The organism is Enterococcus sp. AZ163 (assembly GCF_050498925.1).
Classification (GTDB): domain Bacteria; phylum Bacillota; class Bacilli; order Lactobacillales; family Enterococcaceae; genus Enterococcus_A; species Enterococcus_A ferrettii.
Genome location: NZ_JBIPAO010000005.1, coordinates 1 through 47,999 on the forward strand (window position 1 = coordinate 1; position 47,999 = coordinate 47,999).

General features: G+C 38.0%; 48 protein-coding genes. 9 read left to right on the top strand and 39 right to left on the bottom strand.

Annotation, left to right across the window (positions count from 1 at the left end; genetic code table 11):
- Positions 1 to 39 precede the first annotated feature (39 nt).
- The 3 genes from IGI46_RS24980 (at position 40) to IGI46_RS24990 (ending at position 1,014) form a co-directional block, all read left to right on the top strand.
- A complete protein-coding gene (locus IGI46_RS24980) occupies positions 40 to 399 on the top strand; it encodes a type II toxin-antitoxin system RelE/ParE family toxin (protein WP_010760209.1) in 360 nt (119 codons plus the stop codon).
- Entirely contained in the window at positions 396 to 674 is a 279-nt protein-coding gene (locus IGI46_RS24985; RefSeq protein WP_010760210.1) for a helix-turn-helix domain-containing protein, read from the top strand. Before IGI46_RS24980 ends, IGI46_RS24985 begins: the two co-directional genes overlap by 4 nt.
- Positions 675 to 762: 88 nt before the next feature.
- Positions 763 to 1,014, top strand: a complete 252-nt coding sequence (locus tag IGI46_RS24990; protein WP_429974530.1) for a hypothetical protein — start codon at positions 763 to 765, stop codon at positions 1,012 to 1,014.
- Positions 1,015 to 1,053: 39 nt separating this feature from the next.
- On the opposite strand, the gene IGI46_RS24995 is transcribed toward IGI46_RS24990, so the two are convergent.
- Together IGI46_RS24995 and IGI46_RS25000 are read right to left on the bottom strand one after the other, a co-directional pair.
- Positions 1,054 to 4,173, bottom strand: coding sequence for a Cna B-type domain-containing protein (locus tag IGI46_RS24995; RefSeq protein ID WP_429974531.1), 3,120 nt, complete (start codon positions 4,171 to 4,173; stop codon positions 1,054 to 1,056).
- A gap of 127 nt (positions 4,174 to 4,300) precedes the next feature.
- Entirely contained in the window at positions 4,301 to 4,882 is a 582-nt protein-coding gene (locus IGI46_RS25000; protein ID WP_429966099.1) for a recombinase family protein, read from the bottom strand.
- A 183-nt stretch (positions 4,883 to 5,065) separates the two neighbouring features.
- Here IGI46_RS25000 and IGI46_RS25005 point away from each other — a divergent pair, with 183 nt between their 5' ends.
- Entirely contained in the window at positions 5,066 to 8,071 is a 3,006-nt protein-coding gene (locus tag IGI46_RS25005; RefSeq protein ID WP_429966098.1) for a Tn3 family transposase, read from the top strand.
- Between the two features lie 358 nt (positions 8,072 to 8,429).
- Here the strand turns inward: IGI46_RS25005 and IGI46_RS25010 are convergent, their stop codons facing one another.
- The 32 genes from IGI46_RS25010 to IGI46_RS25165 form a co-directional block, all read right to left on the bottom strand.
- On the bottom strand, positions 8,430 to 10,727 hold the full coding sequence (locus IGI46_RS25010) for a relaxase/mobilization nuclease domain-containing protein (RefSeq protein ID WP_429974532.1): 2,298 nt from the start codon (positions 10,725 to 10,727) through the stop codon (positions 8,430 to 8,432).
- Positions 10,727 to 11,173, bottom strand: coding sequence for a plasmid mobilization protein (locus IGI46_RS25015; protein WP_429974533.1), 447 nt, complete (start codon positions 11,171 to 11,173; stop codon positions 10,727 to 10,729). Before IGI46_RS25015 ends, IGI46_RS25010 begins: the two co-directional genes overlap by 1 nt.
- A gap of 418 nt (positions 11,174 to 11,591) precedes the next feature.
- Positions 11,592 to 11,858, bottom strand: a complete 267-nt coding sequence (locus IGI46_RS25020; RefSeq protein ID WP_010760214.1) for a hypothetical protein — start codon at positions 11,856 to 11,858, stop codon at positions 11,592 to 11,594.
- Positions 11,855 to 11,983, bottom strand: coding sequence for a hypothetical protein (locus IGI46_RS25025; protein ID WP_278253100.1), 129 nt, complete (start codon positions 11,981 to 11,983; stop codon positions 11,855 to 11,857). Before IGI46_RS25025 ends, IGI46_RS25020 begins: the two co-directional genes overlap by 4 nt.
- 86 nt (positions 11,984 to 12,069) lie before the next feature.
- Positions 12,070 to 13,131, bottom strand: a complete 1,062-nt coding sequence (locus tag IGI46_RS25030) for a DUF6782 family putative metallopeptidase (RefSeq protein WP_010760215.1) — start codon at positions 13,129 to 13,131, stop codon at positions 12,070 to 12,072.
- A gap of 33 nt (positions 13,132 to 13,164) precedes the next feature.
- The gene (locus IGI46_RS25035; RefSeq protein ID WP_429974534.1) at positions 13,165 to 13,953 is read right to left on the bottom strand and encodes an LPXTG cell wall anchor domain-containing protein; all 789 of its coding nucleotides are present in this window, start codon (positions 13,951 to 13,953) and stop codon (positions 13,165 to 13,167) included.
- Positions 13,954 to 13,981: 28 nt separating this feature from the next.
- The gene (locus IGI46_RS25040; protein WP_429974535.1) at positions 13,982 to 14,752 is read right to left on the bottom strand and encodes a hypothetical protein; all 771 of its coding nucleotides are present in this window, start codon (positions 14,750 to 14,752) and stop codon (positions 13,982 to 13,984) included.
- Positions 14,753 to 15,172: 420 nt separating this feature from the next.
- Positions 15,173 to 15,427, bottom strand: a complete 255-nt coding sequence (locus IGI46_RS25045; RefSeq protein ID WP_429974536.1) for a hypothetical protein — start codon at positions 15,425 to 15,427, stop codon at positions 15,173 to 15,175.
- 8 nt (positions 15,428 to 15,435) lie between these two features.
- Positions 15,436 to 15,798, bottom strand: a complete 363-nt coding sequence (locus IGI46_RS25050; protein WP_010760220.1) for a thioredoxin domain-containing protein — start codon at positions 15,796 to 15,798, stop codon at positions 15,436 to 15,438.
- A gap of 11 nt (positions 15,799 to 15,809) precedes the next feature.
- Positions 15,810 to 16,466, bottom strand: coding sequence for a hypothetical protein (locus tag IGI46_RS25055; protein WP_207702646.1), 657 nt, complete (start codon positions 16,464 to 16,466; stop codon positions 15,810 to 15,812).
- A 15-nt stretch (positions 16,467 to 16,481) separates the two neighbouring features.
- Positions 16,482 to 18,392 carry a phage tail tip lysozyme gene (locus IGI46_RS25060; RefSeq protein WP_429974537.1) on the bottom strand — a complete coding sequence of 637 codons (1,911 nt, stop codon included), beginning with the start codon at positions 18,390 to 18,392 and terminating at the stop codon, positions 16,482 to 16,484.
- Positions 18,393 to 18,416: 24 nt separating this feature from the next.
- Positions 18,417 to 20,855, bottom strand: a complete 2,439-nt coding sequence (locus tag IGI46_RS25065) for a VirB4-like conjugal transfer ATPase, CD1110 family (RefSeq protein ID WP_429974538.1) — start codon at positions 20,853 to 20,855, stop codon at positions 18,417 to 18,419.
- Complete coding sequence (locus tag IGI46_RS25070) at positions 20,803 to 21,174, bottom strand: PrgI family protein (RefSeq protein WP_010760224.1); 372 nt, start codon at positions 21,172 to 21,174, stop codon at positions 20,803 to 20,805. Before IGI46_RS25070 ends, IGI46_RS25065 begins: the two co-directional genes overlap by 53 nt.
- Before the next feature lie 14 nt (positions 21,175 to 21,188).
- Complete coding sequence (locus tag IGI46_RS25075; RefSeq protein WP_429974539.1) at positions 21,189 to 22,043, bottom strand: hypothetical protein; 855 nt, start codon at positions 22,041 to 22,043, stop codon at positions 21,189 to 21,191.
- Between the two features lie 28 nt (positions 22,044 to 22,071).
- A complete protein-coding gene (locus IGI46_RS25080) occupies positions 22,072 to 22,278 on the bottom strand; it encodes a hypothetical protein (protein WP_429974540.1) in 207 nt (68 codons plus the stop codon).
- A gap of 4 nt (positions 22,279 to 22,282) precedes the next feature.
- A complete protein-coding gene (locus IGI46_RS25085; RefSeq protein WP_429974541.1) occupies positions 22,283 to 24,196 on the bottom strand; it encodes a VirD4-like conjugal transfer protein, CD1115 family in 1,914 nt (637 codons plus the stop codon).
- Positions 24,193 to 24,846 carry a DUF3801 domain-containing protein gene (locus tag IGI46_RS25090; RefSeq protein ID WP_429974542.1) on the bottom strand — a complete coding sequence of 218 codons (654 nt, stop codon included), beginning with the start codon at positions 24,844 to 24,846 and terminating at the stop codon, positions 24,193 to 24,195. Before IGI46_RS25090 ends, IGI46_RS25085 begins: the two co-directional genes overlap by 4 nt.
- A gap of 35 nt (positions 24,847 to 24,881) precedes the next feature.
- On the bottom strand, positions 24,882 to 25,226 hold the full coding sequence (locus tag IGI46_RS25095) for a hypothetical protein (RefSeq protein ID WP_429974543.1): 345 nt from the start codon (positions 25,224 to 25,226) through the stop codon (positions 24,882 to 24,884).
- Positions 25,227 to 25,328: 102 nt separating this feature from the next.
- Positions 25,329 to 26,699, bottom strand: coding sequence for a peptidoglycan DD-metalloendopeptidase family protein (locus IGI46_RS25100; RefSeq protein WP_429974544.1), 1,371 nt, complete (start codon positions 26,697 to 26,699; stop codon positions 25,329 to 25,331).
- A gap of 40 nt (positions 26,700 to 26,739) precedes the next feature.
- Positions 26,740 to 27,048 (bottom strand): hypothetical protein, encoded by a 309-nt coding sequence (locus IGI46_RS25105; protein ID WP_429974545.1) that lies wholly within the window; start codon positions 27,046 to 27,048, stop codon positions 26,740 to 26,742.
- A 245-nt stretch (positions 27,049 to 27,293) separates the two neighbouring features.
- A complete protein-coding gene (locus IGI46_RS25110) occupies positions 27,294 to 27,446 on the bottom strand; it encodes a hypothetical protein (protein WP_169833657.1) in 153 nt (50 codons plus the stop codon).
- Between the two features lie 2 nt (positions 27,447 to 27,448).
- Positions 27,449 to 28,432 carry a class A sortase gene (locus IGI46_RS25115; RefSeq protein ID WP_429974546.1) on the bottom strand — a complete coding sequence of 328 codons (984 nt, stop codon included), beginning with the start codon at positions 28,430 to 28,432 and terminating at the stop codon, positions 27,449 to 27,451.
- 73 nt (positions 28,433 to 28,505) lie between these two features.
- Positions 28,506 to 32,072, bottom strand: a complete 3,567-nt coding sequence (locus IGI46_RS25120; protein WP_429974547.1) for a VaFE repeat-containing surface-anchored protein — start codon at positions 32,070 to 32,072, stop codon at positions 28,506 to 28,508.
- A 185-nt stretch (positions 32,073 to 32,257) separates the two neighbouring features.
- Positions 32,258 to 32,983 (bottom strand): hypothetical protein, encoded by a 726-nt coding sequence (locus IGI46_RS25125; protein WP_429974548.1) that lies wholly within the window; start codon positions 32,981 to 32,983, stop codon positions 32,258 to 32,260.
- A gap of 16 nt (positions 32,984 to 32,999) precedes the next feature.
- Positions 33,000 to 34,586 (bottom strand): C39 family peptidase, encoded by a 1,587-nt coding sequence (locus IGI46_RS25130; RefSeq protein ID WP_429974549.1) that lies wholly within the window; start codon positions 34,584 to 34,586, stop codon positions 33,000 to 33,002.
- A 105-nt stretch (positions 34,587 to 34,691) separates the two neighbouring features.
- Complete coding sequence (locus IGI46_RS25135) at positions 34,692 to 34,862, bottom strand: hypothetical protein (protein WP_010760200.1); 171 nt, start codon at positions 34,860 to 34,862, stop codon at positions 34,692 to 34,694.
- A 49-nt stretch (positions 34,863 to 34,911) separates the two neighbouring features.
- Positions 34,912 to 35,505 carry a helix-turn-helix domain-containing protein gene (locus IGI46_RS25140; protein ID WP_010760201.1) on the bottom strand — a complete coding sequence of 198 codons (594 nt, stop codon included), beginning with the start codon at positions 35,503 to 35,505 and terminating at the stop codon, positions 34,912 to 34,914.
- 587 nt (positions 35,506 to 36,092) lie between these two features.
- Positions 36,093 to 36,440 carry a type IV conjugative transfer system protein TraE gene (gene traE / locus IGI46_RS25145; RefSeq protein WP_010760202.1) on the bottom strand — a complete coding sequence of 116 codons (348 nt, stop codon included), beginning with the start codon at positions 36,438 to 36,440 and terminating at the stop codon, positions 36,093 to 36,095.
- Between the two features lie 1,006 nt (positions 36,441 to 37,446).
- Positions 37,447 to 37,644, bottom strand: a complete 198-nt coding sequence (locus IGI46_RS25150; RefSeq protein ID WP_429974550.1) for a hypothetical protein — start codon at positions 37,642 to 37,644, stop codon at positions 37,447 to 37,449.
- Between the two features lie 19 nt (positions 37,645 to 37,663).
- Complete coding sequence (locus IGI46_RS25155) at positions 37,664 to 38,722, bottom strand: replication initiator protein A (RefSeq protein ID WP_429974551.1); 1,059 nt, start codon at positions 38,720 to 38,722, stop codon at positions 37,664 to 37,666.
- A 308-nt stretch (positions 38,723 to 39,030) separates the two neighbouring features.
- Positions 39,031 to 39,372, bottom strand: coding sequence for a hypothetical protein (locus IGI46_RS25160; protein ID WP_010760205.1), 342 nt, complete (start codon positions 39,370 to 39,372; stop codon positions 39,031 to 39,033).
- Positions 39,365 to 40,147: a ParA family protein gene (locus IGI46_RS25165; RefSeq protein WP_429974552.1), complete on the bottom strand. Its 783-nt coding sequence runs from the start codon at positions 40,145 to 40,147 to the stop codon at positions 39,365 to 39,367. Before IGI46_RS25165 ends, IGI46_RS25160 begins: the two co-directional genes overlap by 8 nt.
- 1,098 nt (positions 40,148 to 41,245) lie before the next feature.
- Between IGI46_RS25165 and IGI46_RS25170 the strand changes: the two genes are divergently transcribed.
- Positions 41,246 to 41,389 (top strand): hypothetical protein, encoded by a 144-nt coding sequence (locus IGI46_RS25170; protein WP_429974562.1) that lies wholly within the window; start codon positions 41,246 to 41,248, stop codon positions 41,387 to 41,389.
- On the opposite strand, the gene pepG1 is transcribed toward IGI46_RS25170, so the two are convergent.
- The 3 genes from pepG1 to IGI46_RS25185 all read right to left on the bottom strand — a co-directional run bounded on the left by pepG1 (position 41,361) and on the right by IGI46_RS25185 (position 42,815).
- Positions 41,361 to 41,501: a type I toxin-antitoxin system toxin PepG1 gene (gene pepG1, locus IGI46_RS25175; protein WP_429974553.1), complete on the bottom strand. Its 141-nt coding sequence runs from the start codon at positions 41,499 to 41,501 to the stop codon at positions 41,361 to 41,363. The genes IGI46_RS25170 and pepG1 overlap by 29 nt on opposite strands.
- 84 nt (positions 41,502 to 41,585) lie before the next feature.
- Positions 41,586 to 42,206, bottom strand: coding sequence for a recombinase family protein (locus IGI46_RS25180; RefSeq protein WP_429974554.1), 621 nt, complete (start codon positions 42,204 to 42,206; stop codon positions 41,586 to 41,588).
- A gap of 105 nt (positions 42,207 to 42,311) precedes the next feature.
- Complete coding sequence (locus tag IGI46_RS25185) at positions 42,312 to 42,815, bottom strand: hypothetical protein (RefSeq protein ID WP_429974555.1); 504 nt, start codon at positions 42,813 to 42,815, stop codon at positions 42,312 to 42,314.
- A gap of 836 nt (positions 42,816 to 43,651) precedes the next feature.
- Between IGI46_RS25185 and IGI46_RS25190 the strand changes: the two genes are divergently transcribed.
- From IGI46_RS25190 to IGI46_RS25205, 4 genes are all read left to right on the top strand, one after another.
- Entirely contained in the window at positions 43,652 to 45,013 is a 1,362-nt protein-coding gene (locus tag IGI46_RS25190) for a Y-family DNA polymerase (protein WP_429974556.1), read from the top strand.
- Positions 45,006 to 45,524 (top strand): hypothetical protein, encoded by a 519-nt coding sequence (locus IGI46_RS25195; protein WP_429974557.1) that lies wholly within the window; start codon positions 45,006 to 45,008, stop codon positions 45,522 to 45,524. Before IGI46_RS25190 ends, IGI46_RS25195 begins: the two co-directional genes overlap by 8 nt.
- Positions 45,502 to 45,675, top strand: a complete 174-nt coding sequence (locus IGI46_RS25200; protein ID WP_429974558.1) for a hypothetical protein — start codon at positions 45,502 to 45,504, stop codon at positions 45,673 to 45,675. The genes IGI46_RS25195 and IGI46_RS25200 overlap by 23 nt, the downstream gene beginning before the upstream one ends.
- 405 nt (positions 45,676 to 46,080) lie before the next feature.
- Positions 46,081 to 46,548 (top strand): hypothetical protein, encoded by a 468-nt coding sequence (locus tag IGI46_RS25205; RefSeq protein ID WP_429974559.1) that lies wholly within the window; start codon positions 46,081 to 46,083, stop codon positions 46,546 to 46,548.
- A gap of 316 nt (positions 46,549 to 46,864) precedes the next feature.
- Here IGI46_RS25205 and IGI46_RS25210 read toward each other — a convergent pair whose 3' ends face one another.
- The gene (locus tag IGI46_RS25210) at positions 46,865 to 47,179 is read right to left on the bottom strand and encodes a hypothetical protein (RefSeq protein ID WP_429974560.1); all 315 of its coding nucleotides are present in this window, start codon (positions 47,177 to 47,179) and stop codon (positions 46,865 to 46,867) included.
- Positions 47,180 to 47,206: 27 nt separating this feature from the next.
- A complete protein-coding gene (locus IGI46_RS25215) occupies positions 47,207 to 47,770 on the bottom strand; it encodes a helix-turn-helix domain-containing protein (protein WP_429974561.1) in 564 nt (187 codons plus the stop codon).
- Positions 47,771 to 47,999 lie beyond the last annotated feature (229 nt).

Here is a 47,999-nt window from a genome sequence, read left to right on the forward strand (position 1 = left end):
TAGTTTGATTTTTGATAGCGCGTATGCTATCATAAGTATATGGAAAAACCAGAGTTTCGTTTTATAGAAAGACCGGACGGTACTAGTGAATTCGTTGAATTTCTTGAATCGCTACCAAGCAAAGATTCTAGTAAGCTGCTGGCGACAATTGAATCAACACAAGAGCTTGGATTGCTTGTTGCACAACGAATGGAGTGGGTTAAAAAATTAGATACCAACCTTTACGAGTTGCGTTCTAAGGTTGGAAATAACATTCAACGAGCTATTTATTTCCAAAAAGTAGGAAATAAGTACCTGATCACTCACGGATTTACTAAGAAGACGCAGAAGACACCTAGAAAAGAGATTGAACACGCTAAACGGATCAGAGAGCAATATGCGAAAGGGGAATTAAAATGACAAGCAGCATCAATGATTTAATTGCACGGAAAAAGGCAAGCAGCCCTCAGTTTGCGGCAGAGTTTGAAAAAGAAAAACAAAGACTTAATGTCGCTGTTGCTGTCGCTCAATTAAGAGACGAATTAGGCATGACACAACGTGAACTAGCTGAAAAGGTAGGAAAGCCGCAAAGTACGATAGCACGAATCGAGAATGGATCAATGAACGTCAGCTTTAACGTACTCTACGAGATTGCAACAAGTGTCGGCAAGGAAGTAACAATCGGATTTAAATAAGCAGCAGCTCCCCAGCATCCGATACCGCTGGGGAGCATTTTTGTTTATTGGGTCTAGTTTTTAGCTGCTGGTTTTCCACTTATTTCATTTGCGATTTTTATATCCAATAAGTGTCTTTAAGCCCCGTTCGGTTTTTACTGCAAGATCCGATCATCCTGGTCAGACGTTTGTTCGTGATTTACTGCCTAACGGCTTGTGCCAGGTCGCTATTTCGTTCGTGTTTATTGCTAAAGAAGCTGAAACCCATCAGCAACAACCTCGGTTACATAGACTCTTTGGGGTTCATCATGCAACCGTACAAAAAAGGACCATAGAAAAACGAACGAACAACATGATTTAAATGTTAATCATTCGTTTTTGATTTAACGTTTAGCTTCTTCTAACGTTCTACTTTTTTTCTAAAATAAAGATACCCACCGATACTACTAATCAACAGTGCACCTACTACAGTCCACCAAATGGCGTTTATTTCTCCTGTTTTCGGTAAATGTTTCCCAGGTGTGCTTGGTGTCTCAGATTTTGTCGGTGTTTTTGGTTTGTTAGGAGTTGTTGGCGTATGCGTATTGGTAATTAACAGATTTCCTGTGTTTTCACCTGTGATTGTTGCAGCATAGCCATTAACGACATCAACTTCTTTGATTGAATAGTGAATTCCTTTTCCATCTTTATCTGTTGCGTCTAATTCTTTCCAAGAATAGGTCCAATGTCCTTTTTCAGTTAATTCAACAGGCTGACCTTGTTTTTTTCCATTAGCATATAATTGAATCTTGATACTGTCTGGACGAAGTCCATCTTGATTATTAGCATCTTCCCAACGCTTGGTTACAGTCCCACTAATTTTTCCTGGATTATACGTATTGGTAATATTGTAGCCCTTAATCTTAGTTGTATAATCTTTTACAGTATTTTCAGTCACCGTATAAACGATCTCTTGTCCGTCTTTGAATTTTGGTAGATCCTTAAATTCATAGTTCCAGCCGTCGGCTTCTGTGACTTCTTTTGTCGCCACTTGTTCACCATCTGCAAGGAGGTTCACGGTAATTTTGTCCGGTCGTTTGCCATCTTGATTATTGGCATCGTTCCAAGTTTTTGTCCCTTTGACTTCTGTTGTTTCTGGTGTGTAAGTGTTGGTTAAGAGAATATTTCCTTTATCCGTATCGTTCACAGTCGTGGTATAACCAGGGACTTTTACTTCTTCAATGGTGTAGGCAATGTCTTTCCCATTGGCTTTTTGCGTCAAGTCATTCCACGTTGTAGTCCAGTTGTTGGCTGCGTTTAGTTCCACTACGTCGCCTTGTTTTTTGCCATCCGCTAACAATTGTACTTGGATACTGTTTGGCCGTTTGCCATCTTGGTTATTGGCATCTTCCCATTTCTTCGTCACAGAGACGCTTGTTTTACCGGGTGTATAGCGGTTGGTAAGATTAAATCCTTTAACTTCAGTATTGTAATCCGCCACTTGATTTTCAGTCACCGTATAGACAATTTCGTTGCCGTCTTTGAATTTTGGTAGATCCTTAAATTTATAGTTCCAGCCGTCGGCTTCTGTGACTTCTTTTGTCGCCACTTGTTCACCATCTGCAAGGAGGTTCACGGTAATTTTGTCCGGTCGTTTGCCATCTTGATTGTTGGCATCGTTCCAAGTTTTTGTCCCTTTGACTTCTGTTGTTTCTGGTGTGTAAGTGTTGGTTAAGAGAATATTTCCTTTATCCGTATCGTTCACAGTCGTGGTATAACCAGGGACTTTTACTTCTTCAATGGTGTAGGCAATGTCTTTCCCATTGGCTTTTTGCGGCAAGTCATTCCACGTTGTAGTCCAGTTGTTGGCTGCGTTTAGTTCCACTACGTCGCCTTGTTTTTTGCCATCCGCTAACAATTGTACTTGGATACTGTTTGGCCGTTTGCCATCTTGGTTATTGGCATCTTCCCATTTCTTCGTCACAGAGACGCTTGTTTTACCGGGTGTATAGCGGTTGGTAAGATTAAATCCTTTAACTTCAGTATTGTAATCCGCCACTTGATTTTCAGTCACCGTATAGACAATTTCGTTGCCGTCTTTGAATTTTGGTAGATCCTTAAATTCATAGTTCCAGCCGTCGGCTTCTGTGACTTCTTTTGTCGCCACTTGTTCACCATCTGCAAGGAGGTTCACGGTAATTTTGTCCGGTCGTTTGCCATCTTGATTGTTGGCATCGTTCCAGGTTTTTGTCCCCGATATCTTAATAAATTGATCTCCGTTATTATTAGGGGGGACAGTGACCGAAGCTTCACTATCATCTTTTTGTGTCTCTCCGTTTTCTCCTACTATTTGAATATCAACCTTATTCGAAAGGATTTCTCCAGATTCGATTTGTTTATCTGGCTTTGTTGCAAAAAAGATATAAAAGGATTTTGTTATATCATCAAGTCCAATGGGATTAGAGGAAGTTGACATAATGTCAATAATTCCATTTTCTGTGTTATCCATTAAATATTTTGACAAATTGTAATTGTAATCATCATGTAATGTATTTCTTTCTAATGCTCCGTCAATTTCAACTTTAGGATTCGATACATTATATGCCAGAATTGATTCTGGGATTATTTTTTGTCCCTTATTTGAAATATCTTTAAATATAAAAGGGGCAGTATCTGTTCCTCTTAAATTAAAATTATTGTAATTAAGAAATAATCCCCATAAAGCATTTCCGTTTTTATCTATTCCGTAGGCTACTTTCTTGATAATTTCGTTTTTTGGTACAGTATCTGCAAATCTATGAACTTCGACGCTCTTACTATCATTACTAACTTGATTTTGATATTGAATAGATATTGGTATTTCCTTTATTTCTTTAGAGGATGAAATATTTTCCTTGTATCTAATGTTAATGTTTACCACTATAGATTCTGTTCCAGTATCTGTATTTGCTTTTATGCTAAAAGTTCCATCTTTTTTGCTATCAGGTGTTATTGTATAATCCCCAACAATAAAAGGTTCTGTAGAATAATCCCATTCTGAATTAGCTACGGTTAATTGTATTGTCTCTCCTGTTTTCATAGGTGGTAATGTTAAATTCATAGTTACTTTCAACCAATCTGAAGTGGCTGTCATGTAATTTTGTCCGGGGGGATAACTGATAGATGATGTTACACTTAAGCTATTTTCAAGTATCTTTAACGTAGACTTTTTTATACTTCCAGTTTGATTTGGCGCACGGGTTTGTTGATCCGTTGATTGAGTAGTTTCTGATGCTTGTTTTCGATCTGTTTGCGTGCTCTCTAAAGTAGAGGAATCATTTGTCGTGGTCTCTGTGGTTTCTTTAACCGGACTTTCTACTTGCGAAGCATTACTTACCTCCGTTTCTTTTGTGATCGATTCTTCAAGTTTTGTACTGTCAGCTTGTGTTTGCTGCGTACTATTAGTAGTGCTTGTTGTTTCCGCTAAAACGGTTAGCGGTGTCGTAATGAATGAACTTATCATTACCAACAAACTCAAATATGTGGATAGTTTCTTTTTCATATGATTCCTCCTCGTTCTTTCTAATTTTAGTCACTCAACCAATCTAAATATATCAAGAATAAGTTATTTAAACTATCGAAATCCGACTTTAATTGCACAAAATATTTATAAAAGCAAGCAAATACCATCACTTGCTTGCTTTGTTCTTTATCTTAGAAAGTTTTCTTCGGTTAAGTTCTTTATACAAAGTCCCTAAAGAAAGTTGGTTGGTTTCTGCAATTTCTTTTACTGAATACTCACCACTTTGATACATGCGGATAGCGACATCTAGTTTTTCTTGTGTGACTTTTGGTCGGCCCATTTTAACACCCCGTTTTTTGCTAGCCGCAATACCTTCACGTACACGATCTGCTAATAAATTTCGCTCTAATTCTGAAATCACACTCATCATTTGAAGCATAGCCTTTCCTGTAGGCGTAGCGGTATTCATGTTTTCTTTTAATGAAATAAATTGCACTTCTTTCATTGTTAATTCCTGAACTAACAGTAATATGTCCAATGTATTCCGCCCCAATCTAGAAATACTTTCAACCACTAAAGAATCTCCTGGTCGTAAAATATTGAAAAGTGTATCAATCCCTGGCCTATCTCTTCGGGTTCCTGTATATTTTTCTTGAATTATTTTTTCAGCGCCATAGGCGGTTAATTGATCGATTTGCCGATTTAAATTTTGTTCTTCTTTTGATACGCGTGCGTAGCCAATCATCATCGGTAGTCGTCCTCCTTTATTTTTTTATTATCTAAAAAATGACTTCTTTTTGCAAGGGTATAGTATAATCTTTTTTTTAACGAGTTTTTAGAACTTAGAAACCTTGCTGTTATACGGAAGCCCAAAAATAAATTACTATTCTAAAAATCTCTAGTTTTTTAGAATAATTAAGGAAGTGAACGATTGCCTAGAGCAGTTTTAAAAGAAGAACAAAGAAATTTTTATCGACAATATGCAGGAGAGCTATCCATAGTGCAATTAGATCAATACTTTTATTTTTCAGAAATCGATCTGGAACAAATCAATGAAGCTAGGACGGATAGCAATAAACTGGGTTTTGCTTTACAGTTAGGAACTGTCCGCTTTTTAGGAGGATTTTTTGATTCAATAGAAGATATTCCGATTACGGTTGTTCACTATGTTGCCAGCCAACTAAAACTTAACCCCAATATCGTTAATGACTATACAAGTGCTACAACGATAAAAAATCATAAGCAAAAAATTCAGAACACGTTTAACTACCGTAAACTTACTGGTGAAACACGGAAAAAAATGCTAGCTTGGCTTTTTGAACGTGCAGTGGTCACTAGTGAGCGAGAGAGTGTTTTAATTGACCAATTTCTTCATTTGTTACTCACAGAACATATCTTGCTACCAAAAATTACGTCTTTTGAACGATTAGTAGCGTCAACACTTGATCAAGCAAAAGAAGAGATTTATATGCGGTTGGTAGCCGCTGTTCCGAAGGAAAAAATCAAGCAACTAGAAGATTTATTAGTCCTTGTTACTGCAAATAAATTTGGTTCTTCCATTACCAAGATGGATCACCTCAAGCAATCTCTTACAGAAGGTAAAAGAGAGCTTGAACGAGGTTTTCAACGTTTAAAACAACTAAATGCATTTCAAACAGAAACTTGGGATCTATCAGGCATTCCACACACTAGGTTAAAGAAAATGGCAGAATACACAGCAGTTTCAACTTCTCAATCCGTTCAGCGCTTTACAGGAAATCAAAAGATTGCCCATTTAGTAGCTTTTGTTGCTATCTATAGAGTAAAAGCATTGGATGAATTGCTTCAAGCATTGATTGTTTACTATTCTGAAAAGTTTACACACGCGAAGAACAAAGAGCTTTCTGAAAGGAAACAATCCTTGAAAAAATACGATTCTGCTACCTTATCTTTAACTGAAGCTTTTTCAGAAATGAAAGAAATTGTGAAAAATGAAGCATTAACGGATCAGCAAGCGAGAGACCGCTTAAAAGAGCTATTAACTGAAGAAAGTTTAGAAGATCAATTAGATTTTATAGAACAAACTGCTAAAAGTACTTATGAACCCGTGGCTGTAAAGGAATTGATTGATAAATATCCTATATTTACCTGCTTTTTAACAGACATGATTGAACTTTTACCCTTACAATTTGCTGAAACGAAGCAAGGTAATCAACTAAAATCACTATGGAATTTACTTTGTAACCGTCATCCAAAGAAGTTTACTTTCGAAGATTATTCAGCGGTTAAGCAATTTGTTCCAAAGAAGTGGCAACATTTTATTGAAAATAATCCTGACGAGTGCAATCGAGCGCTATGCATTGTTATTATTGACTTACTAGTTCCTTCTTTGAAAAACCATAATGCCTATATCTCTTATAGTAGAGCGTTTAAAGATCCTATGGCAGAACTTATCTCAGATGACACATGGAAATCCAGAAGAGATCCTCTACTAAAGCAGTTAAATTTATCTGAAAATCCCAAAAAAGCCATTCAGAAACTTTCGAGCGAACTTCATTTATCTTACGATCACACGCTTCAAGAGTGGTCTAAAAATACGATGGCTAGAATTGAGAAAGATCACTTGGTTGTTTCTACTATTCGAAAGAAGAGAGAAACAAAAGAATTTAAACGATTCTTAAAACGAGTAAAAGAGTTGATGCCTGCGATTGATTTGGCGGATTTATTAATGGAAATTAATCAGAGACTAGATCTTACCCAATATTTTTATCATATTAGTCAAAACGAAACCCGAATGACTGACTTAGATATTAGTATGATGGCTGTGTTGCTTGCAGAAGCAACGAATATTGGCATTGGTTCAGTTTCTAAAAAGAATGTAGCAAGCTTAAAACAAGGGCGACTTTCTTATGTCCGCCTAAACTATGAACGATTAGAAACGTTAATTGCTGCCAATAATTGTATTACCACTTCGTATAATCAATTAGATATGGCTGCCTATTGGGGTGATGGAACAGTAGCTTCAGCAGACGGTATCCGCTACGTTACGCCTAGAAAATCAATCTATAGTAAAGCAAATAATAAGTATTACGGTAAAGGACATAAGGGCATTACTTATTATAATTTTGTTTCTGATCACTACATTGGCTTTCAGGGAATGGCTATTCCAGGGACGGAAAGAGATTCTTTATACATTTTAGAAGGATTGCTGGAGCAATCAAGCGAACTGTCCATACAACAAATCTCTACAGATACAGCTGGGTACAGCGATCTCGTATTTGGTCTTTTTGGATTATTAGGGTATCAATTTAGTCCTCGAATCGCAGATTCAGGAAATTCAAAGATCTGGCGGACAAATAAACAAGCTGATTATAAAGAATTAAATCCATTTTCTAAAAATACAATTCGAGTAGATCTAATCGAAAAACATTGGGCAGACATTTTAAAAGTGATTGGTTCATTAAAAGAAGGCCTTGTTTCTGCAACAGAGCTTATTCGGGCGCTACGTAGAGAAAATCATTCAACAAGTTTAGGGCAAGCACTTGAAGAGGTTGGGAAGATTTACAAGACAAAACACCTTCTTCGCTACTATTGTGATGAAAACTATGCTAGAGCGATTCTTAATCAATTAAATAAAGGGGAATCTCGACATAATCTATGTAGAAAAATATATTTTGGGAAGAATGGGAAACTGTATCAAGCGTATTACGAAGGCATGGAAGAACAACTTTCTGCTTTAGGATTAGTTACCAACGCCGTTATTTACTGGAATGCATTATATCTAGAAAAAGTTTTGACACAAATAACTGCAGAAGGGATACCTTATACAAATCAGGATATTGAATCTTTATCTCCATTATTATTTGAACATATTAACTTTGTAGGCCAGTACAGTTTTCAATATGATAAGGATCTTGAGAATGGGAAGCTACGTGCATTAAATCGTACGGAGAGTTGAGAATGTTCGTCTTTAGAAATTCTATGGTCTTTTTTTGTACAGTTGATAATAGGAATTATTCCTATTTTTTTAGAAGAAAAACACAAGAATGTTGGTATAATAGCATTCTTGTGTTTTATTTGAATCATCCTATGGTCCTTTTTTGTACGATTGCATGATGAACCCCGTTAGGTAAATATTTCATATCCGGCTCTTTGGTTAGCCTACCGACAAGAACTACATTATTAATCATGATTTCCTCCTAACTATATAAAACTATTTCAATTTAAATGGTCGTGATAACAGGATCACAGCCGCTGGTTAAGACCAGCTCTCGTCTGCTGCCAACGCAGCATACTCACACGCTAAGGCGTATCTATTATCTCTCTCGATCATTCCTTTTTTCTTGTACTTCTCTTTCGTCATTTTCCTGTTTTGCTTCGTTTTCTAACTCGTCTAAGCGGTCACCTAACGATTCAATTTCTGAATATTCGTAAGCTGCTGCTTCTAGCTGATCTCCGGTTACTTCTTCAAGAACGAGTCTCGCATCTTCTAACTTTTCAAGCTGCTGCTCATAGTATTTAAAGCTGTCGATCAAACGCTTCTTTTGCTGCTCTTGATTTTTAGCAAGCGCAATAATTTTCTCTTTCGGCATATCAGTTCTCAAATTGTTCGTAGCAGTCAATTTCTTTTCTGCTAAATTAAATTGCCGTAGCTCTGACTCATACTGTTTTTCTAACTTTGTCTTTTGCAAAAATCCGGCACCGTCAATCTCTTTAACGATTGGTAGGTACTTCTCGTAAGTTACCAGCAGTTTGGCGACATTATTGTAATTGGTGATCTTCTTTTCTATCTCGTCGATCTTCGTTTGAGCAGCTGACTTTTCTCTATGAACTGCTGCAAGCTTTTGAGCTAAATCAGACGGCTTCTCGATCTTTTCTTCTCTGAAAGTATTTAGTGTTTCTACTAACGCCGACGTGTGCATTTTTTGCATTCTATGTCGCAGCATATTCATTTTTGGTTGAATAAGAACATCCAAATATTTACTTTCTTTTTGAAGCTCGCTGATCACGTCTTGTCCTTTAAAACGTACCGCTGCATTATTCCTTATTTGCTCTTGTGTCGCATTTTCCGGCAAAGTCGGCTTGCCATAATAATTCCAATTTTCGCCAATCCGTACCGTGCAATTTTTGCTTATCTGATCATATTCCACATACTCTTTAGGAATGAAAAGACGTTCGATCCCTTTGTCCGGCATGGATAGCGAAAGCCCACGTTCACTAATGCTTTTTATATACTTGCTATGCACATAAATAGGCATCGGTTCGATCCCTTTAGCAAGCTCAAGACCTCGAATAACACCCTCACCTTTAAGTGTGTAGTTTTCCGCAACCTCACCGCTTTGATCCCTGACCGTATAATCGAATTTATCACCAATCCAAATTGTATAGTCACCAGTGACTTTATCCACATCGACAAAATTACTATTAATAAAAATGTAGCCATCGGCATCCGCCGATTTCAAATTAATCAATAGCCCCTCTTTTGTGACTTTCTCAATTTGTTCATCAAGCAGCACGATAGGCGTTTCCTGATTTTCGATCTTACTTTTTTCTTGCTGCCGGTAACGTTCGCTAATCGGCTCTAGGCTGTTCTCTTGTGAAAAATCGTAATCCGTTCTAAAGTTGCCGTTCAGATTTTCGATGTGATAACTATCGGGTAGTATGCGCTCTTTCAAACTCGAACGTTCAACATCATCAAATTGAAAGACAATACCAAATCTTTTATGCTCTTTAAACGTTATCCCGTGATCTTGCCGCAAGTTAAACTGAAAATCTTCTAAATTATCGCTAGTGGAAAAAGATTCCTCGATTGCTTTTTCTAATTGCGTGACAAGGATTTTATTTGTCTCAACTCGTTCCTGAATTCCTCCAAGAGTGTACGTTTCTAAATCATCTAGTTTATTTCCTCGTGTCTTACGCTGCTGACCTTCTCCGGCTAAAAAATAGGTAATGTGTTTGCCGGAATCGTCCACGTCGATTTTTAACTCAGCAGCTTTAGTTTTAAACTCCTCAATAGAGACCGATTCATCAAGAATCATATTCAACCGTTTTCGGATTTCTGCTCTAAACGTCGAATTCTTTTTATATTTTGAGTAGTTTTTATACGAGTTACGCAGCTGCTGCTTGCGTGGAGCAATAGACAAATCATTTTCAGCACAAAGCCGATTGCTGATCTCTAAAATTTGATTAGCTGTCCGGTAAGGCTGACTTCTAAATTTTTTCAAGTCGTAAAAGGATACGCTGTTAAAAATAATGTGATTGTGAATGTGATCCTTGTCTACATGAGTTGAAATCACGTATTCGAATTTTCCGCCCAGCAGCTCATCGACGAGCTGCTTGCCGATCTCATGAGCCAGCTCCGGCGAAACATCGTCCTCTGGTGAAAAGCTTTGAATAAGGTGGTGAGCTAATACTTCGCTGCCGCCGGTCTTTCGATAATCGCCTTTGACTTCTCTTGCATACTGCCGAGTGATCTCCATTTCTACCTCAGCGAGTTGTGCTTCACAATTGTAACTACTGACTAGTAATCCCTCGTCAGTTTTTTCAGGATTTTGAATATAGTCTATAGCCTTTTTCAACGTACTTTTTATTTGATGAATCGTTGTGACTGCCATCAGACGTACCTCTGAAAATCTCTTGCACGTTTCAATTTATACAGTAGTGCTTCACTGACTAATTTTACGAGTTGATCATAGTCATTTTTTAAATTATCGAAATCGTCCTTTTCAATACTATTTGTCATGTTTGCTTTATGTGCCAGCTGGTTTATATTGTTCCCTATTCGACCTAATTCACTCGTCAACGCTCGTAAATCGGAAAAATCAGTTGTAACCGTCATACCAGTAAGACACATTCTACAAGCGTAATGTGTAAAATTCCTCGTGTTGGATAGGTTCATTTTGTATTGAATCAGGAAGTTTTCTCGTTCTGTAACTCTGAATTTTTTTTGGATATTCCGAACTGAATCATCATACGTATTCGCAATTTCTAGAATTTCATCGGGGGTTTTTTGCATGATTAGCTGGTTGAATTCCGGAATATTATTCGCTTGATTGTCCAATGTATCACCTTCTCACGGATTAAACTTTTTCAAAAAAGAAGCCTTTATAATGTGCTGTCAATGATAAATGTCTGACTGAACGCAGTGAAGGAATTTAAGGAATTGACGGCTAAAAACAAGCCCCCACGCTCACAGCTTGCTGAACGAATCCCAATTCGTTTGGCACGCCCACACACGGCGAGTGTGAAAGTTCTTTTTTGTTACTTTTTTCTACGAAAGAAAAAAGTAAGGTGTTTGCTCTTTCCTATTTTCAATAGTGAGCAAATTTGTATTGGACTTCCTGCCGTTTTTTGGCAGGAAGTCTTATAGCAAGATTTGCAAGATGGTACCATCTTACATAAAAAAAAAGAAGAGAGCGGTTTGGCGTCTCTTCTTTTTTATACTTGGGGCTTCGCCCCAAACCCCGTGATTTTTCTTTTTACCTCAGCATATCTGCTGACGAAAGATCAATCTTTTGGAATTCGTCTTCTGTTACTTCTGCTAATTTTTCAGCTGTCGATTTGTACTGATCAAGCGTATAGGCTCGCTGTTCATCATCTTCAATATACTGTTTGCCTTGTTCGCTTTGCAGCAGCGAAACCATGTTTTCGACTTCTTGCGCCACGCTTGCTTTTGTTTTTTCCTTTGCTAGTGATAGGTGGCTGCTAATAATTTCAACCTCGTGCTGTGTAAAACTCACTTTCATAATTGCCTTTCCTCCCTGTAATATTCTAGCAGCTTCTTTTCTTCGTAAGCAGCTGCTTCCTGAACGAATAGTTTTTTTCTATACTCATTTTCTTGCTGCTGTTGAATGACCATTATCTGGCACATAAATCCACCTAATAGTAGTGCCGGATTTAAAAATATTATTTTGGGTTTCTCGGAAATAGCAGCTAATTGTTCTTCTTCAAAATCGCCTATTTTGCTGCTTCTTTGTTCTTTTCTTTTTTCTCTGAATGGGAAATATGATTCTGAAGAACTTGGTCTTTTTTTCTTACTTGGTTTATCGAATCGGCTTTCTCTTGAAAGTAATTTAGCCGTTCACTTAAAGGCATTTTGCTAATATCCGGTACTTTAACATCTTTCAAATCCTGCTCTTTTTCCTGCGTCACTTCTAATTCTTTTTCTTTGAGGATTGATTCCAAATTGGTGTCAATTCTTTGAATTAGACTATCGGCTTGTTTTTGAATTTTTTCAAAACTAGCCTTCAATTCTTCAAGCTCTTTTGAGCTTGACCAAGCTGCTAGATAAGGGAAACTATAATCTTTCGTGTCGATTCCATAATGTTCGCAAACGACAAAAGCTGTACTCTCTGCTTCTACTTCTTTGGACTCTTTAGTCGTCCTTTCTACATCATTATTTTTGAATTCGTCAGCATGTAAATCAGCATGAGTGATCTCATGTATCAATGTCTTGATTGTCTGTGATTGACTCATACCTTTGTTGATTACAATTTGATTATCTAATGGACGACAGTAGCCTTTAGCGCCAGACTTTATATCATCAAAGGATACGTCAAAGTCGGTACTTTCCTTAATCGCATGATACAAATTCTTGTAGTCAGACACATCTTGCTGCAACTCATTGACCAACTTGGGTAGTGGATCACCGGTTGTTTGACTTACGTCAAATACTGAAACGGGAAAGAAGCTAATACCTTTAACTTCTTTTTCTACTTTCACACCATTTTCGATTTCTTCGACTTTTCGTTTATACTCTCTGCCGCCTATGATCTTGATAGATTTTTCGCCTTTATTAACTTGACGATTAAACTTTTTCTTCCAGGATTGATAGCCTGCAACATGACTAGCATCAGGCTTTTGCATAAAGATTAGTATCGTATTATTTACACTATACCGGTGAAATTGAGACATCGTTTTTAGAAAATCTTTGTACTTATCTGACTCTAAAAACTGTTTAATTCCCTCTTCTGCTTGCTGCAATAACTCTTTACTTTTATTCGATTTTTCAGCGTTCATGAACTTCTCCTTTCTGGATAATTCCTAAGTCACTCATAACTCAGAAACTTCCTTTCTCTGTTTCAAAATGAACGCAAATAAACTGACAATCATCATTCCCAACGTTGTTAATGCACCGCTAGTTTTCTCACCAGTTTTAGGTAAAACTTTCTCATTTCCTTCTTTGTCTTTGATCACGAGTGATCCATCTTTTTGAACCCTAGCTCCGATTGTCTCAGGCGTTACTGTTTTAGTTGATCCGTCGGCTTGCAGCACAATAGGATTCCCGTCTACGGTTGCAATTACTGTTTGATTTCCGCTTGTTAATACAGGTGCTTGGGGTGTCGGATTGGTATTTACAGGCGACGGTGTTGGATTGTTAGCTGTTTGATTTCCCTTGCCTCCATTTTGATCACCTGGTGTCGGTTTTGGATCAGGGTTTGGTGTTGGTGTCGGATCAGGTTTAGGCATCGGATCAGGATCGGGCGTTGGACTCGGATCAGGATCGGGATCAGGGTTTGGCGTTGGACCTGGATCAGGATCGGGATCAGGGTCTGGTGTTGGACCTGGATCAGGATCGGGATCAGGGTCCGGTGTTGGATTTGGATCAGGATCGGGATCAGGGTCCGGCGTAGGATTCGGATCAGGATTTGGATCAGGGTCTGGTGTTGGGTTTGGATCAGGATCGGGCGTTGGTGGAACAGAAGGATCAGTCGGATCAGTAATTTCAAATGGCACTATAGCTATCGGTTGATCCTGTTGTACTTCTGCTGCAAAACTTGTTACTCCCGACGTTCCTAGTATTAAAGTGCTAAACAAGGTTACGACTAAGATTTTTTTCATTGTATTCATCTTCCTTTTCTGAATAGATTTATGGATATTCGCTTTCTTTTGGTTCCGTAATAATCAAATATTTATACTTTGCGTCTTTGTCCTTTTTTACCGTATACGTGATCCGGACGTTTCTTTTTTGCTGATCATCTTGAACAAGCAGCACATAAGAAACCTGGTATTTGTCTCCCTTCTTTACTAACTTTTCTGCAAGAACTGATTGCACTTGCCCGTTTGTCACCTCAGACTTTTTGAACGTTTGGTTGTCTAAAAAGTTTCGGATATTTTCTTTGTTTCCCGAATAGTAGTTAGGTAAAAAAAAGCGGCTTAGTAAATCAATACCTTGCCGATCATTCTGATAATTCTCAACTTCTTCAATAGTCAATTCACTTTTACTGCTAGTAGTTTGAATGTTTGGTTTACTTGTGTCGTTAAACAAGAAAAGCAAAATCATTGCAGCAGCTGCAAACGTGTTTATCACGGTTAGCACGTTAAATAATTTCCCACGATTGGACAAAAAAGAAGCAGCGGAATTTTTTTTAAAATTCGTCTGCTTCTTCTGTGGTTGATTGGTTGTTTCTGCTGCATCAATTAAACGAGCAATTTCTTCCTCAATTTTATTGTTGATTGGCAAAGATAAAACTTGCCGCAATTGGATCTGTCTCTTTTTGTTATAGAGGGTGATCTGTACCGTACCTTGATTTCCGGAATCGAGTAATTTCTTGTTTTCCTGCTCAATTAAAGCAAGGGCTTCGTATAATTCTATTGCTTCTTGGGGAAAGGAAATCCCTTCTTGCATCGTGAATGTCATGTACGACTTTTTTCTGTTGAACAATAGATTTTCACCTCCCTTATTAGTACCAGAATTTTTTGGGTAATCTGATTATCTCACCACTCAATTTGACTAAGACTATGCTTACACTGCCAGCTAAGATAACTGTAAAAATAACTGCCAGCATTATTACTAAAGAAATACCTATAGTTGAAAATATCGCATGCATATCATCAGTTGTATGAGGTGATAATAATTCATGAATTGAAAAACCAATCACACATATGACGCCGAGCGAGAACACTCCTAAAAAGCATGATCCTATTTTTTTGATAATTACTCCTGCAAGTGTAAAAATTAAGCCAACTAGCCAACACACAATCCCTATTAGTAAACAAGGGATTGCAATTAATACGGATATAGTACGTCTCAGACAGATCAATGAGCCAACTCCTCACTTTATTGTTGACTTGATTGTACCTGAGTATTAGCGTTTTTCAAGGCTGAATATGATTGTGTCCTTAAAAGATTTCTTAGTTCATCGGGAGACATTTTGAAGTCTTCAAGTATTGTCATCACTTGACTTGTCTCAAGAACTTCTAACTCTCCCTTTAGTTTTTTCAATTTTTGGTTATCAGCATCAATACGCTTTTGCAGCTGTTCAATTTCTGTTTTCTTTTTACTAATTCGTTCTTCAACTGTTTTTTTTGCCATACTTTCACCTACTCACTACTTAAAATTTTTTTCACTTGTTCCTGGTCGATTCCAACATACTGATTGTCACCTTTGGCAAACGTAGGGACAGACTTTAATTCGAATTTGCTAATATACTTTCGATTTGTAGGATTATTCATATTCACAAGAATAACGTTCTTGTTACTTATCCGATTAAAATAGACAATAGGAAAAACCTTCTTACAATCTGAACAATCATCACGGTAAAAGAAAATTGTCTTGTTGCTGTCAGCTGTAAGCTCAATAGAAATCGAACGATGGAACGTATAGCTCATATGAACAACTAAGCTGCTTGCTGCCGTTATAAGACTGCATACGACAATCAGGATATATTTACTTGATTTCTTCATCAAACACGCTCCTAGTTCAGCATATCGCCTGTGAAACCACTACCTAAACTTTGAATGTGGGTCAATTTCTTTTCTGCTGAATCATAAGTAATCTCGTAAAGCTCCATTCCTTTGAAAAACTCACCACTTGCGTATTCACTGACATATCTACTTTCATAACGTGCAACAACGATCCCTTGGATCTGATTGTCTTTCATTTCATCATGGTAAACACTTGCTTTAGTCAATTTCGATTCATTATTCGCAGCGTCTCCGAACGTGCCCTTGTTACCAAAATAAGTCTTCATTAGATCATCAGACAAATAGTTTTTTACCTTGTCCTTGCGCTGCTCATATGTTTCAGGAGTATAGTTGTAAAGCTCTTGATACGTAGTGTTCACAATCTTCTCGAACTCTTCGTAGCCTGGTTCTTCCGACTCAATAGGATCAGCAGGCTGCAACGTTTCGTTTTCTTCCCCCTTTCTTTCCGCATTCTGTGTTACAAGCTTCGTGTATTTCCCTCGAACCTCTTTGTTTACTTGGTTTAACTCTTGATTAGATTCTGACAACTTACTGATCAGTTGCTTTTGTGAGTCAATTGTTTTTTGGAATTTGAATAATCCAAAAGCCATAGTTGCAGCAAATAGAACTGCACCAAAAATAGTAATGATTTTTCGCTTGTCTAACATTTTACTACCACCTTTTTAATCTACTGGTGCCCCCTTTTTGATTGGACGTGCCAGCGTTACATCTCCACCATTCAATAGATAGCCAAATGACGTATTCACTTGTCCGTAGCTTACGCTGTCCTTGCCGCCACCTTCTTCAATAATCTTTGTTTCCAAGCCATGCCATTTTTCTACCAGAATAGCCGTATGACCATCGTCTGATAAGCCAGCCCCCAGGTTCACGATCACTATATCCCCTGCTTCTGCTTCACTCTCGCTAATTTGTTTCAAGTATTGCTTGCTGCCTTTCGCATCACTTGCCATCGATCCCGTGTACCACTGCATACCTGGCGGAACATTGTAACCAGCCTTATTTAGCACGAGCCATACAAAGCCAGAGCAATCCGTGCCACCGCTTTTATTAGGATTGTTTAAATCGCCTAAATCTGGCGAAGGGTGAGCTTGTACATAGTAGAACCAACCTAGCCAACCTTTCGCTACATCTAAAATTTCGCCGCCGTCGCCACCTTCACCGCAGAGAAGCGATCCTAGCTCGCCATCAGCTGCCGTTGACATAGCAGAGGACGACATAGGATCAGTATCTTTTAGTTTTGCATACCATTCGTTCGCAAATGCTAAGCGGTTCCCCATTGCCGGGACACCGGCTCTCTCGAAAAGAGTTTGCCAGGCTGCTGTCGCTTCTTCTACGTTCGTCATTTTTAAAGCTGCTACTGACGCTTTTTCAGATCCATTTAGTTCATACAGTAAGAAGTCTAACTGTAGACCTAAATCTGACCACTCTTTCCCTTTTTCCTTCGCAAAATTCTTTAGATTCGTTGTACGATCCCTCGTCCATTGAGCAATTCCGTGTCCGGATAAGGGTTTGCTACGATCTTCAATTGCTGCTGGGTCCATCTGTGATTCCTGATGAAAGTTTCCGATCATTCCGACAACACCTTGCGGTGTAGCACCAGGAACATTAGTCATTACAAAGTCGTAAATAGCTTTTGCGTTTTCTTCCTGACTTTTTGAGGTGATATTAGTACTAGTGGCTTGCGTCTCACAATCACCTGTACCGAAACTTAAAAATGATGCTCCGGCAACAACAGTAGCAGCTAAGGCTAAGATCATCATAATTGCCGCAGCTGGTGCAGCTGCTTTAGCAACGATTAGCTTCACAGTTTGCTTAGAAGCGAGCGCCCTTGCATACGCTACTGTTCTTGTAGCTGACTGTTTGACAGTCCGTGACGTCTTCTTTAAACGAGTGATTCCCCACCTTGTTTTACGATACGCAGCAGCGCCTTTTTTAGCCCCTCGTCGTAGCTGCTTCGCTTCTCTAACACCGTTGCTATCTGACACACCCGCAGCGTCCATCATTTCATCTGTGAGAACGTCAAACGCAACGGTTGCTGTTCGATCAAGTATGCTTCTTCTACCGCTTAAACTGCTCTTTTTCCCTGCTGACCTGCTGTCGTGATCCGTTGTTTCCTTGTCTAAGTTACTTGAAGAATCATTGTCGCTTTCGGTACGCTCTCCTACGCTCTCCCTTGTTTTGTCTTTCCCTTCCTTATCTTTTTTATCCCTCTGCTGCTTCAAGCGCTCGTTTCTTTTTAACGCATCAATAGAGTTATATGTTTTCTCTCCTTTTGCCGAATCCTGATCTTGTTTCGTTCCAAGCCTTTTATCTTTTGCCCTTTTTTCGTCTTGTAACCTTCTTTGCTTACTTTTTAACGTTGTTCGGTCTTTTTCCTCACCTGTGATCAGATTGCGATTCTTGCCTTTTTTAATCCGTTTATCAGTTGAACCTTTGATCTGTTTGTTTGAATGATCTTTACTGACAATTCTTCCTTTATGTCGATCCGTTGCCTGGCTTAACAAGTAGGAGCTTTTACTCTTTTTATCCGGCGCACGTATAATTTTATCGGCATGATTTTTCACCATCTTCATCACCCCAAAATAAAAAGGAGGGAGCTAACCAGCTTCTTCCTCTTTTTGATATTTGTAGACATCATCAATTTTTGTGGACATCATTTTGTACAGCTTTGTATCTCTAGGAAAATCATCGTAGAAAGGAATTATCGCATTACCAGCGCAAAGTAAGCCTTCGCCTTCAGCTGCATTTGTAAGATATCTCTCTTGTCGAGCGGACAAATGTAACAAATCTGCTAGCCTTCTACGATCTGTTTTTGATTGATTCAACATCATGATAAAGTCACTGTTAGAAAGCATACGTTCCACATTGGCAGATAGAAGCATGGTAGCGACATTTTGTGTAATTCCCGTTGGAACAATTCCCCATTTACGGGCACGACTCCATAGTTCGAAGAAGTAGGCTTCTGCATATTCATTCGTTACGAGCAGTTGAATCTCATCAATGTATAGATAGGTTCTTTTTCCTAAACTTCTATTTCTCGTCGCCCTATTCCAAACCTGGTCTAGCACAGTCAACATACCCATCGTTTTAAGCTGCTTGCCTAAGTCCTTGATATCGAATACAACAAAACGATTATTGATGTCCACGTTTGTCTCATGAGAAAATACCGAAAGCGATCCGTCCGTGTATAATTCCAGTTGCAAAGCAAGCTGCTTCGCTTCTGGTTCCGGCTGCTCTTTTAACAAACCACTGAATACTTTAAAAGTAGGCATCTCCCCTCCTCGCTCAAAGTATTCTTGATACATCAAGGAACAAACCCGATCAATTAACGATTTTTGTGTACCATTCAAGCCAAGTTTTCCACCAACTAGTAGATCACACAAGGTCAGAGCAAAATCGGTTTTCAACGACACCGGATCATCATCATCGGCATAGTTTTGATTAATATCAAACAAATTGATGTGATTTGGTGATCCTGCTGCAATACGGATAATTTCACCATTGAGTTCGTTTGCCAATATTGAGTATTCTCGCTCAGGATCAATAACAATAACTTCTGCATCCGGTTCGTTCAGCAAAATATTGACTATTTCTTTTTTTGACGCAAAGGATTTGCCACTTCCGGATTTTCCAAATATGAATCCGTTCGGGGCAGACAACATTCTACGATCCAGACTTATGATATTTTTAGTTACAGCATTGAGTCCGTAGTACTTTCCATGTTCTTGTGTCAATTCTTGAGCAGTGAAAGGAATAAAAACCGCTGTACTCGCTGTAGTTAGTGTTCGCTGAATTGGTACGAAATTTTCTCCCCAAGGCAAAATAGAATTTAAACCTTCTTCTTGCATGTAGTCCAGTTTGCCAAATTCACAGTTGTTTTTTCGTCCCGTTTGCATCACTTGCTCAATAAGATCATCAAGTACTTGCTCGTTTTCGTTAGCCAACATAACCAAGAACGTGAAATTGAACAATTTTTCGTTATCTTCCTGCATCTGATCCAACAAATCCTCCGCTTCGTGTAAGCTGCGTTTAAGCTCCGGTGGAATCATTTCAGGATCATAACCCGATTTTAGTGCCTTCTTTTGTTCATCTACTTTTTGCGATTCCATATAGGTTAATTTTCTCTTGACTAATTCAAGAGCATCTAAATGATTGATTGGCTCAATGTGTACCGCAATTTCAAGACTAGAAGGGATATCAGTAATATCCGCTATCAGCTTATCAGACAATTCTGGTGGATAATTTCGCAAATAAAGAACTTGCGCATATTGATCCCCCATCATAAACCTATGCTTTTTATATTTCATATTAAAGCTGTTTGGGGCAATCGCTGAATGGGTTGTCAATTTGCTAAATAATAAATCTTCATAATCAAAATGTAATTTGGTATCTGGTCTCAGAATTTGGTTGGCTAATTCAAGACGATCAAGTCCAGTTAATTCTTTTGTTTCGCATCCCATACCTTCAAATTGACTGATCAATTCATCCTGCAACCGATTCAATGAAGCTTTAACTTGATCAAATTGATTTCCTGATTGAGTAACTGTAAAATATTTTTTCTTCTCTAAGCTGCTATTTCCAGCTGCAAGTTTATTTAGAAGAATCGTATTCATTTCTTCTCTATATTCATCATTTCCATCATTTTGAAGTTCGTACTTCATTTCTTGCTCAAATTCTTTGCGGTCTTTATTCTTATTGATGATATTAAGCTGTAGCTTAGTCTCACCATCGCAACTATTTAATAATTCACAATAAGAACTAAAGGTATTTTCCTGTTCTTCTTGTCCAGCTGTTGCATAATTTATATCTGTGAAATTAAACGTCTTGGAGTACACGCCTTCTCTAATTTCGCATAGTCCGTCTTCTAACATACGTCGATAGGCAAGTGTATGTTGACTCGTTTTGGGTGGGGCATTTCTTCGCTGCCGTATCCCTCGTTTTTTCTTTTGCTTACTAAGAACCTTTAGAACCTTCTTAGTATTTTTATCTTTTTTCAGTTTCTTTGATCCGTTCGAATCGTTTTTTGGTGTGAACATTCATACTTACCCTCTCATTCGTTTGAAAGCGTCGAATCGCTTCTTTTTTGTAATAGCGCAAAACGATTTTTGCATACTGTTCCAAATACATTCCTTTTACTTTTATGAAACCAAAAGCCATCGGCGGCATAGCAGTCAGAATAACCACATTACCTAGCGTATTAACTTCAATGCCTTTTTTGAAGTGACCAAAATATACCAAAACACCAGTTACGGAAAGAGAAACGGCGGTAGCTGCTAGTTGCCGCCACCCCATACCAGCGATAATACGCTCACGGTATTCTTTGATTTCTTTTGGTACTTTCACTTTTATTGCCATCTACTCTCCACCTCCTACATCGCATTGGTAATTGACTTCGCCCAGCGTCCGGTTGCCATTACTGCAAACACTAAAATGACACTATTTGCCAGTATGCCAATCAATGAGTTTAAAAATACCTCAGTGCCTGAACCGCCATTTGCAATATCTTTAAACACCGTAGCCAACAGGAACGGATACATTTGCATCGTTATGAATATGAGGGTTCCCTGCAAAGCACTCGCAGAAAACAGCTTTAAAAAGTTTTTCCCAATGTTCGAGAATTCATCACTCGGAAATGTTGCTATCGGAATAGGCGATACAGATAGATACGCATACATTTCAACAAACCTCATGCTGACAATTGCCTGCACAATGATGACCGATCCAATCGTGACTAGTAGCGCCATCACAAGCAAGATAAAAATTCCCATTTTTGTGGTTGTTCCTTCCTTTGCTAACGGCTTTAAAATTTCCTTCACATCAAGCGCCTTTTCAACCTGTGAACTGTCGAAATTAAGTGCTTCAATTTCTTTCGTCATATAGGTTGTGACTCCAACAATAGCCCCCATAATTACATTAATTTTGTCCATTGCAATCTTACAAAAAGCTACTTTTATCATAGATTTCATCACCATTTCAAAACCTAAATGCGGCGATCCACCAGAAGAACTCTCAACTTTCAATGCTATCCGTTGCAGTTCATACACGATAAAAAGCGCTAAAATATTGTAACCGATTGGCTTCATGACACTATCCAGGATTAAGTTTGCGTACTTATATAGAGCTGGACTAAAACCGCTTAAAGAAGCTGTTAAATGGCTATTATTGGTGCTGAAACTAATCACTTTTATAATCCAAGTGAGTAAAAATTCTAGTGCTGCATCCATTTATTTCCCTCCTGATTGGTTTTTGTATCTACAAACCAGAGATTGAAGAAAACAGTGCTGCTGCTCCCAAAATTAAGCCCCCGCCTGCAATCTGCCAAATACCTGACTGCATCTGAGGTCCGTTATGATCTTTCATACCTCCGCCAGCTACAACCGCTCCCCACAAAAGCCACAAACCGCCCCCAATCTTCGCAAACTGTGTAATTAATGCTAAAATCTGATTAAATAAACTCATTCTTCTATTCCTCGCTTTCGATTTCTGTAATCTCAATTGTTTCAAGTTCTTCATCAAGCAGCTGGTCGAATTCTTCGTGTATTTCGAATGTTTCAACCGCTGTATTCGCTAAAAATTCATCTAGTTCTTTTTCCTGTTCGTCTGGTGAATGTAGTTGATCCTGTTCGGGGGATAAATGAGACGGATCTTCTTCCTTCGAAATTGCCTGTAAGGACTTGAAAACAAATGTCCCTTTCGTTCTTTCAAATTCCTTGTACCGTTTGTGCTTCGTCAAATCTATCTTGTCTGAGAAAAACGGGTTGGCTCCTCGCAACATAAAAATGCACTTTGTATTATCAATTCGTCCAACTTCATCGGGAGCAAGTAAATCTCTTGCTGCCTTTGAATGTTGCTTTGTCCAGGAACCGGAACTCCCTCGTGTTTCGTTTGTATTGAGTAAATCAATCGTTTCTTTCCCTAAGCGTTTAGAAATATACTTGTTGGTTTCTTCCTCGTTTCCTCCTAAAAATAAAAAAGAATCACAGTTTCCTACGATTGCTTCCCAAGTATCTTTGTATAGTTTTTTACTGATTTGAGTTAATCCCTGTAAAATCACATCGATTGAAATCCCACGACTTCGAATAACAGCTATTTCCGTGTGAACGTCTGGTATTTGACCAATGTTTGCAAACTCGTCCATAATTGCTCGAACGTCAACAGGCAACCGCCCACCATAGACATTATCGGCTTTGTCTTTTAATGTTTTAAAAAGTTGCTGGTAAATCATACTGACTATAAAGTTAAACGGTGAATTTGAATCGGGTAACACTAAATAAAGAATCGTTTTTCTGTCACCGATTTTATCAAGTTCCAAGGTATCAAACTGTGTCATCTTCTCAATACTTGGTACATCAAATGGCATTAAACGAACACCTAGGCTAATAAGAATACTTTTAGCTGTTTTACCTGCTGCTTGCTTAAAGTTAGCGTATTGACGAACTGCAAAACAATCACCATGCCGCTTTTCTAAATCTTTAAAAAGTAAATCCAAGCCTGAAACAGATTCTTCATCATCTTCTGATACCCTATTCCTCCGTCTTAAGATATTAACAGTGGTCAAATTTTGCTCTTCTGGACTTCCTTCGAGCAGCAGCAAATGGAAAATCGCACACAGAAAAGACTTTTGAGCATCGTCCCAAAACTTATCCCCTCCACGTTGGTTGGGATCGGAAGTATTGGTCATTAAATTGGCGACTGTTTCTATAATGCCATCTTCATCTTTTATATAGTGGAAACAATTATAGCCATCTGTGTTCATCCGGTTCACTAAGTCATAAATTTTAATTTGATAACCAGCTTCTCTAAACAACTCTCCTGTATCTTTTAAAATAGCCCCTTTTGAATCCGTCACTACGTAGCTGCTGTGCATCTGTAACAGATTAGGAATGACATAATACCTTGTTTTCCCTGATCCTGGACCTCCTACTACTGTCACATTGTTATTCCGTTCAAATTGTCGCTTTTTTCCGTTTAATTGTGTCTTTAGCGTCTTGCGTTCAGTAGCACTAAAAAGTAAATTTTCATCATATTCTTTGTCTACATAAGGCTTTATTTCAGACTTTTCCGCCCACTTAGCACTACCATATTCTTCCCCATGCCGGTAGTTTTTGTAATTCGTCAGCTGGTACATAAAGATCATGAATACCAGCAGCGCACAGGCACCGCCGAAGTATAGTGATTGCTGCGTAAATTCGAAGTAAAGCGGCGTCGCTTTTAGACTTGGAAGCAGCTGGTTCATAGTTTCAGAAATAACAGCAACAAAAGTATCACCATTTGTCGCTTTCAGCACTCCATAGATCAGCGCTGAACGTGCAGCAATATAGAATGTTACTAATGTGACCAAGAGCGCTACAGCAAACGAAGAGGGCTTTATTCTCATCGTTCTTTGCCTTTCGTTTTCGTTTTGTTTTTTGATAATTCTTTTTTGCGGTCCTTATTGATTTTGTCCGCTTCTTCCTGAAACTTATCCAGCTTCTTTGTAAGTGACTCTTTTTTCTTTTCTACCTGTTGATCTTTCGGCTGCTGCGTCTCTCGTGTCCGATCAGCATCTGTTTTTTCCTTGGTAGGTGGCGTTTTTTCCTTTTCTTGATCCTGATTCTTTTCTTGGTTCTGTTCCTGTGCAGCGTCTTTCGTTGGCTGCTCCTGCTCGATGGTTTTATCAGCGTTGAACTTGATCAAGACGTTTTCTAACGCAAGATTGATGATATCTCTATCCTGTGCTTTAAAGAAAACATGAGTTTTATCGGTTTCCTGATTGTGTTCGATAGCAAAATCTACCTTATACCGCTTCAATTCTGCTTTGATTGCCGCTAAATCCTCCTGATTGACATCGACGTGCTCCAGGGTTGCGTTTTGTTTCCTTAGATTTGTGAATCGTTGTTGTCCGGTGTTTTGTATTACTTTAATTCCTTTTAAGGTTGTGTGAGTCGATTGTTTCGTTACAGCCATCATTGCTTTAGTGAGTAAGCGAAACATATCTTTTTCTGACCGCATGATCACTTCTACAACCTTTTCATCATTTACTGCCATATTGATCCTCCTATTATTTTTTGTTTAGACGAAGATTAGCGGTAACGTAAAGCGGACGTATGAATTTTCACCCCCTTTTCTACTTCAAAGAAAAAGCCATTTTTTTGAAATACTTTATCTTTATGCCAGGTACCTCGGTTCCCATGGGCTTTAACCGGAATGCGTGTTTTATGATTGTTCATTGTTAATAAAACAATGTCTTTTACATGAAAAATTGAATCTTCTGTCACTGATTTATTTTCGGTTAGTTCAACAAATTTGTTTACGTTGATACCAATTTTTAACAGGTAGCCCTTTTGATCAAACAGCAAATTTACTGACTTCTTTTCTAATACCAAAAACAGCGTTGTAGCAGGCTCTACCTCCATTTTTTGAATCATCTTTTCACCTCCTAACAAAAAAAAACACCCCATCAGCGCTTTACTGATCGAGTGTCTTTCACATACGTATAATGATCCTTTTTATCGTTGTTTGTTTCAATGTTAGTTACCGAATAGAACCTTGTGTGGGTCCAACAATTTACTTTGTGACAAACTAGTATCCTGGCACATTTCAAGGTGTAGGTGGCTGCCGGTACTATTACCGGTACTTCCGACATAACCAATTAATTGTCCTTGTTCTACTTGATCACCTGGTTTGACCAGGTATTCCGATTGGTGTGCATATAAGGTCGTCATACCGCCGTTGTGTTCAATCACAACATAATTTCCCCAGCTGTAATGATACTCTGCTTTTAAAACCTTACCGGACTTACTCGCATAAATAGGTTCGCCCTGGGCTGCTGCCATGTCTAAGCCCCTGTGGAATTCCCCACCTCTCAAACCAAAAGGACTACTAATAGCATAATTTTTTACGGGCACCGCAAAACCTGTAGCGCTGATCTCAACGCCTTCTACTGCCTTGTCGTACTCGGTTAGCTCATACGTTTCTATCAGCCCGTTCAGCTTTTGATTATATTGCGTATCTGTCGCATACCGCCCTGTTAAATAGTCGGTTGCTTCCTGATAAGTTTTTGCATTTTCCTTCCAAACACCCTGGTAAAAATGACTGTTTCCTGTCAATCCTTCTTTTAGCAAAGTAGCATAGTCATTAAAGCAATCCTCGTAGTTCTCATATACTCGGAATCCTGCTTGGGTAGCATATAGATTCCCGTTGCCTAAATCCTCCTGTGTCGCAAATGAGACGCTTTTTCCGTTGTGTGTGCCTTTAATTCCAAACAGGTTATAGTTTGGTGCCTGGGCTAATTCACTTGATCCCGAAGCAGACTCTAAAATCGCTTGTGCGATCATGACTGACGCATACAAATCTTTTTCCTGTCCTATTTTTCGTGCAGGTTCGCCAATTTTGCGAATAAAACTTTCCACCGATTCGTTTTTTTCAAAGTGAATCGAACCGTCTGCAATCACATGACTATCTGGTACCAAGCGTTCGATTGGAGCGGCGGCTGCTACCTCTGTTTTTGGCGCTGGTGTTTCTACCTGTGGTTCATTCGTTGGTTCTGTTGTCTGAGGGGCTGGATCATCTGCTTTAGGCTCTTCTGAACTAGCGATTGTTTGGCTGTTGCTGGTCGTTATCGTCTCACTGCTGCTTGTTGTACTTGTGCTAGTAGAGGATTCCTTAGTGGAGCTGCTAGAGCTGGTACTTGATTCACTGCTAGACATACTGCTTTCAGTGGTGCTGCTTGTTTCGCTAGTTCCCGTCGTCTTAGTGGCTTCGTTCTCTTCTGCGTGCTTTTCTACCTGTTCAATTGATTCTTTTTGTGGCTGTTCCTCTGCTAGAACATTTATAGGCAAGCTAGAGAACGCTTGGAAAGACAGCAACAAAGCGGTGATAAGCTTAGATATTTTTTTCAACTGCATTCGTCCTTTCTTGTTTTAACTAGCATGAGTGAAATCACTTATGCCTTTTATTCTTTATTGAATATTTTTTGATCACCTCGACGACTATTGTTAGAGTAATTGGTAAAATAATCATGGGCAAAAGTAGAATCAGCCAATTCTTGTGATTTAAAACTATCGGTAGCAACGTTAATCCTATTGCAAGTACTGCAAGTATTATCACTGGAATTAACCATTTTAAAAAACTATTATCCGCCAATGAATCATAAAAACTCATTGCTCCAAACAATATGATCTCAAAGATACCTAAACTGGCAACAAACAAGTAAATTATTTTCGATTCCAGATAACCCATTAAATCCATTATTACCATTCCTTTAAGAAGATGTTTTCTTGTTAATTAATGTCACGATACTTCCTTCAACTGGCAGCTGCTGATCAATAATCTTAATTAGATTATGATCCCCCCGATAGAGATTTATTTAGCTGTAGCTAAACAAAAGATATTCACTTTCTGCTCCTATCACAATCGCTTCTAAATATTTCTTAATTTTTTGGTCAAAAAAGGCTCCTACAAAACTTCGCAAACAGACAATTTGATAGAATGAATTAGTCTATGCTCGTTTTTAACTCTTCATCGGCTGGTTGAATTAGAACTTTATCCCTGCCAGATTGCATATCATCAATCTTTCCAGCAGCAAGTATTGCCATTATTACAAAACCAAACCATGTCCCACACGCAAATGCCAAAAGAATTCCCATGATTAGTTTCCTCCGTTTTTCGTTGTTTTTATATTAATTGCGGTCAAATAAAGCATAACTAACGCATAAGTAATCACTCCAACTAAAAATACATCATCGTTAGAGATAACCTGGAACATACGAATACAACCACGTTGCAGCCAGCTATATCTTGTTCGATTAAGCGGCTGCTTAGACGACTGATTCAAATCCGCTGTTGTTGTGGTACTTGTTTCTTGTTCTTCTGAACCATTCTCTGCCGCTCGTTCTGTTGCAGCTGGTGTTACCTGATGGATTAGCCCTAAACCTTCTTGTACTGATTTGTCAGCATATTTAGCAGCATACATCCCGATAAATTCTCCTTGTACGGCTGCTCGCTTAGTCGTATTTAATCCGCCCTCGCAGCGTATAAGAGTGATCACTGGTTTGGGTGAATCTGTCGGCTCGTCAAGTAAATCTCCCCTTGTCTGATCGACCACTTGATTAAGGATCACCTTGTATTCGTAAATACGTGAAAAATCGGTCGCATAGATAGTAGAATCCATTGCTGCATTGGATAATCTTCCCAACGCTCCGCCACCCTGGACTAAGTTGTGTGCAAACACGGCATAATTTCCTACGCCTAACTTTTGATCCTCTCGATAGGTACCTACGCCTACCATTAAGTTCTGATTCGATAAACCTGCTAAAATCTTCGTTTTAAGCTCAGCACTAGGGATATAAATCGCTCCTACGCCATACTGATCAACAATCGTTTCATAATGAAGCTGCGCTTCTGCGTAATCTCCTGGTGTCACGGGTGTAATAGCATTAGGATCAAACGTTGCTTGTTCATTTTTTTTATTGCGCTGTTCGTCTGTCTCTGCTGGTTTTAGTATTTGGTGTGTCTGTTGTTGAGTGTCGCTTGGATCATTAAGCAACAGACGATACCCATAATAACCAGCTCCTGCCGTCAGCATTCCTAAAAATAGCCATATGCCAGGCAATACCTTAACAATTTTTTTCACGACAACCTCCTTTGAATACAACAGGACACATAAGAATAAACGCCCTTAAATAGGGCGCTTATATCAAAAAAGCTTATTTGCTTTCTTCCTTATTTTTATTTTTTGCGATAAAAACAAAAATAGCACCTGTCACTAAGACAAGAGCTAAGAAGATCCAAGTTGCTGAGTTGCCTAGTGTTCCTCCTGTTTGTGGCAATGTTTTTACTGTCTTTGGTACTACTGGTGTTGCTGGTCTAATGATTCGGACCGTTTGACCAATGTCATTAATGTTTTTATGCTCAGTAATCACTTCACCGTCACGTTTAGTTGTTTCAAAAGCAACTAAATCAACCAAATCACCGTATTTTTCAAATAAATCATTTCCGTTAATTTCTACTTTAACGGTAACTTTGCCATTTTCATTTTCTGGTGTAAATTTGATTGTTCCGGTAACCTCTTTTTCTTTCAGTTTCAGAGCTTCACCGGTATTTTTAACCATCCATACAAGGTCTTGTTCGTATTCAACACCTGGGGTCAAATCAAAATATTCTACTTCATCTTCTAGGACAAGTTTACCATCTTCGGTAATTTCTTTTTTACCATTCACAAGAGCTTTCGTGTTCAGCTTGGGATTCCGAATGTGACCCGTTTGGTCTTTGTTGTTAGGGTCTTTATGATCAGTAACTGGTGTATCATTCGTTGATAATACTTCATATGCGACAACTGCTTTCCCAGCCATTTCAGATAGATTAATTTCAAAAGGAACCTTCACAGATCCGTTAACTAAAGTAACTGGCTTGACGTCAGAAAAGTCAGTTTGAACCTCTTGCGGTTCTTGCCCTTCCTTATCTGTATCTTTTCCAGTGTCCTCGTCCGGTGTCTTATCTGCTTCTTTGTTGTCCTTCTGGTCAGTTTCTTTTGGTACTTCTTTGTCGGTGTCTTTCTCGCCTTCCTTGTCAGTGTCCTTATCCGCATCTTCTTTTGCTTTTTTGTTGTAGTATTCTTGTGCATCAATTGTTGATGTGATTTCTCCATCTACTCCAGCAACAATAACGATTTGACCTTTTACTTCTTTACCTAATGGATCAACAAATTTTTCACCACTTGGAACCATCATCGCTAAGTCCAAGGTGTATGTTTCCCCTGAAATTAGGTTTTCATACTCTACTAAATCATACCCTTTCACTTTAGAAAGTGGATCAGTCAATTTTACTTCGTTTTCTTTGTGATCAAAGAAGAAGAGTTTCGTCTTGATTTTCGGCTCTACGATTTGAATCGCTTCGCTTTCGTCGTTTACATCATCTGCTCGTGCGACCTCTTCCCAGTCATTGGTAGAAGGATTGAAGTAGTCAAGAACTTGTGTGTACACTCCTTTTCTCCCATTTAAGCCGGTTGCATCAAATTCATTATTTATCGCATGAACAAACGTTGAATGTCCTTCTGGGATCTCAAATTCTTCAACCGTCTTCATATCCTGTTCAGATAGGGCTTTTCCTGTGCCAAATTCAACAAAATTAGATGTTAATCGTAGTTTTGCGCCAACTGGTGCACTTTTAGCTTCAATTTTTACTTCGTCTTTTAAGTCTTGACCTTTGGCTGGGTTCACAAATTTAGCGCCATCTTTGTTGGTTGCCTGAGAAGAAATAAGGAAGTCTAAACAAGGGTTTTTCACTTCGATTGCATTATCCCCTGATTTGACAGTGATCGATCCTTTAGCTGTTGCTGGATCAATGTAGTGTCCTTTGAGTGTCTTAATTTCTTCATATGCCACAACCGTACCATTTTTGAATTCATTAATGAACGTGATGTTTCCTTTTTTATCGGTTTTCTTTTCGAATTCTTTATCGCCGGCTTTAAACTTGAAGACAACACCTTCCATATCTTCACCTTTGTCATTAACCTTGTGCAACGTTAGATTCGCATAGCGTGGGTTCGTTACATCAATCGCATTTTCACCGGATTTAACCGTAATAGACCCCTTAGAGGTTGCTGGATCAATATAGTGACCTTCGATAGTTGCTGTTTCTTCCCAATCTACTTTTGTCCCAGCTTTCAAACTTTTGACGACTATTTTTCCATCCTTGTCAGAATTTACTTCATGAACTTTACCGTCATAACTTAATTTGAATTTAACACCTTCCAAGTTTAAACCTTTATCATTTTTCTTGATAAGAGTTAAGTTAGCAAAACGAGGATTCGTAACTTTGATTGTATTTGTCCCCTCTTTGATGGTCACTGATCCTTTAGATGTTGCAGGATCAATGTAGTGTCCAGCTGGAGCTTTCGTTTCTTCAAATTGTACAACAGTTCCTACATTATAATTTGGTGTTGATAACTCACCATTGGTATTAGTTGTCGCTTTCGTTGTTTTCCCATCAGCAATTAAATTAAAATCAGCACCTGCAATAGCTTTTCCTGTATCATCGACTTTCTTTAGTAATAAATTCCCTTCTTTTTGGATTTTTATATTTAGTCTAGTAATATTGGGATCACTGATTGAACAATGTAACAACTCTTGGGAATAAGGGTGGCGATAAACTAAAGTAGCACCTTTATAAGAATCGGGTACATTGTATTCCAGTTGAATTGATCCGTCTTTTACATCACCTGTCGCCTTTAATACAAGCGTGTTTCCATCCGTTGAAACATTAAGATTTGCACTGTTGGTAGCAACTTGGTATGCCCATAAAGAACTGTTTGTATCATCAATTCTAAGAGTTTCCCCTTTTTTCATGGTATAGCTATTATTGTTAAAACTTGGTTTTGTTAAATAAGAATTGATTTTGCGATTTGTTTCTTGTACCCAGGCATTAAATCCTGCTTGACTGACTCTACCCGATGGGTCTTGAATATTACTTGACTCTACCCCAGCACCCATATTTTGAATATGACGTTCCGTATAAAAAGCATTCTCAACTGATGGCTGAGTTTCATATCCCCAATAGGCAATTAAACTAGCAATCACTAAATTTTGTTGATTCCGTTCTTCTGGTGTAAAACCATCGTTTGGTCCAAAATTCAACGGATTACCTGGTGCGACACACCATAAAATATTACCCGCTGCATCACGTTTTGCATAAAATCCCTGATCGTGAATACCATTTGAATAGTCCCAAGATGCTGTTGGAATTGAATAATTTTGATCTACGAAGATAGTTGTTCCAGCAAAAGGAACAATAGACAATGCTTGTCTAGCCATTCGATTTTCTGATTGTAATCCCTGAACTTTTCCTAAAAACTCAGTCCAGTTATCACGTACACTCTCTTTCGTTGATGACAGGAATCTACCATCAGTTGTCATGTAATAACCATATTCTTTCAAAACACTAGCCAGCTGTTCATTTACATCTTTTTGTTCTTCCATTTTTTCAACTTTTTCGGGTTCTTCTATCTTTGGACTATCGTTAGAATTTTGACTTTCACCTATTTCCGGCTTCTCACTATTTACGTCTTCATCTGTAGACACACTTTCAGTCGCTTCTTTAGTTGGAGACGTTTCTTTAATTGTTTTGGTTTCCTTCTCCTCTTTTTCAGCAATGCTACTGCTTGAAATCTCTGTTTTACTTGCTGCTTCCGCAAATACTTGAACGGTGGGTGCGATTTGCCCACTCAAAGTGAACAATAGCATAAGGGAAGCCGCAAGCTTTTTCAATTTATTCATAATTATTATCTCCTTATCTCTCAAAATAAAAAAAGATGGAAAGACAGTTCCTTCCACCTGACAATTGCACCGATTTACATTACGGTGATCGTATACGAATTTTATCTCCCATGTATTTTTCTCCTAACAACAAAAAAGACCAAGAATATTGATTCTTGGTCTCCTATCATCAATCTTATTTAGTTTTATTCTTCGTAAAGAGATACTGAGTATTTTTCACTTCCATCAGAATATACGATAGTAATATTTACCCATCTAGAATATTGGCTTCCCTCTTTCAAACACTCTGCTCTACCATATTGATTTGCTTCTGAATAAGTTTGGAATACTTTTCCGGTATTCCCTACCCAGCCACTAACAATCGTTGGGTCTTTTGGTTTTGATGGCTCCGTTGGTGTCGTAGGAGTGGTGGGTTGATCACTACCGCTGAACATTGCAACACCTTCGTATTTCCAGCCTGCCTTAACTAAGGCATCTTTTTCATTTGCATCCATCGTGAAGTGGTGAGTTCCTGTTTTTTCATTCGGGTTATACAGTCGGTGAACCGGAGTAGAACCGCCGCTTTGCCATGCTATGCCTTCATATTTCCAACCGGCATTTTGCAGATTAGTTACTTCGTTGTAGTTTAACGTGTAGTGGTGATCTCCACCATTGTTTGGGTTGAACACTCTATACACCGGAGTACCTTTGGATGGCACTTCCCATGCTGTCCCTTCATTTTTCCAACCGGCACTAACAACGAACGGAATCTCGTTCCCGTTTGCGGTGTACAAATGCTCTCCAGTATTCGGGTTGTAGGCCCGGTAAAGAGTTGCTGCATCTGCTCCCTCTGCGCTTACTAACGCTGCACCACTTACAACTGCTGTCGCTGCCAAACCAAAAATTATTTTACCTAATCTCAATTTTTTCATTTCATTTTCTCCTTTTCTATTTAATCCCGATCGCTCTTCCGTCCCACTCTTTTACAAAGTCTGTAATGGATACCCAAGCTGTCGCACCACGATCATATGCCATATTCTTTCCGCCTGTTCCAGCTCCAGAACCTGAGCTGTAGTACAAAGGATCAAGCACTAAAAATTTATTATCTTTATACCCAGCAATTACCTTACAATGGTTGCGCACAGTGTCTCCCTGCTTTTGATAAGAGGAATAACCATAGTAAAGCACTGGATTGCCACCTATAATTCGATCTACAATTGATTGAGTTGTTGATCCAGTAATATTAGATACATTGCCATACCATCGTTTAGCATAATTTGTTAATGATCCTGGCGTGATTACCCAGCCGAAACCTGCACCAGTATATACGTTTCCTTTTTGCCCGCCTTTATCACCTGGATACATTGGTAGATTATCCTGAACATATTTCAAATCAACATTGGCTCCTTTGTATCGTAGCAACATAGTCATTGCAGCACCTGCACAGCCCCAAGGACTGAACACTGGCGCATATTGACTGACATATGGAACGGATAAAATTCGTTCCACTGGAGCAATCGGTTGTGCCCCTCCTAGTGTATGCCAAGAAATACCTTCATAGCGCCAGCCAGCACGAGTTAAAGAATCTCGTTCATTAGCATCCATTGTGTAATGATGTGCGCCTGCACCTCTTGTATTAGGATTATACACTCGATACATTGGTAATCCCGACCAAGGTGTATGCCAGGCAATCCCCTCATAACGCCAGCCAACTGATTTGAGTTGATCTCGTTCAGCTCCATTTAATGTAAAGAAATGCTCACCAGAATTCGGATTATACACTCGGAACAATTCTCTACCAGATCCAAGGACACGCATACTAATACCTTCATAACGCCAGCCAAGTCTTACCAAAAAGTCTTTTTCGTTCCCATTCATCGTATGTAGATGTTCGCCAGAGTTCGGGTTGTACACTCGATAAATTGGAATTGTCGCTTCAGCTTTCGGAGTTGCCTTAGGTACCACTGGTGCTTGAGCTGCCGCTTTTACTGCTGGAGTTGCTGCCGGCTTCGTGTTGCTTGTAGATGGGTTTAAAGTCGTTTTATCAGAAATTTCTTTACTTTCTGATGGCTTATTCGCTGTATCACTTTTATCTTTCTCAACAGGAACTTCATTTTCTTCTACAGTAGTATCTGGAGCTTTTTCAGTCGATTCATCAACAGTAGTAGGATCGACCGTTTCTTCCTTCTTGTCCTCTGTCTGAGGAATCTCTTGTTCATTTTTTGGTACTTCCTCTGTAGTTTCCTCCGGAGCAGGTGTTTCTACAGTTGGTTGTTCTGTTACTGGTGTTTCTGGCAGAACTGTTTCCTTGGAGTCCTCTGTAACTATTTCGCCAGCACCTTCGTGCGAGCCTATAATTTCTGTTGCACCAGCGGGCGGTGTTTCTACAATTGGCTTTTCTACTGTTGCTTCTGCCGCATGAACTGTTTGTTCCTGAACCGCTAAACCGCCAACTCCTAGAAGCCCGAAAAATACAATAGGCGCTACTAACCAAGTCTTCCCTTTTTTGTACATTTTGTACCGTTTCTTTTCCATAAATTATCTCCTCCAAATTGAGAACATTACATAAAGTATATACTATTTCAATTAGCGATTCATACTGATTATGATTGAATAACGGTCGATTCTGACAATTTCATACTATTTGAACGCTTGCCGAATCGTATACTCGTTGTTGATTAATTCCTGAACAATTTTGCAAGGATAGACTTTTTTAGTTGTCTTCTTTTGACGCTCCTCAACCAACCAGTCTAATTTTTTTAGACAATCTTCTGACAATGCCAATTTGATTCTTGGTTTATTCGTAGGCAATTGGTGTGCCCCCTTTTAATAGTAGGTGTCCCCTCGTTACTCTAACTTTTCATCGGTGTGCATTCAGCACGTAGCCTTTACCCCACAACGATTGAATAGAATAACCAACCTTACATTCATCTGCTTTCTGTCGCAGACGTTTGCTCAGAGAAGAAAGTTGTGACAAACAAGAGTTTGTCGGCTCACACTCCCACAATACCCGACAACTTTCTTCTCGTGAAACAGGTACTCCTTTATTGGCTAAGAGCAACTGAAACAAGATACTTTCATTTTTACTTAAATGTTTCATGAATCGATCTTGAACTAATTCTGTTTGTTCTGCTGATTCATCTGCTTGACCAGCTTTTGCCTCTTTTTCGGCTAAATACAATTTTTCTCTTAGCTGATCCTTCGATAGTCCAATAGGCACTTGTTCCAGCTGTATCCCACCAATCAATTCTCCAAGCTTTTCTACTTCTAAATTGGTGATTGTGACTCCTGGTATCACTGTATCAAAGATGTATTCAATAGCCTTGATTTCCTGCCCGTTCATCAATTTGTAAAACAGGCTACTTGAACAAAAAACCTCGTGATCCAACTCTTGCAATTGCTGCTGTATTTCCTTTTCAGCAAGTACATTTTTTGTTAACACTAAAATCTTCACAGATCCATTCCTCCTTCTATACTTACAATTCATGCAGCAAAGAATATACTCCACTCACTGTTTAATAACTTCTCTTTTTTCGCTTACTAAAAAAGTAATCACCTTACCCGACTGGTTTATAGCGTCCGTAACCAGAAACTCTAATAGACAGCGGTAAATGCCGATTCGTTCCCGAAAAGGCAAGTGCCTATATGTATTGCAGCTCACGACATAGCATTACTGCTTATGCGCTTCCCCATTACGAAAAGCCAGCTTGGTCTTTCTCCAAGTGTGCGTCAAAACCTAGGAACCTTAGTAGCTGCTCTGATACCCCTAGGTGCTATTGATTGCTTCTTCAAACAATGCCCTTGATTGTTTACTGACTACTTTTAGTGCAGCCATTCATTTCATCAACTTTCACAATTAGTGTTCGCTTAGTGTGACCAATCTTTTCTGATACCACCTATCAAAAGCTGCCCAGGTTCTCGACTCATTCGCCAAGACTTTGACAACTTATAGCCTTACTAGCTGCTGCCGCTGACTCTTCAAGTTACTTGCTTGATCCACAACATTTTCAAGCAAGCGAAAAAAGAGAAGTATTGAATTATTTACTGTTCCATGACTAAAAATTTACTCATGCCTTTTGCTGTAACCAGTAGTGGTCGATTAGGCGCAATTCTTCGAGCAATCAGCACCCCATCCGCATCGTTAACATGTTTAATCCTTGGATAGATTTCTTTTATTGAGACTGTTTCAGTTACCACTACCTGCTTTTTTTTAGCAACATAATGTTCTTGCAGACGTTCTGCCTGCAACCCTTTGATCCGATAGTGTGCAGTAAACCAGCGTTTCTGTTTTCGATCACCTAAATCAATTGATTGTTTTAGCTCGTCAAAAACAGTAACTCGGCAGCCATAATAGCCAATATCTTCAATACTAATTTTCCGAGTGATCATTCTTTCCGCTCCCTTCAAATCCTTTTTAGTGATAAAGCTTTATGAGAAACACTTGTTATTAAGCGGTTATATATTGACCCAATCACGCTTTTAAAGTACCATTTTGCCTATAGTAGCGTTACTGATTGACAAGCTAATCAGTTTCACTACGTAGTTTCAACCTAGGTGAACTAGTTTCCAAAAAAAAACGAAAAGAGGGGGGACGTAGTTATATACCACGTCCCCCCTCTTTTCGAACAACTACGATTACAATCGCCACGCTTTTCTGCATTACATCCTACATTTAAGAGAAATTTAGCCATAAAAGGCACACTGAAAAAAGGTTCTTCTCACTATTTCACCTAAACTTTGGTATAATGACAATTGGCGTGGAGCAATCCATAGCCGCCGAAGGGTTAACGCAATACCTACTCTATTGCGAACAGCATTTGTTTCATGGAGCTACCAACTCCATATTTGCTGTGCCTTTCGGTTTTTTATGTTTCACTTGCCCTATTTCCGCAAATGAAGCGGAAACTAATTCGCATCAAGCATACCGCCGAATCAAATAATCGTCAAGCATGTTTTCTACGAATATAAATGACATTACTTTTCTTTTATTAAATTCAAACTGACATTTATATATATCTTTCTGTTTTTTTTTAACTTTCACCCTCCTTGGCATATCTAAGCTAACCGCGGTTTGTCCACTCATTTTATCATCAATTCTTAATGTAATCAAATAGAAGCAAACAATATTTCGTTATTTATATTCATGTAAAATAAAGCGGAACTGCAAAGAATAACGTTTTTAAAAAAAGAATACATATTTATTTGTTATTAATCGAAAAGGTCGATTTTGATGAAAAAACGGTCGATTTTGACATCGTATTATTGATTGAAATAATATTACAGGAGATAGCGCTAATTTCCTTAAAAATAGTATAGCATCTTTCTAACGCTTTGCAAACACTTGTTCGTATATTTGTATACAAATATTCTACACCACTTATCGAATGGTAGAGACTTATCCGGTAACTTTTGCATTCTTTATGCGGTCAATCACTTGTTCCAGGGCTGCAATCTGCTGATCATAGATTTCTAGGATTGCTGCGTTAGCTGGCATCGGGTCCGCCTTTGCGTTCATCCGGTTCACCTTGATTTTTTCAAGCTCCGTATTTAGCGCTCGTAACGATAACGTTTGTTCTAGTGTTGTCATTTCCATTTATTTAGCCCCCTAGTTTCTAGTCGCCTTCTAACCAGTTGTGCAGCGATACCTCAACCTCTGGTGCCATTGGTGCTTCCTCGGTTGCTTTGATTTGCCGGATAATATCTTGAAACAAATCAGTGAGGTAACGGAAAATGAGGTTATCCATGTTCCGTATTTTTTCATCCTTTTCTTTGAATATCGCCTTCTTAGTTTTGAAATAGATCAAGTTATCAATGTCGATTCCATATTTTTCCTCTACATCCTCATACATGAAATGATAATCCTCTAGCTTTTCAGCATTCGCTTTTGCATTATGAATCGCCTTCATGTAATTAGCTGCTGTCTCAAACTCTCCATGCGAAAATGAAGCGAGCAGTGTTAAAACTTTGCTTGGTAGAAACGTCTTATTTCCAGCGATCATGGATTCTGCAAAATCTTCTAACAGCAATTTATCCTGTAATGATTTTTCCTCGTCTTTTGAGAGTCTTTTAGTGTCTTTATTGTTTAAGTTATTATTATATAGTTCTTGTCCGTTTTTCATACCATGCGGTAAATCGACGTTTGAGGTAGGTATGAATTTCATACCATCATGAGCCGCAAGGGTTTCAGCGTTTTTTTCTTCGTCTTCCCTAGGTATGAATTTCATACCATGCGGTAAATCAACGTTTTCTTGCTGTTCGTCCCCTGTCCGGTCGATCTCCTCAACTAAGTAAATGTCGTTTTCTGTTACTTCTAACTCGGCTAAGTAAAGGCGAGTAGGGTTTTTCTTTCCAGCAGCTTTGTTAAAACCGCCGCTTTTCTTTTGAAGCAGATTTGCCTTTTCCAATTGGGCGTGGATATTTAGAACTTTTTGCTTTCCGCGGTGCAACATCTTTTGCTGCTCAGCAAGTGTAAACGTAAAATAGACATTTCCTTCTTCGTCAACCTGCTTCTTTTTTGCGGCAAATTCTAGTCTGGATTTAAAAAGCATGTAGGCTATTTTTGCATCACTATCTAAATGTTTATAAGTCTCGCTTACTAAGAGAACTTTTGGGAATTGGTAGTACAACTCATTGTATACTCTATCTAACTTAAAATATTTAAACTCACTCATTAGGATATACCTCTTTCAAAAAAGATAATTGATCAGTCTATGTTTTTCATTCTTAATTGCCGCAATTATTGCAGTAACTAATCAGCATCTTTTCTATTATCAAAGATAGTTTACACGAATTGTAATAGTAAAGCAAACCGCATCATACCAAGGGTTACAAGATTTATTGATGTATTACAATATTATTATATCACAATATCGTGATATTGCAACATTACGATATGATCAATTTGTTCGATTTATGCTTGATATAGCAACATTTGGCAAAAAAAATATCACGATATCGCAATATCGTGATATTTCGTCTATTAAATTTTATTTTGTCTCTTCGCTAAGTTGTATCCTTCTATCAGATATTCTTCTGGAATTGCTTTTAGCAAAGCTTCCTCAACAATATCCGGTTTGCTCTTTGAAGCGTCCCCGATCGTTGTCCAATAAATTAATGCTGATTGAAGAATAGGGTTTAAACGTATGCTATCGGCTTTCCTCATACTATTCCCTTGCTTCTTAATCAATGAAGAAATATTTTTTTTGTTAGGATCAAAACTCGGTTCCGGTGCTTCTTTGACAGTAGAAGCTTTTTCTTTAGTATTAGTACCTAATAATCGTGCAACAGTATCACGACTCCTAGTTTCCTGATTTTTAGCCATCTAACTCACCTATCTTTTCTAAGTATTCTTTAGCGAAAGCTTTATAGTCCTCCTCAGCTGTTGAAGCATCGTGATAGCTAAGTAAATCCACACCAGCTGCCTGGCTTTCATCGACTTTGACTGTTCTTCTTATTCTCGTATCAAAAATAGGTGCATTGATAACTTGCGAAATCTGCTCGGCAGAAGACACCATTTCTTTTGAAATATTATATTTCTCATTAAATTTAGTGAAAAGCACACCACGAACAATCAAGTGGTTATTCGTAAACTCTTTAACGGTTTCGATTGTCTCATTTAATTTTACTAAGCCTTTTAGTGAGAAATAAGCAGCTTCAACAGGAACGATAATTTCATCACTAACAGTAAAAGCATTAACAGTGAGAATCCCCAATGAAGGTGGTGTGTCAATGAGAATAAAATCGTAATCATCCATTACAGGTTGCAATGCTTTCTTAAGTCTGTGCTCGCTGCCGACCTGTGTAAATTCTCTTTCAGCAGAAGAAAGGGCAATATCCGCAGGAAGAACATCGATTCCCTTGTAATCTAAAATTGCATCTTTAACGTCGACATCACCCTTTAATACTTCATAAATGGTGGGTTGATCCGCATCGTCGATATCAAACCCCAAGTGATCCGTGAGATTTCCCTGTGGGTCGCTGTCGATCAATAAAATTTTCTTGCCTAGAACAAAAAAGAGGACTGCTGCAAAATTTACCGTTGTTGTAGTTTTAGACGCTCCACCTTTTTGGTTCGCAATAGAAATGGTTCTAGCCATTCGTGTACCTCCCATATTCACAATATTGTTAAATCACGATATAAGTATATCACGATATTGTGATATTGCAATAGAAAATTGAAATTCATGATAGCTGGCATATTAATATCGCATATGAAATATAGACCAACCAGACTAAGGTTGCTCAGGGACAACTATCATTGTCGAGAAGGAAAGATAGAGAACAGAACGCCATAGTAATATTGTGATATTGCAATATCGTGATATCACAATGAACGGAAATAAAAAAGTGAAGTAAGATTACCACATAATCCATAGAATGGTCTGAGTACCAGTAAGCCAAATAGATAGTAGCACTATATATCCATTATAATATTGTGATAGCATTAAATCGTGATATTACAATACTGTGATATCGTAATATCGTGAAGAATAAATAAATTTATGGCAGTCTATTCAAAGACAATTAGACAAGTAGGGGAGTAGCAAAAAAAGTACTTGTTCAAGCTTGCAGCGAGTAACAAGTACTCTAATTTAGCAACGAAAAGCGGAACATGACAATGGATTTTTTTAGTTATATTGCGATATCACAACATTGTAATATCGTGATAGTGTAATGCAGTGAAGGTAACCGCAAGCTAAGGCTCGCTCTCAGGTGTCACTAAGGTGAACCCTCACAGCCGTTTGCTAATGCAAACTCTCGTCTGCTGCTAATGCAGCATACTCACTCGCTAATGCGATTTCACCAGAATTAATTGAGCAAAGTAGGGGAGTTAACTAAACTCTTACTATAACTTTTCAATGCGGATAGCATTACTCTTTTAACTATTTGTAGTGTTGCCAAAGACACAGAACGAGAACGTTCGGTTTTAATTGTGCCGGTACCTGCAAATGGATCTGTTGCAGCTGATCACGGATATTGAAAACACGAACGAACGGCAAGCCAGGATCTGCGGATCTTGTAGCAAAAAACGAACTTTACTAAAGGTTAGGTAGAGAATGTTACAGAAAGCTACTTTATAAGCCTATGTCATAGGACACACATTCTAAGTAACAAAATGTTACAGACAGTCACTTTATAAGTCTATGCCATAGGACACATTTTCTAAGTAACAAATTGTTACGAAGTATGCTATAATGAACACGAAAAGGGAAGTTGCGCTAACAACTTCCCTTTGGGACAGCACCGTTAAAGACGGTGGCAGAACAATTTATTTCTATTTAAAAAATAGTCGTGCTGCTAAAGTGACGGCTATTTTTTGTCGTTTCTTAGCAATTTAACAACCAAGGTTATTAAGGCAATGGTAAAGGTACCAAAGCCAAGAATCACCTGTATTGTTTCATATGCCGACAAAAGGCGTCTCCTTTCTTCAGATTTTCGGAGTATGTTCATAAGAACCACCTCGCTTCCGAAAAGATAGCCACCGTCATTAAAAATAATTCCTTTACTGTCTTGCCTTCATTATACCATTCTTCATTACACCTTTTCCTGTGAACTTGAAATATCGCCTTTAATTCGATAGATTGTTCGTCTAGTTATATCGTACTTTTTAGCGATTTTTGCAATAGCTGTCCCTTTTCCTAGCTCGTCAACAATTGCATGATAAATTACTCGCTTTTGTGGATTTTTAGCAGTAGGGGAGTATTCTTTGGGTCTTCCCTTGTAAATCCCTTTTTCTTTTGCAATCTTAATACCTTGTGCTTGTCGTCTTTTCGACTCTGCACGTTCTTGCTCTGCTATCATAGCCAAAATCTGAATAATCAAGTCTTTGATAAATTTATCAAGTAGAGGGTTTCCAATCGCTTCCGCCATGATTGGCAGACTTGTTATAAGTAAATTCACGTTTTTCTTTTTCAGATAATTTACTGATTCGATAATCTCATCATAATTTCTCCCAAGTCGGTCAAGAGCTTCTACAATAAAATAATCAGATTCTCTGACAAAATCCATTGCTTCTTGAAAAACTGGACGGTCGGAAATAGTTGAACCTGATTGTTTTTCAATAAAAATTTTATCCGCTCCAACTTCTTTCATTTCCTCAACTTGTCGTGCTTCATTCTGATCAGCTGCTGAGACACGAATATATGCTACTTTCACAAAAAGACCTCATTTCAATAACCATTTAATATACACCCTAATGATACACTTTGAAGTAGTGCAGCACAACGACAAACTGGTGTATATTTTGAGTACACCCATAGGTTACAATTTTGTTTCACCTCTATCTGATTTTTCATTGTTTATACCTTTCCATGATTTGTAGAAATAATTTTCCATTTGTACCATACTATTAGTAATTTCATTGTATAATTCTTTTAAGTCTCCTTCTGAAAGCTTTTCGCCACTTTCAAAGTAAGAACGATAAGATTTTGTTATCTCTTTCTCTAATTTATCTATGATCTCATACTCTTTATTATCTTTTTTTTCACCAAATCGCAATTTCAACTGTGCATAAGCCTTTTGAACTTCTAAATATTGGATTAAAAGATTTTCTCTAAAATCTTTTTTGATGAACTCTAAAATCCTAATGTATGCTAAGCATTCACCTAAATAGGTTCCTGTATAATTACGTATCTCATTCAAAAATTCGCGTTTTACTCTTATTTTATCAAAAGAATTTACAGTAATCTTTGCAATGACTAAAGTACATACGGCGCCAATTAATGTTGTTACAAGTCCTGAGTTTATTAGTTTAACAATATTCATATGAGATAAATAAAATAGACTTGCTATATCTATTACTGGATATCTCGAGAATAAAATGATTATAAAGATTATATACATACATTAACACCTTCGCTTAGTTATATTTTTAGTAACATAGTTTAACGTATAAACATCTTCCACATGATTGATAAATACATTTTAACTGAATGTATTATCTTCGACGTTCTGTGCCCCCCTTAATCAATCGATTTACTCAAGATATTACGGCTTCATTCTTAGCCTTTTCTTCCTGATCAAGAGTGTGAACTCTCTATGTTAAAAAAATGAGATAGCCAAACTTTCAATGAAGTAAAAGAAAGAGTGACTCCGATTTCGAACAAGTTAAACGAAATAGATTTATTGCCGGCTATTAGACTTACAGCCAAAAAAGCAATGAATGAAAGTGAAAAATCTATTAGTGTTGAAATATGATCAACCGCCTTTTTAGAAAGCAAGGACTTTTTAGCTGTTTGTTTTATCAGAAAATAGTAGAGCAGGTTGGTAGCAGAAAACCAAATTATATTTGACAAAAGGTCGTTATTCACGGTAGATAAATCTAAACCCGCAATCATAAAGATAAACATTAAGGTGACACCAATGTAATAAGCAAAACCTAGAAGTATAACAGCAATAAGAATAAACAAGCCAATTTTTTTAAATTCTTTAACTACATACAGATAAATCCCTCCAATTATAAAAGCCTATTATATAGATAAATAATATCAGACTTTTGTTCTCCAGTGTCATATTCAGTAATTTTTTATTGACAAGAAAGATAACATTGCTGTACAGTTGTATCGAACATATGTTCTTTTAGAATCTTGGGGGAGATTGCTATGATGTTCAATGATAATTTGAAATTCGACTATTCAAAAGAACCAGCAAGAGACATTATCTGTGCGGACTGCAAGTCATTTTACGCGTCAACTGAGTGTGTCGAGAGAGGATTAGATCCATTAACGACTAAGCTTGTTGTTATGAGTTATCCGGCGAATGACGACGGAACACGCGGTAGCGGCTTAGTATTGGCTGCGTCGCCGGCCGCCAAAAAAGCTTATGGGATAACCAATGTTTCCAGGGCAAGGGATTTACCTTTCCCGTATCCTAAAGACCTACATATAGTTGCACCGCGAATGACTTTATACATGAAAAAGAATGCTGAAATTAACAATATTTACAGGAGGTATGTTGACGAAAAAAATCACTCTGTATACTCCGTTGATGAATCGTTTTTAGACGTTACCGACTCTCTGAAGCTATTTGACTGTTCAACTACTGATCAGCTTGCTAGATTGATTCAGATCGACGTATACAGAAGTACTGGCATTTACGTCACAATTGGAATAGGTGATAATCCAGTGCAAGCTAAAATTGCTTTGGATATCTACTCAAAACACAATTCAACAATGCGCGGAGAAATACGCTATGAAACTGTCCAGGAAAAAATATGGTCAATTGAAAATTTAACGGACGTTTGGGGAATCGGTAAAAAAACGGCAGCTAAATTAGAAAAAATGAACATTCACAATATGCGAGACCTGGCACATGCGGATTATTATCGGTTGAAAAATAAATTCGGCATAATTGGAACCCAGCTGTTTGCGACAGCTTGGGGGATTGATCGCTCCTTTTTAGGTCAAAAATATGAACCTAAAAGTAAATCAATAGGTAACAGTCAGGTATTGAATAAGGACTATACACGCAAAGAAGAGCTGCAAATAGTCGTTCGAGAAATGGCTGACCAAGTAGCAACAAGATTACGTCGTATAAATGCAAAAACTGAATGTGTTAGTTTGTGGTGTGGCTATTCGATAAATTTTTTTGATAAGAAAGGTAAAACCAATTTTCATCAGCAAATACGCGTTCCTCAAACTAATTCCAGTAAAGAAATCGCTAGATACCTCTTATTGCTACTAGATAAACACTACGAGCGACAAGATATAAGATCGGTTGGTGTGAATTGCTCACGATTAACGTATACTTCAGCTTTTCAAATGAATTTATTTGAAGAGCCTGAAAAGCAATTAGACAATCGAAAAATTGAATTCGTTATTGATAACATAAGAAGAAAATATACTTTTGCTGCAATAGTTTATGCTAGCTCTTTACTCGAAGGCGGCCGCGCGATAGAACGCTCGTCTTTAGTCGGTGGTCATGCTGGGGGAATGTCTGGAATCGAGAGCGAGCAACATGGTTAAACGAACGAAAAAGGAATTTCGAGATTACAACGATTATCGGGATCGAGTATTTGGTCTAAAGTGGGGTACTGCTTACGCCATGGACGATTTAATGAAACAAGTAAGGTCTACTGAAGAATATGCTTTGAAAGACAACGCTGCGCTCAAACAAATGAGTAGGGAAGAAATAGATATTGTTCTTTCGGATTCTTTTCTTCAGACAAAAGAGATTCTGATACAATTGAATCTTTGCGACGAATTTGGCCGACTTCAGGACAGCGCTACTGGTTTTTTTCAGGGTGAAGCTTATGAAGACTATTTCGTATTTAATGACAAGATAATCTTTTGGGAAGACGTCCGACATATTAAATTGACTGGAGCAAAAAAATGGTCGGACATTGATATCTTTGAAAAGCAGCAGCTAAAACAATCTAAGGAAAAAAAAGACCCGGCTGAGCTTCAGCTGGAGAAGAACGAATTTTATCAAGAATTTATGGAGGATATTCTCGATGAACCCGATTCGACAATATGAGTTCAAGCTTATTACAATAGAAGAATTAGAAAATTGTCTTTGGGATTTTGGCCCGAATGCAATTGCTGAAGTCAGTGAACCATGCTATCAATTTTATATTGATTTAGCGCTGAATTATCATAATCAACCTTATTACGTAAAGCCTTATTAACTAGAAAAATCCGACCGTGTTAGCAGCGGCCGGATTAATTTGATTTATAAAGCCAAGAGACTGCCCCTAATTGCTGGTAGTAGGTTGTTTGAATCATTTCATTTGCGATATTAGTATTATATTTATCCGTGTGTCACTAGTTCGGTTTTTACTATTTTTACCTGGAGTCCAGGAATGACATTCGTTCGTGTTTAAGTATGGTTATTGGTGCTTCAGTATCTCCTGAAGATACTACCTGCTACTTAAAATACGAACATTGATCATTCAAAAAAACTTATCTTTTTAGAATGATCAACCTAGCAGGTTATTATATAAAAAATTACCCTAATCAGGGTATTTTTTTGACTTCACCCTGATTAGGGTATATAATAGAACTATAGAAAAGAGCTAAAGGAGCGAATAACAATGATTATTGACACTGAACTGGTGAACCAAATGTTTAGAGCAAAGACTTCCCGTGAAATTTCCGAATTATCTGGAATCTCTGAACGGACTATCCAAAAGTACAAGAGTAGCGAATTAAACTGGCTAGGTAAACATTCTAAGCTCCTAGGTTTACTTGCTGCTGGTAACACTGACATTCAGTATGTGCGTAACGTTAATTCTGGCACTGTAATGCTTATTACAGATTATATTGATTTGATTATCCGAGAAACTATAGAAGCCTGGAATGATCTTGATCCTGATGAAAAGGAAGAAGATTACGATAATTCAATTGAAGTTTTCTATAATTCTTATAATGAAATTGACTCGGACTTTCAGACCAGTGATAAAGATGGGAACGAGCTATCCTTAGAAGACCAAGCTTGGAATGATCAAACAATTGCTTACCAATATGAACAAATAAAGAAACTAGTTGAACAATATAGCTAGAGTTCCTAAAACATACCGGATAATCCCGATAAGGATTAAGCAGCATACAATCAACGTATGCTGCTTATTTTGCTTGGTAAAGTCAAAGCTGCCATCAGAATCTTGCTTGGCTTCTGATTTTATTTATTAGTGTTGGTGTCAAAAAAGCTATTCTTCTCATCTTTCCGAAAATATACATTTTTTAGAAAGTTTCTTATCTCTACCTAAAAATCTGAATGCAAAAAGAATGCTGATTCCTTTGCCAGAACAGCATCCTTCAGTAAACTTTTATATCTTTTGTATCGGTCATCAATAACCTAATTTGATTCGAAACAATTTACTCATATTCTACCTTACAAGCTTCAATTTTAATTTCTTCAATTGGTATTAGAAAATTTTCTCTTTTATCTTTTTCAAATGTTGGTATGTGTGTAAAATCAGGATCATTTACGATACTTTTTGCTATTTCATTAGCTTCATTCCAAGTAATTAATTTGAGTTTTAATCTATCATTATCAAACGAGTAATGATCTTCATAGGATTCAGTACTTAGAAAACCTAATAGTTTTTCCGTATCACGTTTGAATATAGCTACAGTGGAGTCTTTGGGTAATCTGCTATTTATATTTGTGATCATGTTTAATTCAAACATCCATTCTATAATATTTTTCTCTGCATTCTAGTATCTCGAATTCCTTGGATAACGTTTCGGTTTACTCTGTATTTGTTGTAAAGCTGAAGTTAATTGATTTAAATTCTGTAAGAGCTGGTTACGTTCACTTTCCATCTCCTTAAGTTGATCTCTCAGTTTAGCGCTCTCGCCTTCAAGTTTAACAGTGTTTTCTTTGAACTCTTTTTCAGCTGCATTTAGTTTGTCGTCATATAATCTTTTCTCAAATCTACTAAGAAACTCTAAATGCTTTTGCTGCTTTTCCAGGCTTTTTTCGTACGTATTTTGAGCAGCTAATAAACTTTTTTCGTGTTGCTCTTTAAGTGTTGCAAGCATTTTTTCGTATGTTTCCTTTTGTGCGGCTAATTCAGCTTGATGCTTTTGTTTAGGCGTGAGAGAAGTACGGTTAATAGGTGCCTTTCTTTGTTGCAGTAAGCGCAATTGATCTTGTGTAAAGGTTAGCGTCCTGTGATCAATTTCATGCTCATTTAAGCGGTTATAAAGCGTTTGGCGTGTAATACCTAATTCTCGTGCTAATTCAGCTAAAGATTGGTAAGTAATAGTTCCATCCATTATTTTAGCCCTCCTATAATATTGTGTAAAATCATTATACCACAAATATGTATTATTAGACAGTAATTTACGTAAATAACTGTTAAATTAGACTAAAATATACGTATAATTACGTCTAATCATACATGTCTATGGATTTTTGATTTACGTTTTTTAAGGGAACCGTCAAATGTGGAGGATAGCTAAAACTTCTTATTAATCGTATTGATAATACAAAAAAAGAATAGGT

Coding starts and splice junctions, on each gene's coding strand:
- IGI46_RS24980 (WP_010760209.1), top strand. CDS start 40: ATGGAAAAACCAGAGTTTCGTTTTATAGAAAGACCGGACGGTACTAGT.
- IGI46_RS24985 (WP_010760210.1), top strand. CDS start 396: ATGACAAGCAGCATCAATGATTTAATTGCACGGAAAAAGGCAAGCAGC.
- IGI46_RS24995 (WP_429974531.1), bottom strand. CDS start 4,173: ATGAAAAAGAAACTATCCACATATTTGAGTTTGTTGGTAATGATAAGT.
- IGI46_RS25000 (WP_429966099.1), bottom strand. CDS start 4,882: ATGATGATTGGCTACGCACGCGTATCAAAAGAAGAACAAAATTTAAAT.
- IGI46_RS25010 (WP_429974532.1), bottom strand. CDS start 10,727: ATGGCAGTCACAACGATTCATCAAATAAAAAGTACGTTGAAAAAGGCT.
- IGI46_RS25020 (WP_010760214.1), bottom strand. CDS start 11,858: ATGAAAGTGAGTTTTACACAGCACGAGGTTGAAATTATTAGCAGCCAC.
- IGI46_RS25025 (WP_278253100.1), bottom strand. CDS start 11,983: ATGTGCCAGATAATGGTCATTCAACAGCAGCAAGAAAATGAGTATAGA.
- IGI46_RS25030 (WP_010760215.1), bottom strand. CDS start 13,131: ATGAACGCTGAAAAATCGAATAAAAGTAAAGAGTTATTGCAGCAAGCA.
- IGI46_RS25035 (WP_429974534.1), bottom strand. CDS start 13,953: ATGAAAAAAATCTTAGTCGTAACCTTGTTTAGCACTTTAATACTAGGA.
- IGI46_RS25040 (WP_429974535.1), bottom strand. CDS start 14,752: ATGACATTCACGATGCAAGAAGGGATTTCCTTTCCCCAAGAAGCAATA.
- IGI46_RS25045 (WP_429974536.1), bottom strand. CDS start 15,427: ATGGCAAAAAAAACAGTTGAAGAACGAATTAGTAAAAAGAAAACAGAA.
- IGI46_RS25050 (WP_010760220.1), bottom strand. CDS start 15,798: ATGAAGAAATCAAGTAAATATATCCTGATTGTCGTATGCAGTCTTATA.
- IGI46_RS25055 (WP_207702646.1), bottom strand. CDS start 16,466: ATGTTAGACAAGCGAAAAATCATTACTATTTTTGGTGCAGTTCTATTT.
- IGI46_RS25060 (WP_429974537.1), bottom strand. CDS start 18,392: ATGAAGATGGTGAAAAATCATGCCGATAAAATTATACGTGCGCCGGAT.
- IGI46_RS25065 (WP_429974538.1), bottom strand. CDS start 20,855: ATGTTCACACCAAAAAACGATTCGAACGGATCAAAGAAACTGAAAAAA.
- IGI46_RS25070 (WP_010760224.1), bottom strand. CDS start 21,174: ATGGCAATAAAAGTGAAAGTACCAAAAGAAATCAAAGAATACCGTGAG.
- IGI46_RS25075 (WP_429974539.1), bottom strand. CDS start 22,043: ATGGATGCAGCACTAGAATTTTTACTCACTTGGATTATAAAAGTGATT.
- IGI46_RS25080 (WP_429974540.1), bottom strand. CDS start 22,278: ATGAGTTTATTTAATCAGATTTTAGCATTAATTACACAGTTTGCGAAG.
- IGI46_RS25085 (WP_429974541.1), bottom strand. CDS start 24,196: ATGAGAATAAAGCCCTCTTCGTTTGCTGTAGCGCTCTTGGTCACATTA.
- IGI46_RS25090 (WP_429974542.1), bottom strand. CDS start 24,846: ATGGCAGTAAATGATGAAAAGGTTGTAGAAGTGATCATGCGGTCAGAA.
- IGI46_RS25095 (WP_429974543.1), bottom strand. CDS start 25,226: ATGATTCAAAAAATGGAGGTAGAGCCTGCTACAACGCTGTTTTTGGTA.
- IGI46_RS25105 (WP_429974545.1), bottom strand. CDS start 27,048: ATGGATTTAATGGGTTATCTGGAATCGAAAATAATTTACTTGTTTGTT.
- IGI46_RS25110 (WP_169833657.1), bottom strand. CDS start 27,446: ATGGGAATTCTTTTGGCATTTGCGTGTGGGACATGGTTTGGTTTTGTA.
- IGI46_RS25120 (WP_429974547.1), bottom strand. CDS start 32,072: ATGAATAAATTGAAAAAGCTTGCGGCTTCCCTTATGCTATTGTTCACT.
- IGI46_RS25125 (WP_429974548.1), bottom strand. CDS start 32,983: ATGAAAAAATTGAGATTAGGTAAAATAATTTTTGGTTTGGCAGCGACA.
- IGI46_RS25130 (WP_429974549.1), bottom strand. CDS start 34,586: ATGGAAAAGAAACGGTACAAAATGTACAAAAAAGGGAAGACTTGGTTA.
- traE (WP_010760202.1), bottom strand. CDS start 36,440: ATGATCACTCGGAAAATTAGTATTGAAGATATTGGCTATTATGGCTGC.
- IGI46_RS25150 (WP_429974550.1), bottom strand. CDS start 37,644: ATGGAAATGACAACACTAGAACAAACGTTATCGTTACGAGCGCTAAAT.
- IGI46_RS25155 (WP_429974551.1), bottom strand. CDS start 38,722: ATGAGTGAGTTTAAATATTTTAAGTTAGATAGAGTATACAATGAGTTG.
- IGI46_RS25160 (WP_010760205.1), bottom strand. CDS start 39,372: ATGGCTAAAAATCAGGAAACTAGGAGTCGTGATACTGTTGCACGATTA.
- IGI46_RS25165 (WP_429974552.1), bottom strand. CDS start 40,147: ATGGCTAGAACCATTTCTATTGCGAACCAAAAAGGTGGAGCGTCTAAA.
- IGI46_RS25170 (WP_429974562.1), top strand. CDS start 41,246: ATGAACACGAAAAGGGAAGTTGCGCTAACAACTTCCCTTTGGGACAGC.
- pepG1 (WP_429974553.1), bottom strand. CDS start 41,501: ATGAACATACTCCGAAAATCTGAAGAAAGGAGACGCCTTTTGTCGGCA.
- IGI46_RS25185 (WP_429974555.1), bottom strand. CDS start 42,815: ATGAATATTGTTAAACTAATAAACTCAGGACTTGTAACAACATTAATT.
- IGI46_RS25190 (WP_429974556.1), top strand. CDS start 43,652: ATGATGTTCAATGATAATTTGAAATTCGACTATTCAAAAGAACCAGCA.
- IGI46_RS25195 (WP_429974557.1), top strand. CDS start 45,006: ATGGTTAAACGAACGAAAAAGGAATTTCGAGATTACAACGATTATCGG.
- IGI46_RS25200 (WP_429974558.1), top strand. CDS start 45,502: ATGAACCCGATTCGACAATATGAGTTCAAGCTTATTACAATAGAAGAA.
- IGI46_RS25205 (WP_429974559.1), top strand. CDS start 46,081: ATGATTATTGACACTGAACTGGTGAACCAAATGTTTAGAGCAAAGACT.
- IGI46_RS25210 (WP_429974560.1), bottom strand. CDS start 47,179: ATGTTTGAATTAAACATGATCACAAATATAAATAGCAGATTACCCAAA.
- IGI46_RS25215 (WP_429974561.1), bottom strand. CDS start 47,770: ATGGATGGAACTATTACTTACCAATCTTTAGCTGAATTAGCACGAGAA.